Annotated in this window: 50 protein-coding genes (1 of these 50 running past the window's edge); 32 read left to right on the top strand and 18 right to left on the bottom strand. The window is 66.0% G+C overall.

Features of this window, described 5'->3' with window-relative positions; translation table 11 throughout:
* The 5 genes from VMJ11_RS08055 to VMJ11_RS08035 form a co-directional block, all read right to left on the bottom strand.
* A protein-coding gene (locus tag VMJ11_RS08055; RefSeq protein ID WP_325618702.1) for a hypothetical protein crosses the window boundary here: on the bottom strand, window positions 1-184 show its start. 224 nt of this gene lie to the left of the window's left edge; only the first 184 of its 408 coding nucleotides appear in the window; the start codon lies at window positions 182-184; its stop codon lies off the left edge, out of view.
* 244 nt (window positions 185-428) lie between these two features.
* A complete protein-coding gene (locus VMJ11_RS08050) occupies window positions 429-1,049 on the bottom strand; it encodes a 2-hydroxychromene-2-carboxylate isomerase (protein WP_325618700.1) in 621 nt (206 codons plus the stop codon).
* Between the two features lie 117 nt (window positions 1,050-1,166).
* Window positions 1,167-2,756: an efflux transporter outer membrane subunit gene (locus VMJ11_RS08045; RefSeq protein WP_325618698.1), complete on the bottom strand. Its 1,590-nt coding sequence runs from the start codon at window positions 2,754-2,756 to the stop codon at window positions 1,167-1,169.
* A complete protein-coding gene (locus tag VMJ11_RS08040; protein ID WP_325618696.1) occupies window positions 2,753-5,920 on the bottom strand; it encodes an efflux RND transporter permease subunit in 3,168 nt (1,055 codons plus the stop codon). The genes VMJ11_RS08045 and VMJ11_RS08040 overlap by 4 nt, the downstream gene beginning before the upstream one ends.
* On the bottom strand, window positions 5,917-7,080 hold the full coding sequence (locus VMJ11_RS08035) for an efflux RND transporter periplasmic adaptor subunit (protein ID WP_325618694.1): 1,164 nt from the start codon (window positions 7,078-7,080) through the stop codon (window positions 5,917-5,919). The genes VMJ11_RS08040 and VMJ11_RS08035 overlap by 4 nt, the downstream gene beginning before the upstream one ends.
* Before the next feature lie 254 nt (window positions 7,081-7,334).
* On the opposite strand from VMJ11_RS08035, the gene VMJ11_RS08030 reads away from it, so the two are divergent.
* The gene (locus VMJ11_RS08030; RefSeq protein ID WP_325618692.1) at window positions 7,335-7,952 is read left to right on the top strand and encodes a TetR/AcrR family transcriptional regulator; all 618 of its coding nucleotides are present in this window, start codon (window positions 7,335-7,337) and stop codon (window positions 7,950-7,952) included.
* A gap of 67 nt (window positions 7,953-8,019) precedes the next feature.
* Here the strand turns inward: VMJ11_RS08030 and VMJ11_RS08025 are convergent, their stop codons facing one another.
* The 6 genes from VMJ11_RS08025 to VMJ11_RS08000 all read right to left on the bottom strand — a co-directional run bounded on the left by VMJ11_RS08025 (window position 8,020) and on the right by VMJ11_RS08000 (window position 14,467).
* Window positions 8,020-8,250, bottom strand: a complete 231-nt coding sequence (locus VMJ11_RS08025) for a DUF2795 domain-containing protein (protein ID WP_325618690.1) — start codon at window positions 8,248-8,250, stop codon at window positions 8,020-8,022.
* A 199-nt stretch (window positions 8,251-8,449) separates the two neighbouring features.
* A complete protein-coding gene (locus VMJ11_RS08020) occupies window positions 8,450-8,725 on the bottom strand; it encodes a hypothetical protein (RefSeq protein WP_325618688.1) in 276 nt (91 codons plus the stop codon).
* Window positions 8,726-8,974: 249 nt separating this feature from the next.
* Complete coding sequence (locus tag VMJ11_RS08015; RefSeq protein WP_325618686.1) at window positions 8,975-10,324, bottom strand: C45 family peptidase; 1,350 nt, start codon at window positions 10,322-10,324, stop codon at window positions 8,975-8,977.
* Between the two features lie 188 nt (window positions 10,325-10,512).
* Window positions 10,513-12,258, bottom strand: coding sequence for a ClcB-like voltage-gated chloride channel protein (locus tag VMJ11_RS08010; RefSeq protein WP_325618684.1), 1,746 nt, complete (start codon window positions 12,256-12,258; stop codon window positions 10,513-10,515).
* 136 nt (window positions 12,259-12,394) lie between these two features.
* Window positions 12,395-13,129, bottom strand: coding sequence for a glutathione S-transferase (locus tag VMJ11_RS08005; RefSeq protein ID WP_325618682.1), 735 nt, complete (start codon window positions 13,127-13,129; stop codon window positions 12,395-12,397).
* Between the two features lie 258 nt (window positions 13,130-13,387).
* Entirely contained in the window at window positions 13,388-14,467 is a 1,080-nt protein-coding gene (locus VMJ11_RS08000; RefSeq protein WP_325618680.1) for a YeiH family protein, read from the bottom strand.
* Window positions 14,468-14,646: 179 nt separating this feature from the next.
* Between VMJ11_RS08000 and VMJ11_RS07995 the strand changes: the two genes are divergently transcribed.
* The 8 genes from VMJ11_RS07995 (at window position 14,647) to VMJ11_RS07960 (ending at window position 22,591) form a co-directional block, all read left to right on the top strand.
* Entirely contained in the window at window positions 14,647-15,570 is a 924-nt protein-coding gene (locus tag VMJ11_RS07995) for a LysR family transcriptional regulator (protein WP_325618678.1), read from the top strand.
* Between the two features lie 193 nt (window positions 15,571-15,763).
* The gene (locus tag VMJ11_RS07990) at window positions 15,764-16,552 is read left to right on the top strand and encodes a sugar phosphate isomerase/epimerase family protein (protein ID WP_325618676.1); all 789 of its coding nucleotides are present in this window, start codon (window positions 15,764-15,766) and stop codon (window positions 16,550-16,552) included.
* Window positions 16,553-16,656: 104 nt separating this feature from the next.
* Window positions 16,657-17,643 (top strand): sugar kinase, encoded by a 987-nt coding sequence (locus VMJ11_RS07985; protein ID WP_325618674.1) that lies wholly within the window; start codon window positions 16,657-16,659, stop codon window positions 17,641-17,643.
* 220 nt (window positions 17,644-17,863) lie between these two features.
* On the top strand, window positions 17,864-19,147 hold the full coding sequence (locus VMJ11_RS07980) for an MFS transporter (protein ID WP_325618672.1): 1,284 nt from the start codon (window positions 17,864-17,866) through the stop codon (window positions 19,145-19,147).
* A 21-nt stretch (window positions 19,148-19,168) separates the two neighbouring features.
* Window positions 19,169-20,134: a D-glycerate dehydrogenase gene (locus VMJ11_RS07975; protein ID WP_325618670.1), complete on the top strand. Its 966-nt coding sequence runs from the start codon at window positions 19,169-19,171 to the stop codon at window positions 20,132-20,134.
* Window positions 20,131-21,216 (top strand): substrate-binding domain-containing protein, encoded by a 1,086-nt coding sequence (locus tag VMJ11_RS07970; protein ID WP_325618668.1) that lies wholly within the window; start codon window positions 20,131-20,133, stop codon window positions 21,214-21,216. Before VMJ11_RS07975 ends, VMJ11_RS07970 begins: the two co-directional genes overlap by 4 nt.
* Before the next feature lie 166 nt (window positions 21,217-21,382).
* Window positions 21,383-22,192 (top strand): YhfC family intramembrane metalloprotease, encoded by an 810-nt coding sequence (locus tag VMJ11_RS07965; RefSeq protein ID WP_325618666.1) that lies wholly within the window; start codon window positions 21,383-21,385, stop codon window positions 22,190-22,192.
* Window positions 22,193-22,225: 33 nt separating this feature from the next.
* The gene (locus VMJ11_RS07960; RefSeq protein WP_325618664.1) at window positions 22,226-22,591 is read left to right on the top strand and encodes a DUF3022 domain-containing protein; all 366 of its coding nucleotides are present in this window, start codon (window positions 22,226-22,228) and stop codon (window positions 22,589-22,591) included.
* Window positions 22,592-22,669: 78 nt separating this feature from the next.
* Here the strand turns inward: VMJ11_RS07960 and VMJ11_RS07955 are convergent, their stop codons facing one another.
* A complete protein-coding gene (locus VMJ11_RS07955; RefSeq protein ID WP_325618661.1) occupies window positions 22,670-23,104 on the bottom strand; it encodes a PGDYG domain-containing protein in 435 nt (144 codons plus the stop codon).
* Between the two features lie 163 nt (window positions 23,105-23,267).
* Window positions 23,268-23,801, bottom strand: coding sequence for a Spy/CpxP family protein refolding chaperone (locus VMJ11_RS07950; RefSeq protein WP_325618659.1), 534 nt, complete (start codon window positions 23,799-23,801; stop codon window positions 23,268-23,270).
* Window positions 23,802-24,039: 238 nt separating this feature from the next.
* Here VMJ11_RS07950 and VMJ11_RS07945 point away from each other — a divergent pair, with 238 nt between their 5' ends.
* Both VMJ11_RS07945 and VMJ11_RS07940 read left to right on the top strand, forming a co-directional pair.
* Window positions 24,040-24,504: an Lrp/AsnC family transcriptional regulator gene (locus VMJ11_RS07945; RefSeq protein WP_325618657.1), complete on the top strand. Its 465-nt coding sequence runs from the start codon at window positions 24,040-24,042 to the stop codon at window positions 24,502-24,504.
* 185 nt (window positions 24,505-24,689) lie between these two features.
* Window positions 24,690-25,793, top strand: coding sequence for a saccharopine dehydrogenase family protein (locus tag VMJ11_RS07940; protein ID WP_325618655.1), 1,104 nt, complete (start codon window positions 24,690-24,692; stop codon window positions 25,791-25,793).
* A 4-nt stretch (window positions 25,794-25,797) separates the two neighbouring features.
* Here VMJ11_RS07940 and VMJ11_RS07935 read toward each other — a convergent pair whose 3' ends face one another.
* Both VMJ11_RS07935 and cydX read right to left on the bottom strand, forming a co-directional pair.
* On the bottom strand, window positions 25,798-26,391 hold the full coding sequence (locus tag VMJ11_RS07935) for an ATP-binding protein (protein WP_325618653.1): 594 nt from the start codon (window positions 26,389-26,391) through the stop codon (window positions 25,798-25,800).
* Complete coding sequence (cydX, locus tag VMJ11_RS34430; RefSeq protein WP_414694335.1) at window positions 26,388-26,567, bottom strand: cytochrome bd-I oxidase subunit CydX; 180 nt, start codon at window positions 26,565-26,567, stop codon at window positions 26,388-26,390. Before cydX ends, VMJ11_RS07935 begins: the two co-directional genes overlap by 4 nt.
* A 229-nt stretch (window positions 26,568-26,796) precedes the next feature.
* On the opposite strand from cydX, the gene VMJ11_RS07925 reads away from it, so the two are divergent.
* From VMJ11_RS07925 to VMJ11_RS07830, 20 genes are all read left to right on the top strand, one after another.
* Entirely contained in the window at window positions 26,797-27,225 is a 429-nt protein-coding gene (locus VMJ11_RS07925) for a hypothetical protein (protein WP_325618651.1), read from the top strand.
* Window positions 27,226-27,433: 208 nt separating this feature from the next.
* Entirely contained in the window at window positions 27,434-28,411 is a 978-nt protein-coding gene (gene corA, locus VMJ11_RS07920) for a magnesium/cobalt transporter CorA (RefSeq protein ID WP_325618648.1), read from the top strand.
* A 168-nt stretch (window positions 28,412-28,579) separates the two neighbouring features.
* Window positions 28,580-29,536: a sugar ABC transporter substrate-binding protein gene (locus tag VMJ11_RS07915; RefSeq protein WP_325618646.1), complete on the top strand. Its 957-nt coding sequence runs from the start codon at window positions 28,580-28,582 to the stop codon at window positions 29,534-29,536.
* Between the two features lie 310 nt (window positions 29,537-29,846).
* Window positions 29,847-31,592 (top strand): sugar ABC transporter ATP-binding protein, encoded by a 1,746-nt coding sequence (locus tag VMJ11_RS07910; protein ID WP_325618644.1) that lies wholly within the window; start codon window positions 29,847-29,849, stop codon window positions 31,590-31,592.
* Window positions 31,589-32,710 (top strand): ABC transporter permease, encoded by a 1,122-nt coding sequence (locus tag VMJ11_RS07905; protein WP_414694334.1) that lies wholly within the window; start codon window positions 31,589-31,591, stop codon window positions 32,708-32,710. The genes VMJ11_RS07910 and VMJ11_RS07905 overlap by 4 nt, the downstream gene beginning before the upstream one ends.
* A 140-nt stretch (window positions 32,711-32,850) precedes the next feature.
* Complete coding sequence (locus VMJ11_RS07900) at window positions 32,851-33,888, top strand: LacI family DNA-binding transcriptional regulator (protein WP_325618640.1); 1,038 nt, start codon at window positions 32,851-32,853, stop codon at window positions 33,886-33,888.
* A 35-nt stretch (window positions 33,889-33,923) separates the two neighbouring features.
* Entirely contained in the window at window positions 33,924-34,874 is a 951-nt protein-coding gene (gene rbsK / locus VMJ11_RS07895; protein ID WP_325618637.1) for a ribokinase, read from the top strand.
* A 193-nt stretch (window positions 34,875-35,067) separates the two neighbouring features.
* Window positions 35,068-36,825 carry a methyl-accepting chemotaxis protein gene (locus tag VMJ11_RS07890; RefSeq protein WP_325618635.1) on the top strand — a complete coding sequence of 586 codons (1,758 nt, stop codon included), beginning with the start codon at window positions 35,068-35,070 and terminating at the stop codon, window positions 36,823-36,825.
* A gap of 403 nt (window positions 36,826-37,228) precedes the next feature.
* Entirely contained in the window at window positions 37,229-37,990 is a 762-nt protein-coding gene (locus VMJ11_RS07885; RefSeq protein ID WP_325618632.1) for a hydratase, read from the top strand.
* A gap of 796 nt (window positions 37,991-38,786) precedes the next feature.
* A complete protein-coding gene (locus VMJ11_RS07880) occupies window positions 38,787-40,709 on the top strand; it encodes a PrkA family serine protein kinase (RefSeq protein WP_325618630.1) in 1,923 nt (640 codons plus the stop codon).
* A 184-nt stretch (window positions 40,710-40,893) separates the two neighbouring features.
* Window positions 40,894-42,162 carry a YeaH/YhbH family protein gene (locus tag VMJ11_RS07875; protein WP_325618628.1) on the top strand — a complete coding sequence of 423 codons (1,269 nt, stop codon included), beginning with the start codon at window positions 40,894-40,896 and terminating at the stop codon, window positions 42,160-42,162.
* On the top strand, window positions 42,159-43,883 hold the full coding sequence (locus tag VMJ11_RS07870; protein ID WP_325618626.1) for a SpoVR family protein: 1,725 nt from the start codon (window positions 42,159-42,161) through the stop codon (window positions 43,881-43,883). The genes VMJ11_RS07875 and VMJ11_RS07870 overlap by 4 nt, the downstream gene beginning before the upstream one ends.
* A 182-nt stretch (window positions 43,884-44,065) precedes the next feature.
* The gene (locus VMJ11_RS07865) at window positions 44,066-45,745 is read left to right on the top strand and encodes a SulP family inorganic anion transporter (protein ID WP_325618624.1); all 1,680 of its coding nucleotides are present in this window, start codon (window positions 44,066-44,068) and stop codon (window positions 45,743-45,745) included.
* A gap of 188 nt (window positions 45,746-45,933) precedes the next feature.
* Window positions 45,934-47,340 (top strand): GH1 family beta-glucosidase, encoded by a 1,407-nt coding sequence (locus VMJ11_RS07860; protein WP_325618622.1) that lies wholly within the window; start codon window positions 45,934-45,936, stop codon window positions 47,338-47,340.
* A 252-nt stretch (window positions 47,341-47,592) separates the two neighbouring features.
* Window positions 47,593-48,834 (top strand): ABC transporter substrate-binding protein, encoded by a 1,242-nt coding sequence (locus VMJ11_RS07855; protein ID WP_325618619.1) that lies wholly within the window; start codon window positions 47,593-47,595, stop codon window positions 48,832-48,834.
* 8 nt (window positions 48,835-48,842) lie between these two features.
* On the top strand, window positions 48,843-49,787 hold the full coding sequence (locus tag VMJ11_RS07850) for a sugar ABC transporter permease (RefSeq protein WP_325618617.1): 945 nt from the start codon (window positions 48,843-48,845) through the stop codon (window positions 49,785-49,787).
* Window positions 49,784-50,713, top strand: coding sequence for a carbohydrate ABC transporter permease (locus VMJ11_RS07845; RefSeq protein WP_325618615.1), 930 nt, complete (start codon window positions 49,784-49,786; stop codon window positions 50,711-50,713). Before VMJ11_RS07850 ends, VMJ11_RS07845 begins: the two co-directional genes overlap by 4 nt.
* Before the next feature lie 9 nt (window positions 50,714-50,722).
* Window positions 50,723-51,820 carry an ABC transporter ATP-binding protein gene (locus tag VMJ11_RS07840; protein WP_325618613.1) on the top strand — a complete coding sequence of 366 codons (1,098 nt, stop codon included), beginning with the start codon at window positions 50,723-50,725 and terminating at the stop codon, window positions 51,818-51,820.
* A 32-nt stretch (window positions 51,821-51,852) separates the two neighbouring features.
* Entirely contained in the window at window positions 51,853-52,860 is a 1,008-nt protein-coding gene (locus tag VMJ11_RS07835) for a substrate-binding domain-containing protein (protein WP_325618611.1), read from the top strand.
* 88 nt (window positions 52,861-52,948) lie between these two features.
* Window positions 52,949-53,719: an IclR family transcriptional regulator gene (locus tag VMJ11_RS07830; RefSeq protein WP_325618609.1), complete on the top strand. Its 771-nt coding sequence runs from the start codon at window positions 52,949-52,951 to the stop codon at window positions 53,717-53,719.
* A gap of 62 nt (window positions 53,720-53,781) precedes the next feature.
* Here VMJ11_RS07830 and VMJ11_RS07825 read toward each other — a convergent pair whose 3' ends face one another.
* Genes VMJ11_RS07825 through VMJ11_RS07815 form a run of 3 tightly spaced genes read right to left on the bottom strand, consistent with a single transcriptional unit; the run spans window position 53,782 to window position 57,293 of the window.
* On the bottom strand, window positions 53,782-54,627 hold the full coding sequence (locus tag VMJ11_RS07825) for a citryl-CoA lyase (RefSeq protein ID WP_325618608.1): 846 nt from the start codon (window positions 54,625-54,627) through the stop codon (window positions 53,782-53,784).
* Window positions 54,628-54,629: 2 nt separating this feature from the next.
* Window positions 54,630-55,829 (bottom strand): CoA transferase, encoded by a 1,200-nt coding sequence (locus VMJ11_RS07820; protein WP_325618706.1) that lies wholly within the window; start codon window positions 55,827-55,829, stop codon window positions 54,630-54,632.
* Between the two features lie 24 nt (window positions 55,830-55,853).
* Window positions 55,854-57,293: an MFS transporter gene (locus VMJ11_RS07815; RefSeq protein ID WP_325618606.1), complete on the bottom strand. Its 1,440-nt coding sequence runs from the start codon at window positions 57,291-57,293 to the stop codon at window positions 55,854-55,856.
* Window positions 57,294-57,443: 150 nt separating this feature from the next.
* Here VMJ11_RS07815 and VMJ11_RS07810 point away from each other — a divergent pair.
* On the top strand, window positions 57,444-57,671 hold a 228-nt coding region (locus VMJ11_RS07810; protein ID WP_325618604.1), incomplete at its 3' end, for a hypothetical protein.

Raw genomic sequence — 57,671 nt, 5'->3', positions numbered from 1 at the left:
CGCGCGTGATCCAGCTACCAAGCGCGCCGAACGGCACGGACACCGCAAAGTGCTCGAGCTTGTCGGTGCCTGTCCAACTGTCGTGCTCGAAGCGAAAGCCGCGGTATGAACCGTCGCAAGTCAGGTCGGCGTGGGCGGCGCCGCTTGCCATGATGAGCAGTGCGAGGCAAACGCCTTGTTTCACTTGATGCGCCATGGTCGTGATCCCCCAGATTGTCGTATGTCGCGCTTTTCGATGTCGCGGCTCAAGCCATCTGCGTGGCGTGACTTTCCCGCTGATACGGCCGCTCTTCGAATATAGGTAGGACTACGTATGAATTAGATGCGCGTAAAGTCAGAAAAGCCTGACCTACGCTGCAGTCTAGCAGCTCTGTCTTGAAAATAAGGGCCAGAAAATCCTGACAGAATAGGGGCGTGCGTGAAGGGCGCTATTCGTTGCGTTCGGCGCTGCGCACCGAACGTGCGGTATCGATCGCGTCTTCGAGTCTGTCGTTGCCCCAGAACATCTCCTCGCCGACGAAAAAGGTCGGCGCGCCGAAGATGCCCAGATCGCGAGCCGTCTGGGTTCGCTCGCGCAGGCGCAGCCGGTTCGCATCGCTGCCGGCTTCATCGATGATCCGCTGTGACTCAAGGCCCAGGGCCGTGAGCATGTGTGCGGCCGCTTCGGGCGAGTCGACCTCGCGATCGTCGCCGAAGTTGCGTTCCATCACCGCGCGGCACCAGGCGGGCAGCCAGGGCTCGTCGGCGGCGAGGACGGCTATGCGCGTCGGCAGCACGGCGCGGCGCGGAAAGTCGCTGGGTTGCTGCCACGGCAGCGCGTACTTGCGGCACAGGCGACGCATGTCCTGCCACACGTACGCGCCTTTTTCCTTCTGGACGACGAAAGGCGGCCCCTCCCAGCCGAGTGCGTCGAGAATGGGGCCGAGCAGGAAGGGCCGCCAGCGCACCGTTACGCCCGCATGTGCCGCGAGGGCTTCGATGCGCATCGCGCTCAGGTAGCTGTAGTTGCTGGAAAGATCGAACCAGAAGTCGAGCGAAGGCGGGGGCATGGTGGCGTCTCCGTGGCAATGTGCGCCGTCTCGCGCGGCGCGTTGCCGATCATGGTACCGCGCACCGCACGTGAGTATGCACGCCGCACCCGTGGTGGGTACGGGACGCCGCGAGCGCTATTTCCCCTGTTTTGCCTCGGCTTCCGATGCCGCGGCCGTTGTGCTCGTCTGGGCGGCGCGGTCGCTGCCGAGCGTTGACGGATCGGCCGGCGGGTTGCCCATCGACTGAAAGAGCGCAGCCGTATCGGAGAGCCGTGCGCCGCGATAGCGGATCTCATCGAGCCGCGCATTGCGCCACTGCTGCTCGCTCTGCCGCACGGCGTACCAGGGCACCGCGCCGAGCTTGTAGCGGGCGCTCGTGTCCTCGTACACGCCTTGGGCACTGCGCGCCGACGTGCCGGCCGCGTCGAGCGCCTGGGCGTCGTGATCGAGCGCGGCGAGGCGGTCGGCGACATCCTGGAACGCGGTGAGCACGGTTTGCCGATAGGTGTCGTTGGCCGCCTCGTACGATTGCAGCGCCGCGCGCCGTTGTGCGACGAGCGCGCCGCCGTGGAAGATCGGCTGCGTGAGCGAAGCGCCGATCGCCCAGATCGCGCCCGCGCCCGAGGTCACGACCGGCCAGCTGAATCCGGCCTGGCCGAGCGCCGCCGAAAGCGTGATGCTTGGGTACATTTGCGCGGTCGCGGCGCCGACCTCGGCGGCGGCGGCCTTGAGCGCGGCTTCGGCTGCTTCGATGTCGGGCCGGGTTCTAAGGAGTTCTGAAGGCACCACCACGGGCACCTGCGCAGGCAGGTTCAGGCTCGCGAGATCGAGATCGGGGGGCGCCTGGTCCGGCGTGCGGCCGAGCAGCACGGCGAGCGCGTGGCGCATCGCGATCCATTGCTGGCGCAATACCGGCAGATTCGCCGCGATCGAGGCCGCGCTCTGCTGCGCGTTGAGCAGATCGGTGCGCGAGGCGGAGCCGAGCGCGTAGCGCTTGTGCACGTCGTCGGTCTGGGCGTTCGCGAGCGCGATCAGTTGCTCCGTCGTCTCGATCTGCGCGTGCAGCGTCGCCACACCCAGCGCGCTCGCCACGATGTTCGCCGCGAGCGCGCGGCGTGCGGCCTCGAGCTGGAATGCCTGCACGTTCACGCGTGAGGCGAGCGCCGCGTTGTTCAGCCGCGTCGCGCCGAACACGTCGAAGGTATAGCGCACGTCGATGAGGCCCGCGAAGATCGCGTATTGCAACTGGTCGATGCCGAACTGCGGGATGGCCGGCGCCTGCTGGCGTTGCGCAATGCCGATCGCATCCACGGTCGGCAGCAGCGAACTGCCGATCTGGCCGCGCAATTGCTCGCGTGCGGCCTGCAGGCTGTGATCGGCGGCGGCGAGATTCGGGCTGTTGGCGAGACCTTCGCTCACGAGCGCATCGAGCGCCTCGGAGCCATAGAGCGTCCACCATTGCGGCACGGGCTGCGCGCCGGTGACGAACTGCTGCGCGACACCCTGGGCGGCGACCGTCTGCGCGGGCTGCGCTTCGGCGCCGTAGTGCTCCGGCTGGGGCATGGCGGGCGGCTCGCCCGTCGGGCCCATGGCGCAACCGGCGAGCGCCAGCGCCGCGCATGCCGCCAGCGTGCCGAGCGTCTTCGGAGAGCGTGCTGAGTTTGATGCACAGGCGCGCGCCGCCTTGTGCGCGCCGCGCCCTGAATTCCACACGGAAGTCTTCATGATGCCTGCTCCGGCGCCTGGCCGGTCTCGTCGGTCTCGCTGCTGCGCACGCGGAACGCGGCGGCGTAGGCCGCGGGCAGGAAGAACAGCGTGAGCACGGTCGCAATCGTAATGCCGCCCATCAGCGCGGTCGCCATGGGTCCGAAGAAGTTCGAGCGCAGCAGCGGGATGAGCGCGAGCACCGCCGCCGCCGCGGTCAGCATGATCGGCCGGAAACGGCGCACCGTTGCGCCCACTACGGCGTCGAAGCGCTTGTGCCCGGCGCGGATATCCGTCTCGATCTGGTCCACCAGAATCACCGAGTTGCGCATGATGATGCCGAACATCGCGATCACGCCGAGCATGGCCACGAAGCCGAACGGCTGTCGGAAAACGAGCAGGGCGATCACCACGCCGATCAGTCCGAGAGGCGCGGTCAGCACGACCATCATCACGCGCGCGAGACTTTGCAACTGAATCATGAGCAGCATGAGGACGGCGACGGCGAGAACCGGCAATTGCGCGTAGATGGACGCCTCGCCCTTTGCGCTTTCTTCGACGGAGCCGCCCACTTCGATGCGATAGCCGGGCGGCAGCGAACGCTCCAGCGAATCCAGCTTGCTTTCGAGCGTACGCGTGACATCGATGCCTTGCGCCCCCGCGCGCACGTCCGACTGCACGGTGATGGTCGGCTGACGGTCGCGCGACCAGATCACGCCGTACTCCAGATCGTTGGCGAGATGGCCGAGCGCGCCGAGCGGCACGGGGCCGTTGGGCGTGGGCATCGCCAGCGTGAGCAGGCGGGAGGGGTCGGCGCGCTCGGCGGCGGGCGCACGCAGATCGACGCTGATGAGCTTGTCGCGCTCGCGAAACTGGGTGACGGTGTAGCCCGAATGGGTCATCTGCAGGAAATTGGCGACGTCCTGCGACGAAACGTTGAGCGCCCGCGCTTTCTGCTGGTCGATCTCGAAATGCAGCGAGCGCTCGGCAGGCTCGTCCCAGTCGAAGTGGACGTTGTCGGTGCGAGGGTCGGCGCGCAGCGTCGCCACCACCTTGCCGGCGATTTCGCGCACGGTCGAGATATCGTCGCCGCTCACGCGGAACTGCACCGGATAGCCGACCGGTGGCCCGTTCTCGAGCCGCGAGAGGCGCGTGCGGATTGCCGGGAAGTCGTCGCGCAGCATCGGCTCGAGCCAGCTCGCGAGCTTCTCGCGGTCCTCGACAGACTTCGCCGTGATCACGAACTGCGCGAAATTGGGCTGCTGCAACTGCTGGTCGAGGGGCAGGTAGAAGCGTGGGGCGCCCGTGCCCACGAAATCGATGAAATGGTCGATCTCGGGGCGACCCTTGAGCGCCGCTTCGAGGCGCTTCGTTTCGCGCAGCGTCGCGTCGAACGCGGCGCCTTCGGGCAGGCGCACGTCAACGAGCAGCTCGGGCCGGTCGGAACTCGGGAAGAATTGTTGCGGCACGAGCGTGAAGCCGGCGAGCGCGGCCACGAAGAGGGCGATGGTCAGCGCGAGCACGACGAGATGGCGTTCGATGCACCAGCCGATCCAGCCGCGCAAGCGCCGGTAGAAACGTGTGTCGTAGATCTCGTGCACGGGACCTTCGCCGTGCGCGGCGCTTTGTGGAGCATTGGGGGCGGCCTTGCGCTCCGGCAGCAACCGGTACCCGAGCAGAGGGATCAGCACCACGGCCGCGAACCACGAGGCGATCAGCGCGATGGCGGACACCTGGAAGATCGAGCGCGTGTACTCGCCGGTGCTCGAGCGCGCGAGCACGATGGGCAGAAAACCCGAGACGGTGACGAGCGTGCCGGTGAGCATCGGGAACGCGGTGCTGGTATAGGCGAACGCGGCGGCGCGCGTGCGGCTCCATCCCTGCGCGAGCTTCACGGCCATCATCTCGACGGAAATGATGGCGTCGTCCACGAGCAGGCCTAGCGCGAGCACGAGCGTGCCGAGCGACACCTTGTGCAGGCCGATGTCGAACAGGTACATGGCGAGCGAGGTGACCGCGAGCACGACCGGAATCGAGATCACGACGACCATGCCGGTGCGCACGCCAAGCGAGACGAGGCTCACGAACAGCACGATGCCCACGGCTTCAGCCACGGCTTCGACGAAGTCGTCCACCGAGCGCGAGACCGCGTGGGGCATGCTCGACACCTCGACGAGCTTCAGTCCCGCGGGAAGTTGCGCGCGCAACTGATCGAGGCGCGCATCGAGTGCCTTGCCGAGGCGGATCACGTCGCCGCCCGGCTGCATCGTGAGTCCGATGCCGAGCACTGCCTGATTCTGGAAGCGCATCTGCGTGACGGGCGGTTCATCGTAGCCGCGCCGGATCGTGGCGATGTCGCCGAGGCGAAACGTGCGCCCGTTCACGCGAATCAGCGTGTTCGCGATCGCGTCGAGGTTATCGTACTGGCCGCTCGGGCGCACGAACAGACGGTCGTCGGCGGTCGTGAGCGTGCCTGAGGGCGAGACGCTGTTCTGCGCGCCGATCACCTGGCCCAACTGCGTGGGCGAGATGCCAAGGCGCGTGAGTTGCGTATTCGGAATCTCGATGAAGATGCGCTGCTGCGGATCGCCGAAATAGTCGACCTTGTCGACATCGGGCACGCGCAGTAGCTGCTGGCGCAATGTGTCCGCGTAGTCGTGCAGTTGCGCGGGCGAAAAGCCGTCGCCTTCGAGCGCGTAGATGTTCGTGTAGACGTCGCCGAACTCGTCGTTGAAGAACGGCCCCTGCACGCCCGGGGGCAGCGTCGCCGCGATGTCGCCCACCTTCTTGCGCACCTGGTACCAGGTCTCGCGCACCTCGCTCACCGGCGCGGAGTCCTTCATCGTGAAGAAGATGAGCGACTCGCCGGGCCGCGAATAGCTGCGCAGGAAGTCGATGTAGGGCGTTTCCTGGAGCTTGCGGCCGATGCGGGTCGTCACCTGGTCTTCGACCTGGCGTGCGGTGGCGCCAGGCCAGAAGGTCTGGATCACCATCACCCGGAACGTGAAGGGTGGATCCTCCGATTGTGCGAGGCGCGTATAGGCGAGTGCGCCGAAGATCGTGGCGAGCGCAACGATGAAGGTGACGAGCCCCTGGTGCCTGAGTGCCCACGCCGAAAGATTGAAGCGTCCCTCTTCCAGGGCATCGTGATCGGAGCCTCGATCCGGGCCTGCGGGGCCGCTCATGACGCGAAGTCCTCGGGATGCAGCGGCGCGACCGGGCGCACCTGCTCGCCGGCATGGACCGTGTGGACGCCCTGGAGCACGATGCGCTCGCCGTCCTGCAGACCGCCTGCCACGGTGATGGTGCGCGCGTCGTAGCGCGTGACGCTCACGCGCCGCAATTGCAGCACGTTGTCGGGCGCGCGCACGACCCAGAGCGCGGGCGCCGCGCCGTCGTGGAAGAGGGCGGTGGCCGGCACGGTGAAGGCGGGCGCCGCGTTTACTTCGTGTGGCGCCGCAAACGTCACGTTTGCGGTCATGCCCAGACGCAGATCGGCGTCCGGATGTTCGAGCGTGAGCCTCACGCGCCACGTGCGGCTTTGCGGATCGGCCGCCGCTGCGAGCTCGCGCAGGCGCGCCGCGTAACGCCGGCCGGGCAGCGCGCCGAGCGTGACCTGTGCGGCGTCGCCGGTGTGCAGGGCGGCCATGGCGCGCTCGGGCAGATCGCTGACCACGTCGACGTCGCCGGTCCACGCGAGCTGGTAGACGGCCTGGCCGGCCTGCACGTTCTGGCCGGTGTCGGCGTTTTCGGCGGTGATGACGCCGGCATGGTCAGCGACGAGCTGTGTGTAGCGCAACTGGTTTTTCGCCAGCGCGAGCTGCTGCTGCGCCTGGTCGCGCTGGGCCGCCGCCGAGGCATAGGCATCCTGGGTCTGTTCGAGCTGCGCGCGGGCGATGAGATTGGCCGCCGACTGGGCGGTGTCGCGCTCGAGTTGCTGCCTCGCGAACACGAGGCGGTGCTGCGCGGCGTCGAATTGGGCCTGCGCGCTTGCCGCGTTCTTCTCGTAATCGGCCGGATCGAGCTGTGCGAGCGTCTGGCCGGGCTTCACGTCGTCACCGAGGCGCACGGTGCGCTCGATGATCTTGCCGTTCACGCGAAATGAAAGCGGCGTCGTATAGCGCGCGTCGACTTCGCCGGGGTAGGTCGCGGGCACGCTGCCGCCGTCGGGATGCACGATCATCGAGACGACCGGGCGCGGCTCGCTCGGAGCTTCCTTTTGCTTGCCGCACGCGGCAAGCGTCACGGCGCCAAGCACGAGAAGGAACCGCGCGCCGCGCCGCCACGCCGCATGCCCTGGCGCGCAGACCGGCACGCCGTTAAACACATCTGAACCACCGCGCATCCTGCTCGATGCGCCACGACCGCAACGATTCACTTGGACCTCGATACGCCTTGCGCGCACACAGACCGCAAAACCGCCAGACCAGTTGCGCTGCCGTTGACCCGGGGGCGCGGCGCTGCCCACGCACGCACCCCGGATTTGAGATGATGTCCCGGATTCTAATACAACCTTGTATTTGAATGTCGAGTTGAATCCGAGGAATGTTTCAGTGCTAGACTCCCGCCAATCCACGAGACATCACGACGCCCCACGCCATGAAACGCATCCGACTCACCCGCGAACAAAGCCGCGACCAGACGCGCGAGCGCCTGCTCGATGCCGCGCAGGCCATGTTCATGAAAAAAGGGTTCGTTGGGGCGAGCGTCGAGGATATCGCGCTCGCGGCGGGGTATACGCGCGGGGCGTTTTATTCGAATTTTTCTGGCAAGTCGGAGTTGTTCGTCGAGTTGCTGCGGCGTGACCACGAGGCTATGCAGGCAGACCTGCGCGCGATCTTCGATGCCGAGGCCACGCGCGAACAGATGGAGGCGCGCGTGCTCGCCTACTACAGCCGCCTGCCGCAGGACAACAAGGCATTTCTGCTGTGGGTGGAGGCGAAGCTGCTGGCCGCGCGCGACGCGCGCTTTCGCGTGCGCTTCAACGCGTTCATGAAGGAAAAGCGTGAACGCCTTGCCGCGTACATCGAGGAATTCTCGGCGCGCGTGGGCACGCCGATGCCGGCCGATCCGGAGTTGCTGGTGATCGGGCTGCTGGGGCTGTGCGACGGGGTGCAATTTCTCGCCACGGCCGACCCGCAGCATGTGACGCCGCCTGTCGTCGAAGCCGTGCTGGCGAGCTTTTTCGCGCGAGTCGTGTTCGGCCGCGACGCCTGAGTTCCGAGTGTGGGCACGCCTCGCCGCTGCTCGATCGTGATCCGAACTCGCGACTTGAACGCGCGGCCTAAGCGCCGAGGCCAGGGCTGTAATTGCTGCCGATCAGCCGCGTGACGGATGCAACGTCCTGGTAGTCCTGCTCCGGCATGCCGTCGAGGATCGCGAGCACCTCGTTGCTCGCGCCGGCAGTGCGCGCGGCGTCTACGAGTTCGTCCTTGTTGGCAGGCCAGCGCACGTCGCGTAGCACGTCGGTGAATTGCAGGTCGATCGGTTCGTCGGGAATGCGGGAGGCTGGCATGCGTGGCGTCCTTTGCGAGGCGGCCCGGATTGGCGGTCCGCGTCGGCGTCTCGTTCGTGGTTGGCGGCGCGCAGCTAGCAGCGCGCCGTTAGCGTCGCGGTGAAAGCATACACAATCCGCCTCGCGCGCCGCCGCCGCGTGCGCACGTCTCATGTCCCGTTCCCACGCCGCTTGTTTGCCACGTAGCTAGCGCTTCGCCTCAAGTCTGGAGATGCAGGTCCGGGCTCAGCGTCTTGTCGAGGCGATGCGACTTGGGCAGCGAGAGAAATTCCCAATGCTGGGGACCGTCGTTGGTGGTCACGGGCACATCGGGGGCAGGAGGCGCCACGGGGGCGTCGTCGGCGCGGGACTGACCGGTCTGGAACGGGAGTTGTGCGCTGGCCCGATAGACCGGCGCTTCCTGCGCGGTGCGTACCGGAGCGGCAAAGCAAGAGGCCGACAACAGCACGGTGGTCATCAGTGTCGAGGTTTTCATCGCTCGACCTCCTTTCTCATGCGGCCCGCAGGTCGCAGCAAGCGCCGTACCGCGTCCGCCAGCCATGGCGGCGGCGCAGGCAGCCGCGCCGGCCGGGGCGGCCCGGCGCGCCGCCACACCGGGCGCAACGAGAGCCGCCCTGAAGGCCACTCTCGCGCGAGGCGTGTACGGATGTTCCATCATGGCAGCAAATGCGCCAGTGCGCCTCGAACGCACGTGCTTTTTGGGTAAAAAAGGCGGCCCGCGCGCCTAGAGCGGCGACTGGCGCAGCGCCTCGAAGCGCGTCCACGGCCACGAGGGGCGGTCGCGCATATAGCCGTTGAGCCAGTTCCACTGCGGATGACGCTGCATGAACGCCTGGGCGTCGAACGGGCGGCCGCACGGATGACCCCAGCGCGCCCAGAACGCCAGATCGCGCGCCATTTCGCTGTCGACCACCTTGCCGTCGTTCGCGCCCCATGGGTTGAACGGCCCGTGATCGGCGCCGCCGAAGCGCGCGTCGTCGAGTTCGAGGTGACCGCAGATCGTGCGCGAGCACGGGTTGTCGCTGCGCTCGAGGTACACGTCGTGGTGGTCCGCGATCATGGTCTTGGCGAGTTCGGCGTCGATTGCGCCGTGGTGCTCCTGCGCGAGCTGCATGAAACGCAGGCGACGCGAGCCGTTGCGGCGCACGTCGGTGTAATCGTCGGCCTCGCCGGCGCATTCCTGGTTGCGGATCTTCAGATCCGTGGCCGCGTTGAAGCCGCTATAGAAGCCGTCTTTCGTGCTCTCGAAACCCGCGTGCTGCAAACCGAGCTCGTAGCGCGCGATCTCACCCGTTTTCGTGTCGCCGAGCAGCCAGCTGTTCACGTAGCCGGCGTTGTTGGCCTGCGCGAACATCTCGCACCATTCGGCAATGCTCGACGCATACTGCGTCGCGCGCCGCGAGCGAAAGAACTCGGGCGCGCCGCTCTCGCGGTAGCCGACGAAGTTCGAGATGGTCGTCTCGGTCACCATGAGGCCCGCGCCGTTGATCCAGAAGTCGGTGAGACTCGAGATGCAGCCGGGCAGGCCCTGCATCAGGATGCGATGCCCCGAGTCGGGCACGATGTCGAAGACGATATTGAACGCGTCGCCGGCCGCGTAGCGATCCCACGAATTGTGCGCCATGACAATGCGGCCGTCGCGCGTTGCGTTTCCCGTGGCGATGAACGCGCTGCAATGGTGGCCGCGCCGCCCGCGCCACGGGCGCACCGCCGGTTGAGCCTGCTGCGCGGCCGCATGGACCGGCCACCAGCTCTGCAGCAGGTCCATGTACCCGTTCCAGGCGAGCACTTCGGCGAACTTGAGGCGGGCGCCGTCGGCGATGCCCTGGATTTCGTCGGCGTATTCGGTGTTCAGGCGCGGCGCGAACAGGGCGATCGCGGCGTTGATGAACGTGTCGAAGTCCTCGCCGGTGTCCCATTTCGCGAGGTAGCGCGCGGTGCGGATCGCGTTGCGTATCTCGCCGGCGAGCAGTTTGCCGTGCTGCTCGCCCCGGTCGTAGGGCTCGCCCTGCAAGTGCACGAATATCCAGCCCGCATGGTCGCGGCGCACGGCATCGAGAGAGGGTTCGCTCATCTTCGCTCCGATCATCCCCGCATCGATTCTGGCTTCTTCGTGTGCGCTCGTCCGTGCGCAGGCCCACGGCGCGAGCCGCGAAGCTCGTCTCTTCGAATTCTAGAAAATCCGCCGCGCTTTGCCACGCGTGCCGCGCGCTTCGCGCAACGCTGAGCGGGCCGGTCGCATTGATCAGCCCGTTGATCCGCCTATCGATCGGCGTTCATGCGCTGATAGGCGTCGAGCAGCGACGTCTTGTACACCACGCCCGCGAGCGTCGGCTCCCGCGTGCTTTCGACCACGGGCAGGCGCTCGCCCTGGAATGACATGAAGTGCTGCAGGCCGACACCGAGCGGCATGTCGGGCGTGAGCACGTCGAACGTCGGCTTCAGGTAGTCGCAAGCATGCTTGTTCGAGGTGTCGCGCTTTTGCAGCAGGTCCGAGGTGATGTCGGCCAGCGCAACCGCGCCGAGAAAGCGCCCCGTCTCGTCGGTCACGTAGAGATACTTCACCGGGTATTCGAGGAACACGCGCGTCATGTCCTGCACCGTGGCGTCGGCGCGCACGACCGTCTCGGCGGGGCGGATCAGCTCGCGCATCTGCGTCATGCGCAGGCGCAGGCGCTCGGCTTCCTCGCGGTTGCGATGGAGCGTGATTTCGTACATCGACGCCTTGCCGATCGCGCGCGCGACGAAATACGCGACCACGCACGAAAGCATGAGCGGCAGCACCACCTGGTAGCTCAGCGTCATTTCGAAGATCATCAAGATCGCCATGAGCGGCGCTTGCGTCGCGCCCGCGAGAAACGCGCCCATGCCCACCATCGCATAGGCGTATGGCTCGGAAGTGCCGTGCGGCCAGAGCGCGTGCATGCCGTGGCCGAACAGGCAGCCGATCACGGCGCCCATGAAGAGCGTCGGCGTGAATACGCCGCCCACCGCGCCGGAGCCGACCGTCGCGGCGGTGGCGATGAGCTTGAAGACGAGCACGGTCGCAAGCGCGCTCCAGGTCCACGGCGAATGCAGGATGGAGTTCACGACGCTATAGCCGTTGCCCCAGACCTCGGGCGTCCAGACGGAAAGCACGCCGACCACGAGACCGCCGAGCGCGAGCTTCACGGGCAGCGGGGCCTTGAGGCGGCCGAAGCTCGCCTTCGCGGTGTCCATCATCACGAGGAACTGCGGCGCGAGCGCGCCGCACAGCAGGCCGAGCGCCACGAACAGCAGCACCTCGACGCCCGTCACTGGCGGAAACACCGGCATTTCATACGGCGGCTTGTAGCCCGCGAACTCGCGCATCGTGATGTTGGCGACCACGGAGGCGACGACGATCGGCCCGAAGCTTTCCATGACGATCGAGCCGAGCACGATCTCGGTCACGAAGAAGGCGCCGGCGATGGGCGCGTTGTAGGCCGAGGTGATACCGGCCGCCGCGCCGCATGCTACGAGCAGGCGCAGGCGCGAGGGATCGAAGTGGACCCAGCGGCCGATCAGCGAGGCGGCGAGCGCGGCGAGCTGCACCATCGGACCTTCGCGGCCGATCGAGCCGCCGCTCGCGATCGTGAAGAGCGAAGAAAGGCTGCGCCAGATGCTTTTGCCGACCGGCATGACGCCGTCGCCGATCGCCACGGCTTCGATGTAGTCGGTGTGCATCGCTTTGTTGCCGTTGCCGGGCGTCTTGCGCCGCGCGATCAGCAGCAGGCACCCGGCGACGAAGCCGCCCGCCGTGGGTAGCCAGATGCGCGTTTGCCAGGGCAGGTGTCGCGCCATCTCGACGAGGCTGCCGTCGCTGCCCGTGAAGAGCTTCTGCAGATGCGCGATGCCCTCGCGGAAGATCACGGTCGAGAACGCGCCGGCCACGCCGACGATGACCGACCAGATCAGCATGGTGTGGGCGTCGGACAGGCGAAAGAAGTCGCGAGCGCGGGTGCGTAGTTTCAGCAGGAATGACAGCACGGCGGGCGGGTCGGATGAGAGGTGAAAGAAAGCCGCGCGGGCGCGGGGCCGGAAACGAAGCCAATGCGCCGCGGCCATTGCGCCGTGCGTGCGCAGTCAGCGGTCGCTGCGGACAGCCACAATGGCGCACGCGCATTCAGCGCACGGCGCGGTCGAGTTCGGGGTAGTGCCGGAAGATGCCGGTCTCGTTGAACGGCAGCCGCCGTTCCGAGGCGAGATAAGCGGCGATGTTCGGGCGCTTCGCCACGGCGTCGTGCAGCGCGACGACATGCGGATAGTGATCCGCGAAATGTTTCGTGGCTTTCGGAAACGCGTAGCGCAGCCCCTCGACGATCTGAAACATCGACAGATCGACGTAGGTGAGCGCGTTGCCCACCATGTGGCGCGGGCCGTGGGGATTCTGCGCGAGCACACGTTCGAAGTAGCGCAGGAACTTCGGGATGCGATGCGCGATGAAGTCCGTCGCGCGTGCCTTCGCCTCGGCCTTCTGGTCTTCGTAGTAGAGGTCGCTCGCAATCGGGTGATGCGTGTCGTGCACTTCGGTCACGAGGTCCGCGATCGTGAGTTGCAGGCCATTCGCCACGAAGCGCAGGCTCTCGTCGCGCGGCACGAGATTCAGCTTCGGGCCGAGGTAGAGAAGAATGTTGGCCGTCTGCGGGATGATGAGCTCGCCATCCCTCAGAAAGGGCGGCGCATACGGCGGATATGGGCCGTCGCTCTCCAGCTCGCGCATCATCGCGCCGATCCCGAGACCGTCTTTCTTCTCGCCGCGCGCCACGTCCACGTAGGGCGCCTGGGCTTCCTCCAGCGCAAGCCGCACGAATTCGCCCCGGCCCTGCAAGCCGTCCCAGTAGTAGAGCTCGTATGCCATCGGTCGTCCCCTTGCGTCGATCGCCGTGCTCGTCACGGCTGGCGCACCCGCTGCCCACGAGGCGGGCAGCAGCGGACAGTATCGCTCGCAACGGTTGCGCCGGGTTGGCGCATGTGCGAGGTTCGTGGGGTGGCGCCGAGCGAGCGCGCGCAAAAACGCAAAAAGCCCCGCGTGTTGCGGGGCAAGTGGCCGGCAGCGCCGGCGCACCTGGGTTCGGGCGGGATGGCGTGCGGTTTGGCGCGGCCCGTCGACGGATCCTCATCCGAACAGGCGCTCCACGCCCCAGGTGATGGCGAGACCGCCGCCGACCAGCCAGACATAGATGATGAACCCTGCGGTCAGCGCTCGCGGGCCGGCCTGGCGGATCTGCGAGACGCGCGTCTCGATGCCGAGCGCCGTCATCGCCATGGTCAGCGCGAACGTGTCGAGCGTGTTGACCGCATGGGTGGCCGCTTCGGGCAGCACGTGGAGCGAATTCACGATCACGAGCGCGAGGAAGCCGAGCGCGAACCAGGGCACCGCGAGCTTGCGTGCGCCACCGTGTGCAGCGTTACCGGCGTGGCCTGCAGGCGCCGCACCGCGCGCCGCACGGTTGAGCCACACGCCGAGCACGAGCAGCACGGGCACGAGCAGCATCACACGCGTCATCTTGACGATCGTGGCGATATGGGTGGCTTCGGGGCTTACGTTGCTCGCCGCGCCGACGACCTGGGCGACTTCGTGAATTGTGCCGCCGAAAAAGAGCCCCGCGCCGAGCGTATCGAGATGCAGCCAGCCCGCGCGATAGAGCACCGGGTAGAGGAACATCGAGAGCGTGCCGAACAGCACGACGCTGCCGACGGCCATGGCGCTCTTGTGCGGCTTCGATTGCAGCGTGGACTCGAATGCGAGCACGGCCGCCGCGCCGCAGATCGCGCTGCCTGCCGCCGTGAGGATGGCGGTATCGCGATCGAGTTTCAGGAGCTTCATGCCGACCCAGGTGCCGATGACGAGCGTGCTCACGACGATCACGACTGATTCGACGAGCCCCGGCACGCCGACCTGGGCGATTTCCTGCAGGCTCACGCGCAGCCCGAAGAACGCCACGGCGATGCGCAACAGCTTGCGCGCGGAGAAGTTGATGCCGGCGGCCCAGCTCTCGGGCATGCCGTCACGCAGCGCATTGCCGTAGATCGCGCCCGCGACGATGCCGACGATCAGCGGGCTCATGCCGAGCCCGGCGATGGCGGGCAGCGACGCGATGCTGGTGACGGCGGCCGCGAAGAGCGCGACGAACAGCACGCCGTTGAGCTGGCCGCGTGTGGATGGCAGCGAGTGCGCCAGAGTGGGTGAAGACATTTCGGCCTCTTTGTCGAACTGGGTGCGAACGGACACTGGACGAACCCCTCGATAAAGGGGTAGCGGATCGGGTAACGAACAGGGTCGCGATCGAATGGCCTAATCCTAATTTAGATATATCGATATGAAAAATCGTGATTTGTGAAGTAATATATAGGAAATCACGATGATTGAGAGTCATGACCCCGGAACAGCTGATAACCTTCGCCGCAGTCGCCGAGCATCTCAATATCAGTCGGGCGGCACTGGCACTGCATCTGTCGCAACCGGCCGTCTCGGGTCAGTTGCGGCTGTTGCAGGAGGAGGTCGGCGAAGCGCTCTACCAGCGCGACGGCCGCGGCGTGCGCCTCACGCCCACGGGCGAGCAGCTCGCGGGCTATGCGGTGCGACTGCGCGATACCTGGCGCGACGCGCTCGCCTGTCGCGACGCGCTGCGCGGCCTCGAGCGCGGCACGCTGCGCATCGGCGCGACCACGACGCCCGCCAGTTACCGGCTGCCGTATCTCGTGGCGCAATTCCATGCGGGCTATCCGCACGTGAAGCTCGAAACGTCGAGCGGGAATACGTCCGATGTCGTCGGCATGCTCGGGGCGGTGGATATCGCACTGATCGAAGGGCCGGTGGGCGAGCAGTTGCCGCCGGACACAGCGGTGCATCCGTGGCACGAGGACGAAATCGTCGCCATCGTGCCGCGCGGGCACGCGCTGACGCAGGCGTTGCCAGCGGCGCCCGGGGAGGGCGGCGAAGCGATGCCGTCCATCGCGCTGGAGGCGCTGGCTGAGTGGCCACTGGTCTTGCGCGAGGACGGTTCAGGGGTGCGCCAGGTCGTCGAGCGCGCGTTCGCGCGCGCGGGCGTGCCGATGCGCGTGGCGCTGGAGATCGCGGGCGTGGAGGGCGTGAAGGAGGCCGTGCGGGCGGGCATGGGCATCGGCTTCGTTTCTGCCATGTCGATGCGCCACGAGAATGGCGCCTTGCGCCAGATCCGCCTCGGCCCGGAGCCGCTCGCACGGCGCTTCTCGATTCTCGTGCCGCATGCGGGCGCGGCTTCGCGCGTCGCGCAGCGCTTTCTGGAGTTGTGCCTCGCGGACGCTCCCGGAACCTGATGGAACCGGACCTAGGGCATACCAGAATGGCGTGGTGCGCCGCGAGCGCGCACTATCCGCCTTAATCATCCGGCGCACAAGGCGCCTTTTTTCGGGCTGGGCTTGGAACCGGTTCCAAGAAGGGCGGATCGAAGCAGGTTTCAGGTGGCGCAACGCGCGTCGTCAGGCGCCGGCAGGCAACAGGAACAAGGCAATGGCGGAAATAGCGATCGTGGCGAGCGCGTTCGGCGCGCAGGCAATCTGGCGCGACGGGCACGCGGCGTGGAGCGCGTCGGCGCGGCGCGCGGGCGCCCAGGCATTCGAGGTGCGGCGCGAGCTGATGCACGACGCCGACGCGCAGCCCGATGCGCTGCGCGCGCTCGGTGCCGTGCTGGCTCGCGAAGGTCTGTGGCCCGTGTGGTCGACGCCCGACGCGCTCTACGGCGAAGACGGCGCGCTCGACGAGCCGGCGCTGCGGGCTGCGGTCGAGGCAGGCCAGGCGCTCGGCGCGCGCTTCGTCAAGCTCCAACTCGGCGGTTTCTCCGGCGACGCCTGGGCGGCGCGCCTCGCCGACCTGCTCGGGCAACTCGGCGTGCGCACCGGGGAAGCGGGCGGTGGCCTGCGCGTCGTCGTCGAAAACGGCCAGCTCGAGCAGGGCGGCAAGCTGGCCCAGTTCGTCGGCCTCTTCAACGCACTGCGCGATGCCGGCGTGCCGGATGCGATCGGGATGGCGTTCGACATCGGCAACTGGCAATGGCCGGGCGAGCCGCCGCTGCTCGCGGCTGCCACGCTCGCGCCGCATGTCGAGTACATCCACTGCAAGGCCGTGGTGGGCGAGGGCGCGCGCCGCTTCGCCGCCGCGCCCGGCGATGACGACACCCTGTGCCGGGCCGCGCTTGCGCTGCTGCCGACGAACGTGCCGCGCGGCATCGAGTTTCCGTTCGATCCGGCTCGCGTTGCCGGCGACGCCGCGCATTACGTCAAGTGGCTTGCCGCCGCCTGACGCGAATCATCGGCGGCATATCGACTTTGGCCCATCGACTTTGGCCCATCAACATCAGCGAGCGGACTTCGCCCCAGGCTACTCATACGATCAGGAACCCTCTCATGACCGACACACTCGATGTCCTCACTTACGGCGAAGCGATGGCGATGTTCGTCGCGACCGAGCCGGGACCGCTAGCCCAGGTGGGGCACTTCACGAAGCGCGCGGCGGGCGCTGAGCTTAATGTCGCGACCGGCCTCGCGCGCCTCGGCTTCAAGGTGGGCTGGGTGAGCCGCGTGGGCGCGGATTCGTTTGGCCAGTTCGTGCGCGACGTGCTCGCGCACGAAGGCATCGACTCTCGTTGCGTGAGCACCGATTCGCGCTATGCGACCGGCTTTCAGCTCAAGTCGAAGAACGACGACGGCAGCGATCCGGCCGTCGAATATTTCCGCCGCGGCTCGGCGGCGAGCCAGCTCTCGACCTACGACTATGAGGCGGACTACGTGCTCGGCGCGCGCCATCTGCACCTGAGCGGCGTCGCGCCTGCGATCTCGTCATCCTCACGCGAGCTCGCGTTCAAGCTCGCGCGCGAGATGCGCACCGCGGGCCGCACGATCTCGTTCGATCCGAATCTGCGTCCGACGCTCTGGGGCTCCGAAGCCGAGATGGTCGCCACGCTCAACGAACTCGCGAGCTTCGCCGACTGGGTGCTGCCCGGCGTGAGCGAAGGCCGCGTGCTGACCGGCTCGGACGATCCTGAAGCGATTGCGCGCTTTTACCTCTCGCGCGGCGCGCGCGGCGTGATCGTCAAGCTTGGCGCCGAGGGTGCGTACTATGCGAGCGCCGACGGCGAGCGCGGCCGCGTCGCGGCACAGCGCGTGGAGCGTGTCGTCGATACCGTGGGCGCCGGCGACGGCTTCGCCGTGGGTGTGGTGAGCGCGTTGCTCGAAGGCCGCGCGCTGCCCGCTGCGGTCGAGCGCGGCAATCGCATCGGCGCGCTGGCCGTGCAGGTGATCGGCGATTCGGAAGGCTTGCCGACGCGCGCGCAACTCGATGCGCTCGAAGGCACGCAAACGCAGGCGGGCGCTGCGACCGCGGCGGCTCTATAGCGGAACACGCGGCGCAATGCTGTAGCGAATTGGCGAGCGGCGCGCCGGATTATCAGGCTCTGCACGGGACCGAAGTAAGCGCCAAAGCGCTATTTCTGGTCGACAGCTTTGCATGGGACCAGAGTAAGCGCTTTGCATGGGCCCTGAGTAAGTGCTAAAGCACTAACTCAGGGCGACAGCTAAAGCGCTAACGCTGGTCGACAGGAGACAGGAGACAAAGATGACCTCAACCTCGCTCGCACCGCGCCGCTGGTGGGCAATCATGCCGATCGTGTTCATCACGTACAGCCTTGCCTATCTCGACCGCGCCAACTACGGCTTCGCTTCGGCGGCCGGCATCAATCGCGATCTCGGCATCAGCTCCGGGCTCTCGTCGCTGATCGGCGCGCTGTTCTTCCTCGGCTACTTCTTCTTCCAGTTGCCGGGCGCCATGTACGCCGAACGCCGCAGCGTACGCAAGCTCGTGTTCGTGAGCCTCGTGCTCTGGGGCGGCTGCGCCGCGCTCACCGGCGTCGTGACGAACATTGCGTCGCTCATGGCGATCCGCTTCGTGCTGGGCGTGGTGGAGGCGGCCGTCATGCCGGCCATGCTCATCTTCATCAGCAACTGGTTCACCAAGAGCGAGCGCTCGCGCGCCAACACCTTCCTGATCCTCGGCAATCCGGTGACGGTGCTCTGGATGTCGGTGGTCTCGGGCTATCTCGTGCATGCATTCGGGTGGCGCCACATGTTCATCGCCGAAGGCGCGCCGGCCATCGTGTGGGCCGTGTGCTGGTGGTTCCTCGTGCGCGACAAGCCCGCACAGGTCACCTGGCTCTCCGACGAAGAAAAGCGCGCACTCGACGCCGCCATGCGCGCCGAACAGGCCGCCATCAAGCCGGTGCGCAACTACGCCGAAGCGTTCCGTACGCCCGCCGTGATGCTGCTCTCGGCGCAGTACTTCTGCTGGAGCATCGGCGTGTACGGCTTCGTGCTGTGGCTGCCCTCGATCGTGAAGAACGGTTCGGCGCTCGGTATGGTGGAGACGGGCTGGCTTTCCGCGCTGCCGTATCTCGCGGCGACCATCACGATGCTCGTCGCCTCCTGGGCCTCCGACAAGCTCGACAATCGCCGCGCCTTCGTATGGCCGTTCCTGCTGGTCGGCGCGCTCGCGTTCGCGGCTTCGTACGCGCTCGGCTCGACGCACTTCTGGATCTCCTACGCGCTGCTCGTCGTGGCGGGCGCGGCGATGTACGCGCCGTACGGTCCGTTCTTCGCGATCGTGCCCGAGCTGCTGCCGAAGAACGTGGCAGGCGGCGCGATGGCGCTCATCAACAGCATGGGTGCGCTCGGCTCGTTCGTCGGCTCCTATGTCGTCGGCTACCTGAATGGCGCAACGGGCTCGCCTGCGGCATCCTATGCGTTCATGAGCGCGGCGCTGGTGGTCTCGGTGGGTCTCACGCTCGCCGTGAAGCCGCAGCGCGATACCGCGCAAGGCTACGCTTCGCCGGTTCACGGCAAATAACGCACCTCGAACAGCACACCTATGAAGCTCAAAATTGTTGCCTACAAAGCCTTGCCCGCCGATGTCGCCGACTCGCTGCGCGAGCATGCCGAAGTCGTTTTCGTCGATGCGGACGAGCCCGGCGCACTCGCCGCCGCGCTCAAGGACGCCGACGGCGCGATCGGCGCGAGCGTGAAGATCACGCCGGCGATGCTGGAAGGCTCGCGCGTGAAGGCGCTCTCGACGATCTCGGTGGGCTATGACCAGTTCGACGTGCCCGATCTGACGAAGCGCGGCATCGTGCTTGCGCACACGCCCGACGTGCTGACCGAATCGACAGCCGACACGGTGTTTGCGCTCATTCTTTCTAGCGCGCGCCGCGTGGTCGAGCTTGCCGACTGGGTCAAGGCGGGCCAGTGGAAGGCCAGCATCGGACCCGCGCAGTTCGGCGTGGACGTGCAGGGCAAGACGCTCGGCATCGTGGGGCTCGGGCGCATCGGCGGCGCGGTCGCGCGGCGCGCTGCGCTCGGCTTCAACATGAAGGTGCTCTACACGAACCGCAGCGCCAACGCCACGGCCGAGCGCGACTACGGCGCGCGCCGCGTCGAACTCGACGAGCTGCTGGCGAGTTCCGACTTCGTGTGCCTGCAGGTGCCGCTCACCGACGCCACGCGCCACATGATCGGCGCGGAGCAGCTGAAGAAGATGAAGAAGAGCGCGATTCTCATCAACGCCTCGCGCGGCGCGACCGTCGACGAGCAAGCGCTGATCGCGGCGCTCGAAGCCGGCACGATCCACGGCGCGGGCCTCGACGTGTTCGAGCGCGAGCCGGTCGATCCCGCATCGCCGCTCTTGCGCATGCCGAACGTGGTGGCGCTGCCGCACATCGGCTCGGCCACCCACGAGACGCGCCACGCGATGGCGCGTTGCGCGGCGGAGAATCTCCTCGCCGCGCTCGCGGGCACGCTCGACGTGAATATCGTCAACCGCGAGGTGCCAGGGCGATGAGTACGGACCCGGGCAGCACGGATGGTGCTGCGAAGGGCGCGGGCGCACCGGCTGCGCCGCCGCGCCGCGCGACGATCAGCGACGTGGCGAGCGAGGCTGGCACCGGCAAGACGAGCATTTCGCGCTATCTGAACGGCGAGCTCGGCGCGCTGTCGCCTGATCTGCGCGCGCGTATCGAGGCCGCGATCGAGCGGCTCGACTACCGCCCCAACCAGATGGCGCGCGGGCTCAAGCGCGGGCGCAACCGCCTGCTCGGACTGCTGCTCGCCGACCTCGCCAATCCCTATTCGGTGGAAATACTGCAGGGCGTGGAGGCTGCGTGCCATGCGCTCGGCTACATGCCGCTCATCTGCCATGCGGCGAATGAAGTCGACATGGAGCGCCGCTATCTGCAATTGCTCACGACCTATCGCGTGGAAGGCGTGATCGTCAACGCGCTCGGTGTGCGCGAATCGATGCTCAAGCCCGTGGGCAGCGGCGGCATTCCGGCCGTGCTGATCGACCGCACCGTCGACGGCCTCGAAGCCGATGTCGTCGGCCTCGACAATGCGGCGGCCGTGCGCCTCGGCACGGAGCACCTGGTGGCGCGCCGCTACGACGACATCGTGTTCGTCGTGCAGCCGTTCGAGCACGTGAGCTCGCGGCGCGAGCGGGAAGCCGCATTTCGTGCTTCGATGCAGGCCACGAAGGGGGCGGCGCGCGGCACGACGCACGTGCTCGATCTCCACGACGATGCGGCGTGTCAAAAGGCGCTTGGTGCGCTCGACGCGCACCTCGCCGATGCCGCCGCACGCGGCGCTCGCTGCGCGCTCTTTGCGGCGAACGCACCTGTGGCGCTGCGCCTCGCGCTCCATCTGAAGGCGGCGCTCGGCGCGCAGTGGCAGCAGCGCGTGGCGTTGATCGCCATCGACGATCCGGAGTGGGCGGAGTTGGCTGGCATCACCACGATTCGGCAGCCCACGCGCGCAATCGGCTATCGCGCCGTGGAGTTTCTGCACGAGCGCATCGAAGGCGCAGCGCCCGCCGCTCGCGCGGCGGCGTTCGAAGGCGAGCTGGTGGTGAGGGCTTCGACGCTCGGGTGACGACGGCGGCATCGTCGGCGCTCGTTGCGGGCCGGTTGCATGATTGGCACGATCGGCACGATTGGCGTGCGTGCGCGCGCGGGTGGGGCTGCGCGCCGGGCCTGATATCTGCGATCATTCGGGCTGCGGCGCGCGTCCACGCGTGCCGAATGTCATAAGGAAGCCCATGTCCGTAGCCCCGATCACGCTCGTCTGCCTCTCGCTCGCCACGCTGTTCGTCGCCGTCTTGCCGGTGTCGCTCTATCGCCGGTTGCGCGTGGCGTACGCGCTCGACTGGCGCGATACGATCTCGGGCATTGCCGTCTTCGCACTCTTCGCGACCGTGATCGAGCGCTCGCTCAATGACTATGTGCTGCACGGGAACGCCGTTTTTGCGCAGGTGCTGTCGCATCCGGCCGCGTTCGTGCTGTACGGGGCGCTGGCCGCGGGCGTGTGCGAGGAGGTCGGGCGCTACATTGCGATGCGGCTCATCGAGCGCCGTGGCGTGCGCCAGCCCAACGCTCCCGTGGATGGCACGGCGCTTGGCTACGGCATCGGGCACGCGGGTGCGGAGGCGTGGTTCGTCGGCGTACTGGTGCAACTGCAATGGATCGTGTTCGCGGTGCTCGCGAATCGCGGCAATCTCGACGAGCATCTCGCCAATCTCACGCTCGACTCAGTGCTGCGCGTCCACCTGATTCTCGCGAGCCTCTCGCCGCTCTTCGCTGGCGTGTTTGCGCTCGAGCGCACGGCGGCGTTCGTCTTCCAGATCGGCCTGTCCGTGCTGATGTGGCGCGGCGTGCGCGCGGGGCGCAAGAGCATCCTGCCGCTCGCGATCGCGGTGCACGCGCTCATCGACGTACCCGCCGCGATGTACCAGGCGCGCCTCGTGCCGCTGATCGCGGTGGACGGGTTTTATGCCGTGGCGGCCGCTGTGGTCGCCGTCGTGCTTTTCAGGACGTGCCGCCTCGAGCGGCGTGTCGCGCGCGCGGCGTAAGCCCGCGTGTCTCATCACTCTTTTCTGGCGTCAATGGAAGCCTATCTCTTTGAATGCGCGAGCCCCGATTTCGACGAGCTCGCCCGTGTGATCGCCGACATCTTTCCCGAGCAAACGCGCTTTGCCGAGGAACGTGACGAAAACGGCGTGCCGCAGCTGGTCGTGCACTGGGTTGCGATGCGCTTTGGCTCGAAGGCGCGCCGCATGGCGCTGACGATCGCGCTCGCGCCCGCGGCGCTCGCGCGCTATCGCGCGTTGCCGGCAAGGCTGCGCGGCCGCAGCTTCGCCGTATTGCGAGCCTATGTGGAAACAACGATCGAATCGCTGGAGGAGCAGCACGCGAAAGGCGAAGACGTGCCGCACGAAGTGACGATCGCGCTCGACGAGGAGTTTGCTTGATGTGAGCCGGGCAGGGAGGGCACGGGCGCATTGCGCCCGGATTGCGCCCGGCTCGCGGAGTCTGCCTGGATCGGGCGCTCAGTTGGCTGGACGATAAACCTTGGCGAAACGCGCGGCCTGCACGACACCGTAGTCGCCGGGCGCGTATTGCATGACCCAGTCGCCGGCCACACCGCTCAGGCGGTCACCGCCTGCCGAGCGCACGATCGTGAACGGTTCGTCCATGCGCTTCGCGAGCACCACGACCTGGCGGTTGCGATACGCGCCTGCCTCGCCGTGGACGAGAGCGGGGCTGGCCGGCAGGTACTTCGCGTCGAAGCGTTCGCGCGAGACGACCCAGCGTTCGCCGGTCGAGCCGGTGATGATCGCGTCGCCTGCGGCATAGCGGTTCGGGCCTTCGAGGCTCAACAGCTCGCCCGCTTGCGCCGCGAACTCGACGCTCACGGTTTCGTCCTTGACGACGGGCTGGGCGGCGGGGTCGCCGCGCAGGTCGAGTTGGGTCAGTTCAATCATGATTGCGGCAGCGGACCTGCCTCGAAAAAGTCGGAATTCCAATGGCGCGACGGCCGGGCGCCGATATACCCGGTAAGCCCGGCCCTCGCGCGGTCCGCAAGATTACCCTGAATCGGGCCGCCGCGCACGCCTGAACCGATGCGGGCGGCGGCGCATCAGGGCCTTACTGCGCAGCCGAAGCGGCGTCGCTCGCCGCGGCAGCCGCGGACGGCTTCGTACGGCTCTTGTGCTTCGGGTGCGCCGGCTTGCCCGCCTGGCCGTGCTCGTGGTCGCGGCGGAAGGTTTGATCGGCGAGCGTCTTTTGCTCGGGCGAGAGGCTGTTGTAGAGCGGTTCGAAAGCCGTGACGAGCTTCTGCATGTCATCGGCATGTGCCTGCGTGATCTGCGCGTACTGCTTCATGTCGTCGAGCGCATTACGCGTGTTCTCGGTTTCCATGCGCTGCTTGTAGAGCGCGGCCATCGTTTGGCCGTTGGTGCGCATGACGTCGGCGAAAGCCTTCCACTGCGGCTCCTGCTCGGGCGTGATCTTGAGCTGCGAATGCAGCCACGTGATGCGTTCCTCGACACGTTGCTGATGCTGCGCGGCGCGCACGTCGGCACTCGAAGCGGCCGTTGCCGTGGCGGACGACGCGGCGCTTTGAGCGAACGCGCCGCTCATCGAGAGCGTCGCGGCAAGGATGACGAAAGCTTTCTTCATTGTGAGTCCTCGAATCGTTTTGTAGCGGGTAGCACGGCCGAAACCGCTGCAGCCGTTATTAGTACCACGTTCCGTATCGGGTACACCCTGACTGCGACACTTGCTTACAAACGAAACGCAAGGAAACGCGCTGAAATTCGAACGGTGCATGGCTCGCGCACGTTGCTCCCACGCTCCCCGGCGCATCGGCTCGCGCGATAATGACGCCGATCCCAACTCCCGCACTGACCTTTGCCCGATGAGACCACCGCGCCTCGATCAACTCGATGAACTCGACCGCAGCCTCGTCGCGCTGCTGCAGGAAAACGCGCGCGAAAGTGTGGCGAATCTCGCCCGGCGCCTGGGCGTCGCGCGCACCACGGTGCTTGCGCGCATCGAGCGGCTCGAGCGCACGCAGGTGATCGCGGGCTACGGTGTGCGGCTCGGCCAGGACGTGCTCGATGCGAGCCTGCAGGCCTGGGTCGGGCTCATCATCGCGCCGCGTCACGGGCCCGACGTGCAAAAGCGCCTCGGCAAGATGCCCGAAGTGCAGTTGCTGTGCGCGGTGAGCGGCGAATACGACTACGTCGCGTGGCTGCGCGCCGATTCGCCCGATCGCCTGAACGACCTGCTCGACCAGATCGGCGGCATGCCGGGCGTGGAGCGCACGACCACGTCGATCGTGCTCGCGCGCAAGGTTGATCGCGGCACGGTGACGGGCTGAATAGCGGTCCCGGCGCGAGCCGTTTTTACACTTTTCGTCATTTCGACGAAAAGTGTCGTCGAAATGACGAAAGCCGCGGTCGAAGCGCATCGTTTTGTGTCTATGATCCGATTTTGCCTCTCCCTAGACTGTGGCTGAACGGGCGCTGCCCATCCCCAAGCACAGAAAACCAAAGGAGATGACAAATGAAAGTCGCAATTGCAGGCGCCGGTTTGATCGGCCACACCATCGCCCACATGCTGCGCGAAACCGGGGACTACGAAGTGGCGGCCTTCGACCGCGATGCAAAGGCGCTCGAACCGCTCGCGGCGCAGGGTATCCCCACAGCGCGAGTCGATTCCGGCGATGCCGCCGCGCTGCGCGGCGCGCTCGAAGGCTATGACGTGCTCGTCAACGCGCTGCCGTATTACCTCGCGGTGAACGTCGCCTCGGCGGCGAAGGGCGCGGGCGTTCACTACTTCGACCTGACCGAGGACGTGCGCGCAACGCATGCGATCCGCGCGCTCGCCGAAGGCGCCGACCATGTTTTCATGCCGCAGTGTGGCCTCGCGCCCGGTTTCATCGGCATTGCCGCGCACGCGCTCGCGAGCCGCTTCACCGAGATCCGCGAGGTCAAGATGCGCGTGGGCGCGCTGCCGCAGTTCCCGACCAATGCGCTCAAATACAACCTCACCTGGAGCGTCGACGGCCTCATCAACGAGTATTGCCAGCCGTGCGAGGCGATCCGCGATAGCCGCACGCAGTGGGTGCAGCCGCTCGAAGGGCTCGAGCATTTCTCGCTCGACGGCGTGGAATACGAGGCCTTCAATACGTCGGGCGGCCTCGGCACGCTTTGCGAGACGCTCTCGGGACGCGTGGAGTCGCTCGACTACAAGTCGGTGCGTTACCCGGGGCACCGCGAACTGATGCGGTTCCTGCTCGAGGACCTGCGCCTCGCGAGCGACCGCGACACGCTCAAGTCCATCATGCGCCGCTCAGTGCCCGCCACGGAGCAGGACGTCGTGCTCATCTTCATGACGGTTACGGGGATGCGTAACGGCCAGCTCGTACAGGAAGTGTTCACACGCAAGATCTTCGCGAAGACCGTGTGCGGCGTGCCCATGAGCGCGATCCAGATCACCACGGCCGGCGCGATGTGCGCAGTGCTCGACCTGTTCCGCGAAAAGCACCTGCCGCAAGCCGGGTTCGTGCGCCAGGAGCAGGTGTCGCTGCACCAGTTCCTCGCGAACCGGTTCGGTCAGGTGTACGAAGGTGCGACGCTCGACAGCCGCGCGAAGGTGCCGGCCTGACGGCTCACGCCGGCGCGCCCGCGAGGACCAGGCGCTGCAGCAAGGCGTCGTAGTCGGCCTCGGTGGGCGTGGTGTTGTCGAACAGGAGGAGGCCGTCGAGCTGCTCGCCCGACGGCATGAAGCGCCGCTGCCGGTATTCGTCCCAGTGGGCGAGCTTGTAGGCGTCGATAGGATGGCTGCGCGCGACGATGCGCGCGCGCGCCGTTTCCTCGCTCGTGTGGACCCAGAGCACCGTGAGCGCGACCTGCGGCCCGACACCGAGCCAGCCGCGGTCGAACAGCTTGCGCTCGCGTACCTCGCGTGAAAGCGGACCCACCACGAGCACGCTCACGCCAAGCTCGAGATTTTCGCGGGCGGTGTCGATGAGCCCCCGGTACTCGGGGTCGCGCAGGTGTTGCAGGAAGAGCGGGCTGTCGCGGTCGTTCGGGTCCTGTGTTAGCGCGCCCATCGCGGCGGCGCTATAGCCGCCGTAGAGCGTGTCCTTGTCGAGCAGGCAGAACGGCTCGCCGGTCGCGCGTACGAGCGGGGCGAACAACCGCTTGGCGAGCGAAGTCTTGCCGGTTCCGGCGTGACCGCAGAAGAACACCAGCCGCGTCACGGGCGGTGTGCCTCGCCGGGCTGAGCGCCAGGATAGCCCGGGCGGCCTTCTTCAGGCCCGTGCTGGCCCGGCCCGTGGCCGTTCAGGAACTTGCCGTTGATGTCGAGCCACATCACGTTGATGATGCCAAAGCCAAGCGCCACGCCGATGCCGAGGATCCACGAGAAGTACCACATCGCCTTTGCCCCCTCTCCGTGCGGGTTGCGCGTGCTGCCGCGCATTGTTCGAAGCATATAACATCGATGATGGGTATGGCGCCAGCGCGTCGGTCACAGGCGCAAACGAGAGATTCGCGACGACGCCCGCAGGCCTGGGGCCTAAGCCCAATACCACCGGCAACCATCCAGGAGAGGACCGGAAGAGGCACCCAGGTGCCGGCTCCGCTCGATAAAGGGGAAAGCGCCCATGCCATCGCGCGTGTTGACTGCGAGCATCGCCGCCATTGCAACGGCGCTCGCCCTGGCCGGCTGCGCCGAGGAGCCGGCGCCGCCGGTCCCGTTCAAGGCCGTGCCGGCCGAGCGCATTCTGAAGCCGGGCTATACGGAGCCGGGCGAGGGCCTCGTCGCCGTGGACGTGCGCCGCGAGCGCAGCCGCAATGTCATCGTGAAGTTCCGCGATGCGCCGGTCTATATCGACGGCGAACCCGTCACCGACCTCATGAACGGCGAGCACGTCACGTTCTACCTGAAGCCGGGCGTGCACCGCATCGGCGTGACGACGCAGTTCGATCCCGTGGTGGAGCTGCGCTTCCTCGTGGATCCGCGCTATACGAACCGCGCGAGCGTCACCTTCGACAAGGACGATCGCATCGGTATCCGGCGCGTCGCGCAATAGGCCGCAGGCCGTGCGCGGCCGGCACGACGGCCTCGACGGTTGCCCGGATGCGCCGGTGTGGCACGTGCGCGGTGAACGGCGCGGGCGAAGCACGCATGTGCGGTACGGGAACCCACCGTGCCGTCGCCGGTCAACGGAACACCTTACACTTGGCAACCGGTTCAACCCGAAACAGGGCAGCCGGTGCTCGCCCCGCGAAGAAAACGACATGCTGATCAACTGCGCCGCGTATCAAGGCGGCAAGAAACTGGCCGAAGTCCCCGTCGAGGCCATCAGCGACTATCTGGCGAAGCCGGAATGCTTCGTATGGGTGGCGCTCAAGGATCCCGACGCCGGCGAGATGGCCGCGATGAAGGAAGAGTTCGGCCTGCATGCGCTCGCAATCGAAGACGTGATGAACGGCAACCAGCGGCCGAAGATCGAGGAATACGGCGACACGCTATTTTGCGTGCTCCACACGCTCGAGCTCGACGACGACGGCGAAGTCATCACGGGGCAGGTGAACGTGTTCGCCGGCCCCAATTTCGTGCTCTCGGTGCGCCACCGCGCGCAACAGGGCTTCACCGACGTGCGTGCGCGCTGCGAGCGTGAACCCGAGCTGCTGCGCGAAGGCTCCGGCTTCGTGCTCTACGCGCTGATGGACAGCGTGGTCGACCGCTACGCGCCGGTGCTCGAGACGCTCTCGGCCGAGGTCGAGGAACTGGAAGACCGCATCTTCGAGAAGCACAATCTCGCGGGTTCGCGCGCAATCATCGAGGATCTCTATTCCCTCAAGCGCCGCCTCGTGATCCTCGCGCACCACGTCACGCCGCTGCTCGACGCCGTCGGCAAGCTGGTGGGCGGGCGCATCCCGCAGATCTGCGTGGGTATGCAAGCCTATTTCCGCGACGTCTACGACCACCTCGTGCGCGTGTCCAACTCCATCGACGCGCGGCGCGAGATGATCGTGACGGCCATTCAGGTGAACCTCGGCATGATCTCGCTCGCGGAGAACGAAGTGACCAAGCGGCTCGGCGCATTCGCCGCGCTCTTCGCCGTGCCGACGATGATTGCGGGTATCTACGGAATGAACTTCGAGCACATTCCGGAGCTACATTTCAGGTTCGGCTACCAGATCTGCCTCGCGGCCATGGTGCTGATCGACGTTTTCCTGTTTTTCCTGTTTCGACGCATCAACTGGCTCTGAGGTGGCGCCGGCGTCGTTCGCGTTTGCCGAAGGAAGGGATTGCTGCGTTGCCGCAGCGCCGGCATTGACACCGCGAAGCGCCGGCGCCGAGAATGGGCCGCCAGCAAACGTTTGCGCGCAACCAGAAAGCAGGGCCCGTCCGGGCCCGACAAACCGGAGACACCGAAGATGAACTCCCGCATTCGCCGCCGCATCCTCCTCGCCACCACCGTGCTCGCCGCGACCTGCGCGCTGCCGCTTGCCGCCCACGCCCAGGCCGCCGGCAAGAAGCCGAAAGTCGCGCTCGTCATGAAGTCGCTCGCCAATGAGTTCTTCCTCACCATGGAGACCGGCGCGAAGGACTATCAGAAGCACAACGCCTCCGAGTTCGATCTCATCACCAACGGCATCAAGAACGAGACCGACACCGCCGCGCAGATCCAGATCGTCGAGCAGATGATCGTCTCCAAGGTCGATGCCATCGTGCTCGCGCCGGCCGACTCGAAGGCGCTCGTGCCCGTCGTCAAGAAGGCGGTGGACGCGGGCATCATCGTCGTGAACATCGACAACCGGCTCGATCCCGACGTGCTCAAGTCCAAGGACCTGAACGTGCCGTTCGTTGGCCCCGACAACCGCAAGGGCGCGCGTCTCGTGGGCGACTACCTCGCCAAGCGGCTCAAGTCGGGCGACCAGGTGGGCATCGTCGAGGGCGTCTCCACCACGACCAACGCGCAGCAGCGCACGGCGGGCTTCAAGGACGCGATGCAGGCCGTGGGCGCGAAGATCGTCTCGGTGCAGTCGGGCGAATGGGAGATCGACAAGGGCAACGCCGTCGCTTCCGCGATGCTCAACGAGTACCCCGACCTCAAGGCGCTCCTGTGCGGCAACGACAACATGGCGATCGGCGCCGTGTCGGCGGTGCGCGCGGCGGGCAAGCAGGGCAAGGTGTACGTGGTCGGCTACGACAACATCGACGCCATCAAGCCGATGCTCAAGGACGGCCGCGTGCTCGCCACCGCCGACCAGTTCGCGGCGAAGCAGGCGGTGTTCGGCATCGATACGGCGCTCAAGGCGCTCAAGGAGCACAAGAAGCAGTCCGAGCTTTCGGGCATCGTCGAAACGCCCGTGGTGCTCGTCACGAAGTAAGCGCGGCGCGCCGCTTCTCGTGGCGCTCGCCGTGGGTTGGCCCTGCGCTGCCGCGGCAGCCGCAGCGGCGTGCCGTGTGGGTATTTGTGCGCGCAACTCAATAAATGCTCAAGAATTGCGCTGCGCAGCCGTTATGTGTACCGGGATGGCCGCATGGGCGGCCGTCCTTCGCTGGGCGGCAAAATGCTGCGCAGCGCGCCGTTCGATACCGCTCTACCGGGGCGTGTGGCGGCGGCGCGGACCCGCAGCATCCGGGCGGCGTGTGCGCCGGTTTATCTCCGGCGGCGCGGCTCGCGACTACAGGATCGTGATGGATGCAATTGCCCCCGACGTAGCGTCACCTGCGCCTGCCGTGCTTGTGGTCACGGGCGTGGGCAAGACCTACGAGCAGCCGGTGCTCGCCGACGTCAGCCTCGCGCTGCACGCGGGCGAGGTGCTTGCGCTCACGGGAGAAAACGGCGCGGGCAAGAGCACACTCTCGAAGATCGTGGGCGGCCTTACGGCGCCGAGCGCGGGCAGCATGGCGCTGATGGGCCGGCCCTACGCACCGGCGAGCCGCCGCGAAGCCGAGGCGCTCGGCGTGCGCATGGTCATGCAGGAGCTGAACCTGCTGCCCACGCTCACGGTTGCCGAGAATCTTTTTCTGGACCGCCTGCCGCAGTCGGGGCCGCTGCGGTTCGGCTGGATCGACCGCAAGCGGCTGCGTGCGAACGCGCACGCGGCGATGGCGCAGGTCGGGCTCGAGGCGATCGACCCCGATACGCCCGTGGGCGAACTCGGCATCGGGCATCAGCAGCTCGTGGAGATCGCGCGCAACCTGATCGGCAATGGCGGGGATGCCGGCAGTTCGGGCAGCCCGGGCGGTTCCGGCAGTTCAGGCGATATGCGCGTGCTCGTCCTCGACGAGCCCACGGCCATGCTCACGGGCCGCGAAGTCGAACTGCTGTTCGAGCAGATCGCGCGGCTCAAGGCGCGCGGCGTGGCGCTCGTGTACATCTCGCACCGGCTCGAGGAGCTCGAGCGCATTGCGCAGCGCGTCGCGGTGCTGCGCGACGGCCGGCTCGTGCGCGTGGACGCCATGGCCAATCTCACGCCCGAGCGCATCGTCGCGCTGATGGTGGGGCGTGAGCTTGGCGAGCGCATCGATCTCGGACAGCGGCGCATCGGCGCGCCGCTGCTGAAGGTGGAAGGACTCACGCGCGCGAAGGCCGTGCGCGACGTGTCGTTCGAAGTGCGCGCGGGCGAGATCTTTGGCGTTTCGGGGCTGATCGGCGCGGGTAGAACGGAGTTGATGCGGCTCATCTACGGCGCCGACCGCATGGAGCGCGGCACCGTGGCGCTCGCGCCCACGCCGGGCGCCGCGCCCGAGCCGGTGCAGATCGGCTCGCCCGCCGACGCGGTGCGCCTCGGCATTGCGCTCATCACCGAAGACCGCAAGGGCGAGGGGCTCCTGCTGCCGCAGCCGCTCGCCGCGAACGTGACGCTCGGCAACCTGGGCGCGGTGTCGCGCTACGGCGTGGTGGACGCGGCCCGCGAGAACACGCTGGCGCGCACGCAGATCGACGCGCTGCGCATCCGCACGGCCGGCCCCGCGCAGCCGGTGGGCGAGCTCTCGGGCGGCAACCAGCAAAAGGTCGTGATCGGCCGCTGGCTCGCGCGCGACATCACGCATGCGATGCGCGTGGTGCTGTTCGACGAGCCGACGCGCGGCATCGACGTCGGCGCGAAGTTCGACATCTACGCGCTGATGGGGGCGCTTGCGCGCGAGGGCCGCGCGCTCGTGGTGGTGTCGAGCGACCTGCGCGAGCTGATGCTGATCTGCGACCGCATCGGCGTGATGTCGGCGGGGAAGATGACGGCCGTCTACGCGCGCGACGAATGGAGCCAGGACTTGCTGCTCGCCGCCGCGTTCGCGGGCCTGCGCGCCGAGGATGCGCTCGTTGCCGACGCGGCCGATCTGCCGGATTCGGCCGGCGTGCCGGACAGCGCGGCACAAGGCGCGACGGCGCACGACGCGCACCGAGGAAACGACGACCCACGAGGGAGCGCGTCATGACGAACGACCCGTTGCACAGGCAACCATCGCCCCCCGGTGACGAAGGCAGTGGACGAACCAGTTCGACCAAAAGTGCGTCCACTGCCGGCGGCACGCCCGCGGCTTCGGCGCCACAGACGGTGTCAAAGACGGCGCCACATACTGCGCCCGCGAGCGGCAAGCCGGCGGGCACGCGCTTTGGTTTTTCGAACTACCTCGGCCTCGCGCTCGCGCTCGTCGCGATGATCGTGCTGTTCTCGCTGCTCAGTTCGCACTTTCTCACGTACGATACCTTCAGTACGATTGCAAACCAGATTCCCGATCTCGTGGTGATGGCCGTGGGCATGACTTTCGTGCTGATCATCGCGGGCATCGATCTGTCGGTGGGTTCCGTGCTCGCGCTCGGCGCTTCGGTGGTGAGCGTGGCGTCGCTGAAGTGGGGCTGGGGCGCGCTGCCGGCGGCGCTGATCGGACTCGTGGCCGCGGCGGCAACGGGCACGCTCACGGGCGCGGTCACGGTGGGCTGGCGCATTCCGTCGTTCATCGTCTCGCTCGGCGTACTCGAAGCGGCGCGAGGGCTTGCGTACCAGATGACGAACTCGCGCACTGCGTATATCGGCGATGCGTTCGATTTCCTCTCGAACCCGATCGCGTTCGGCATCTCGCCGGCGTTCCTGATCGCGGTGGCGGTGATGGTGATTGCGCAGCTCACGCTCACGCGCACGGTGTTCGGCCGCTACCTGATTGGTATCGGCACCAACGAGGAAGCGGTGCGGCTCGCGGGCGTCGATCCGCGGCCGTACAAGGTGATCGTGTTTGCGCTGATGGGCGCGCTTTCGGGGCTCGCGGCGCTGTTCCAGATTTCGCGCCTCGAAGCCGCCGATCCGAATGCGGGAGTGGGGCTCGAGCTGCAGGTGATCGCGGCCGTAGTGATCGGCGGCACGAGCCTGATGGGCGGCAGAGGGTCGGTGATCAGCACGTTCTTCGGTGTCTTGATCATCTCGGTGCTGGCTGCGGGGCTCGCGCAGATCGGCGCGAACGAGCCCACCAAGCGCATCATCACCGGCGCGGTGATCGTCGTGGCGGTCGTGCTCGACACGTACCGCAGCAGGCGAGGCAAGAGAGGTAGCAGGGCATAACAAACTTGACGAGGGCGCGGCCCGCAACCCAACGCGGGCCGGCGGATATGACCGGGGATGCTGCGCGTGATTATTCCAACAACGGGTGCGCGGCGAGCCGGCAGCAACAGGGCAGCAAAAAAAGCAGGAGCAACATAAATATGGCGACGATCAAGGATGTGGCCGCCGTGGCGGGGGTATCTTTCACGACGGTGTCGCATGTGGTGAACAACTCGCGTCCGGTATCGGCGGACGTGCGGGCCAAGGTCGAGCTCGCGATCCGCGAGCTGAACTACGTGCCTTCGGCGGTGGCGCGCTCGCTCAAGGCGCGCTCGACGGCGACCGTGGGGCTGCTCGTGCCGAACGGCACCAACCCGTACTTCGCCGAGCTCGCGCGCGGCGTCGAGGACGGCTGCGCGCGCAAGGGCTACTGTGTGTTCTTCTGCAACTCTGACGACGACCCGGTCAAGCAGCGCAACTACCTGCGCGTGCTGCAGGAAAAGCGCATTGATGGCTTGATCGTCGCTTCGGCCGGCGACGACGCGACGCTCGCCGCGACGCTCGCCGGCACCCGCGAGCCGATCGTCGTCATCGACCGGAACATCGAGGGGCTCGACGCCGATCTCGTGCAGATCGATCACGAACGCGGCGCCTGGCTCGCCACGCGGCACCTGCTGGAGCTGGGGCACTCGCGCATTGGCTGCATCATCGGGGCGGTGACGTCGGCGGTGAGCGCGATGCGCATGCATGGCTTTTTGCGCGCCATGTCCGAGCGCGGCGTGGAAATTCCGGAGGGCGCGATCGTCGAAAGCGACTTTTCCGGTGCGGGCGGCTACCGCGCGGCGGCGCAACTGCTCGATACCGTGCGGCCGACCGCGATCTTCGCCGGCAACGACATGATGGGCATCGGTGCTCTGCGCGCGGCCGCCGAGCGCGGGTTGCGCGTGCCGACCGACTGCTCGATCATCGGCTTCGACGACATCGAGCTCGGCAATTTCACCTGGCCCGCGCTCTCCACAGTCGGCCAGCCGGCGCGCGCGCTCGGCGAAATGGCAGCGCTCACGCTGATCGAGCGCATCGCGGGCGAGCGTGGGGAGGGCGTGAAGGTGCGCCGCCGCGTGATGCCGCCCACGCTCTTCGCCCGCGAATCGACAGGGCCGTGGATCGGGGCGGAGCATGTCGCGCCGCTCGCGGCCTGAACCGGGGGCGGCCACACCCAACCGAAGGAGGCATCGTGGCGATTGACGAATCAAGGGCATCAAGGCCAGCCGTCGCGCGCGGGCGCGTCGCCGTGGTCGGCAGCCTGAACATGGATCTCGTCGTGCGGGCGCCGCGTCTGCCGAACCCCGGCGAGACGCTCGCGGGCAGCGCGTTCGCGCAGGTGCCGGGCGGCAAGGGCGGCAACCAGGCCGTGGCGGCGGCGCGACTGGGCGCGCAGGTGGCGATGGTCGGCCGCGTGGGCGCCGACAGCAACGGCGAGGTGTTGCGCGCGGGGCTCGTGGCCGAAGGCATCGACTGCGGCGCACTCGAAACCTCGTCGAGCGCGCCGACCGGCGTGGCGCTGATCGTGGTCGACGACGCGAGCCAGAACGCGATCGTCATCGTTGCGGGCAGCAACGGCGAGGTCACGCCCGAGACGCTTGTGCGCCACGGGGCCGTGCTCGGCGAGGCCGATGTCGTGGTTTGCCAGCTCGAAACGCCCACCGACACCGTGGCGGCCGCGCTTGCCGCCGCGCGCCGGCTCGGCAAGATCACCGTCCTCAATCCGGCGCCCGCCACCGGGCCGCTGCCGGCACACTGGCTGCCACTCGTCGACTACCTCGTGCCGAACGAACACGAGGCTGCGGCGCTGACCGGCCTCGCGGCAAGCACGCCCGAAGACGCGGCGCGCGCCGCGCTTGCGCTGCGCGAAGCGGGCGCGCGCAACGTGCTGGTGACGCTCGGCGCGCAGGGCGTGTGCGCACTGCTGGACGGCGCCGCACCCACGCATCTGGGCGCGCCGCGCGTGAGCGCCGTGGACACCACGGCCGCCGGCGACACCTTCATCGGCGCATTCGCGGCACGCCTCGCCGCCGGGGAGAGCGCGCCGGACGCGATCGCTTTTGCGCTGCGCGCGGCCTCGATTTCCGTCACCCGTTCGGGCGCTCAACCATCGATTCCAAGGCTTGCCGAGCTTCAGGGCTGAGCCGCCCCGTGCCCTTGCCGCGATGACCGGTCGTGCTGTGGGCTCAATGCAGGAACAACTGCGCGTAAATCCCTAATACTTCATACCATATACACATTTCAAGACCGCGAAAGCCCTTGCCGTTAACTCCACTTAGAGTGGCAGCGCAAAATCGGGCGCGAGCGCCCGACCAGAAGACAAACATGGGGGAGTCATGGGCAAGGGCATCAGCATCAAGGCGCGCATCGGCATCACAATGGGCTTTCTCGCCGCGTTGATCGTCGTCATCAGCGGATTGGGCCTGCTCGGTCTCACGCGCTCGAATGACGCGTACCGGGAGACATTCACCGATCAGATGCCGAGTTCGCACGCGGTCAATCTGGCGGAGATCTACGCCGCGCGCGAGCGTCTCGCGCTCGACCGGGCGGCATTCGAGCTCGGCACGCCGGACGCCGCCGCGACGTTCGAGCGCGCGCGCATGCTGCGCGGCGTTTCCGACGACTTCTGGAAAAAGTACATGAGCTTGCCGCACAGCCCCGAGGAGGACCGCCTCGCGCAGGAGGTCGTGGCGCGCCGCGATGCGCTGCACCAGGCCGCGGACAGGTTCGTCACGTTCGCCCAGTCGGGCGAGCAGGCCAAGGTGGTGGAAGGCGCGAAGGCGCTCAAGGACGCCTACGACGGGCTCTCGAAGGCCGACGCCGCACTCGACAAACTGCAGGTGACCCAGGCGCAGCAGGGTTTCGACGACGCTCAGGCCGCATTCTCCGAATTGCGCATAGCGTGCCTCGTGGCGCTGTTGGTCGGCGTCGGCGCGGCGATCTACTCCTTCCTCTCGCTGCGCCGCGCCATTGCCGAGCCGCTTGGCGAGGCGCTCGGCGCCTTCCAGGCCATCGCCGCTGGCGACCTGCGCCGCCCGGTCGTCGTGCGCCGCAACGACGAGATGGGTGAACTGCTGGGCGGCGTCGCGCAAATGCAGCGCAGCCTCACCGACACGGTGCGCTCGGTGCGCTCGGGCACGGAGTCGATTGCCACGGCCACGCGCGAAATCGCAGCGGGCAACATCGATCTTTCGTCGCGCACCGAAGAGCAGGCCACGGCGCTCCAGCAGACCGCCTCGAGCATGGAGCAGCTCACGGGCACCGTGAAGCAGAACGCCGACAACGCCCGCCAGGCCAGCGCGCTCGCTGCCAATGCCTCCGAAATCGCCAACAAGGGCAATGCGGTCGTCAATCAGGTGGTCGGCACGATGGGCGACATCAACGAGAGCTCAGCGAAGATCGCCGAGATCATTACGATCATCGAGGGCATCGCGTTCCAGACCAACATCCTCGCGCTCAATGCGGCCGTCGAAGCGGCGCGCGCGGGCGAGGAGGGCCGCGGCTTCGCCGTGGTGGCGGGTGAGGTGCGCAGCCTCGCGCAGCGCTCGTCGGCGGCGGCCAAGGAGATCAAGGGGCTCATCGACAGCTCGGTCGAGCGCGTGCAGGCCGGCTCGGCACTCGTCGACGAGGCGGGCCGCACGATGAGCGAGATCATTGGCGCGGTGCAGCGCGTGACCGACATCATGGGCGAGATCGCGGCGGCCTCGCAGGAGCAGTCGGGCGGTATCGAGCAGGTTGCGCGCGCGGTCACGCAGATGGACGAGGTGACTCAGCAGAACGCGGCGCTCGTCGAAGAGGCGGCGGCTGCCGCGCAGTCGCTCGAGGACCAGGCGGGCCGGTTGCGCGAGGCGATCGCGGTGTTCAGTCTGGACGACGGGGCGGCCGCTGCCCCGCCGAAACTCCCCGCTCGGGTCACGACAAAGCCGGCTTCGCGCCCGACTTCGCACCCGACTCCCGCCCCCGCGGCGTCGGCAAGGCGCACTCCGCGCACCGCGCCCTCTGCGGCCCAGCCGGTTGCCCGACCGATCGCCGCGGCCACGGTGAGCACCGCACAGGCCGGCGCCGGTTCGAGCGGCGACTGGGAAACTTTCTGATCTGAAGTAACGGGCGCTGACCCCCAGCCCCTCTACACGCGCAGAGCGCCGCCGCGCGCACCTGCCAGCCGCTGCGACGCAGCGGCTTCTTTTTTTGAGACTTTGACCCCGCCAAGTGGCCCCGTCATGCGCCATGGGCGCGCGGTTACGGTACATTGTCAGCCGTGTCATCTGCGTGGCCGCGTGGAAGCGCTACACTGCGGCCCCTGCGCTCGCCAGCGTGGCATAAGGCGGCATGGGACGGTTCGGCCTCCGCGCATGAGTGGGGGCCGTAGGGGGTAACGCCGGGCGGATGCGTCAGACCTGCGCCTGAGGGCGAGGGAGGGCGCTCGGCGCCATCAAGGACGAATTGCACCGGCTTCGAGCGCCGACGCTGCAAGACAGCACAAATAAGGAACCAGACATGACGCATGACGATCTCGCGCAACGGCTCGTGAATGCGCGCCGCCATCATCATCTGATCGAAACGCTGGAGCCCGAGCGCGTGCCGCCGGATGCGGCCACCGCGTACGCGATCCAGCAGGCAGTGATCGCCGGGCTCGAGACGACCACCGGCGGGTGGAAGATCGGCGCTCGCGCGCCGGGCGGCCCGGCCTCGGGTGCGCCGATCCCGGCGCCGGTCGTGCACGCCTCGCCGGCGCGTCTCGAGCGCCGTTCGTTCTTTCGCGTGCTCGTGGAACTGGAGGTCGCTTTCCGCTTTTCGGAGCCGATTGCGCCGCGCGCCGAGGCTTACGTGCGCGACGAGGTGCTCGCGCGCGTTGGTCAGATCCTGCCGGCCATCGAGATCGTCGACAGCCGGTTCGCGCAGTGGCCCAATGTCGCGCCGCTGGCCCAGCTCGCCGATGCGCAGAACAATGGCGCGCTCGTGACGGGTCATGCGCTGCCGTACCCCGCGCTCGCGCGCGTGCTCGATTTCGTTGCGCCGGAGCTCGAACTGACGTTCGACGGCGTCTCGCTCGTGCCCGAGGCGCCCGGCAACCCTGCCGGCGATCCGCGCGAGCTGCTCGTCTGGTTCGTCAATCACTGTGCTGCGATGGGCATCACGATCGAGCCCGAGTGGACCATCACGACCGGCACCTATGTCGGCGCGCACCGCATCGATACACCCGGCCTCCTGCATGGCCATATCGACGGATTGGGGGAAGTCGAAGTCGAGTTCGTTTAGGTGCGCGATCCGGCGCGCAAGTTGTAACAGCGGCACGCGTCACTGCGCTGTCACACCTGTCCCCGGATCCGTCGCTCCTGACACATTTGCTGCAACGAACGGCCGCCAGCGCATTGCATGGCGGCTTTATTTTTTGTGTGCGCCGCGCGGCTCACGGGTGCACACTTGCGCAACCTGTCACGCGCGTCATCTTCGCAGCGCATACGTGTGTCGATTCACTGCAACGGGAAAACCACTACTACCAGCAGGGATGGTTCGCGCGTGCGGGAACGCATCGAGGAATGCGCGGCAGGTCACCGACCGTGGCGAAATCGACGCGTAAAACGGGAAAAAACGCGCTGACGCGTGCTCGCAACAGTCCTCGCTACCGTGCGCTATGCGAGGTCGCGAACAAATCGTCACGATAGGCTGCGCACCGGTTGTGCACCTATAGCGGGCTCATGCGTTTGATGAAGAAGCGCTATGTACACCGTAGCGCCGAAATGGTCTGCGTAACAAGACCAGATGAAGAAGGCCAAACGGTTTGTCGCGGTGAGTGCAGCGGCCAACGAGTTGGGTCGCGGTGAGTGCGAGGGAGTGAGAACCCGGTCTGAAATTTGCACCAGTGGGGGAGATCATTGTAAGTCGTAGTCAGGTGGCCTCCAAGCGCTCAAAATTGCTAAGCTTTGGACGGAACATCAGGCGCGATTTAACGGTGCGAAAAAATTCAAAAGGGTTTAGGATGAATTCGAGCGATGTCGTTTCCGAATAGCGCGCCGCGCACGACATCGGTCGCAGAACTCGGCGAGGAGGTAGCATGGATATCTACAGCAGCTTCGCGACCCGCTTCGAAAAAACGCGAGAGGAAGAACTCTCGCTTGAGGAGTATCTCGCGCTCTGCAAGGAAGATCCCAATGCGTACGCCACGGCTGGCGAACGCATGCTGACGGCAATCGGCGAACCCGAACAGATCGACACCCGCAACGATCCGCGCCTGTCGCGCATCTTTGCGAACAAGGTCATCAAGGTTTATCCAGCATTCCGCGAGTTCTATGGCATGGAAGACGTGATCGAGCAGGTCGTCGCGTACTTCCGCCATGCGGCGCAAGGACTCGAAGAGAAGAAGCAGATTCTCTACCTGCTCGGACCGGTGGGAGGCGGCAAGTCCTCCATTGCCGAGCGGCTCAAGCAGCTCATGGAGCGCGTGCCGTTCTACGCGATCAAGGGCTCGCCCGTGAACGAGTCGCCTCTCGGTCTCTTCGACTACGACGAAGACGGTCCCATACTCGAAGAGCAGTACGGCATTCCGCGCCGCTACCTGAAGAGCATCCTGAGCCCGTGGGCGGTGAAGCGCCTGCACGAGTACAACGGCGACATCCGCAAGTTCCGCGTGGTGCGCCGCTATCCGTCCATCCTGCGCCAGATCGGGATCGCGAAGACCGAACCTGGCGACGAGAACAATCAGGACATCTCGTCACTTGTTGGCAAGGTGGACATCCGCAAGCTCGAGCAATATGCGCAAGACGACGCCGATGCGTACAGCTATTCCGGTGGCCTGTGCCTCGCGAACCAGGGCCTGCTCGAATTCGTGGAAATGTTCAAGGCGCCGATCAAGGTGCTGCACCCTCTGCTCACGGCCACCCAGGAAGGTAATTTCAAGGGGACCGAAGGATTCGGCGCAATCCCGTTCAACGGCATCATCCTCGCGCATTCGAACGAGTCGGAGTGGAAGGCGTTCCGCAACAATCGCAACAACGAGGCACTGCTCGACCGTATCTTCGTGGTGAAGGTGCCGTACTGCCTGCGCTACTCGGAAGAGATGAAGATCTACGAGAAGCTGCTGCGCAATTCGTCGCTTGCCGAGTCGGTGTGCGCGCCGGGCACGCTGAAGATGATGTCGCAGTTCTCGGTGCTCACGCGTCTCGCGGAGCCGGAGAACTCCAGCCTCTTCTCGAAGATGCAGGTGTACGACGGCGAGAATCTCAAGGACACCGATCCGAAGGCCAAGTCGTATCAGGAGTACCGCGATTTCGCGGGCGTCGACGAGGGCATGGCCGGGGTCTCAACGCGTTTCGCGTTCAAGATCCTCTCGCGCGTGTTCAACTTCGACTCGACGGAAGTGGCCGCGAATCCGGTGCACCTCATGTACGTGCTCGAACAGCAGATCGAGCGCGAGCAGTTCCCGCCGGAAACCGAGCAGAAGTATCTATCGTTCGTGAAGGACGTGTTGGCCTCGCGTTACGCAGAATTCATCGGCAAGGAGATCCAGACCGCTTACCTCGAATCGTATTCCGAATACGGGCAGAATATCTTCGACCGCTATGTCACGTATGCCGACTTCTGGATTCAGGACCAGGAGTTCCGCGACCACGACACCGGCGAGAGCTTCGATCGCGCGGCGCTCAATGCCGAGCTTGAGAAGATCGAGAAACCGGCGGGCATCAGCAATCCGAAGGATTTCCGCAACGAGATCGTGAATTTCGTGCTGCGCGCGCGTGCGGCCAATGCCGGCAAGAACCCGGCATGGATCAGCTACGAGAAGCTGCGCGTGGTCATCGAAAAGAAAATGTTCTCGAACACGGAAGAACTTTTGCCGGTCATCTCGTTCAATGCGAAAGGGTCGGCCGAAGAGCAGCGCAAGCATGAGGACTTCGTTAACCGCATGGTGGCGAAGGGCTACACGCCGAAGCAGGTCCGGTTGCTCTGCGACTGGTATCTGCGCGTGCGCAAGTCGTCATGAACGAAGGGGCTTTACCATCCAGGCGCACCGCCGCTGCACATGCACAAATGCGGCGGTGCGCCAGGACCTCCGGCGAGGCGCAGTCCGCGTGGCCATGAGCAGGTGAACGCGGCACGCACGATGGCAGACGCGGCAATGAACACTGCGTACCTCGCCCATTCGAAACTGGAGCGGGAGACTGAATGTGCTTCATCAAATCATCGACCGCAGGCTGGCCGGCAAGAACAAGAGCATTGCTAACCGCGAGCGCTTCCTGCGCCGCGTGAAGAACTATATTCGTCACGCCGTCTCGGAAGCGGTGCGTGACCGTAGCATCAAGGACATACAGAGCAACCAGAGCATCACCATCCCACGCAAGGACATTGCCGAGCCCTCGTTCCGGCATGGCCCCGGCGGCCGGCGCGAAATGGTCCATCCCGGCAACGAGGACTACATACGCGGCGACCGCATTCCGCGGCCGCAGGGCGGCTCGGGCGGCGGTGGCAGCCAGGCGAGCAATGAGGGCGAAGGTCAGGACGACTTCGTATTCGAACTCTCGCGCGAAGAATTCATGCAGTACTTCTTCGACGACCTCGAACTGCCGCGCCTCGTCAAAACCCATCTGATGGCCGTGCCCACGTGGAAGAGCATCCGCGCGGGCTGGGCCGCCGAGGGTACGCCGAACAACATCGACGTGGTGCGCTCCCTGCGCAGCGCGCTAGGCCGACGCATCGCGCTCGGTGCGCCGCTCGTCAACGAGCTGCGCGAGCTCGAAGAGCAGCTCGAAGTGATCAAGGCCGACACGGCCGACCGGCGCGAAGAGATCGCGTTGCTCGAAGAGCAGATTCACCACTTGCGCGGGCGCATCTGGCGCATTCCGTTCATCGACCCGTTCGATCTACGCTACATCAACCGCGTGAAGCAGCCGCAGCCATCGAGCCAGGCCGTGATGTTCTGTCTGATGGATGTGTCGGGCTCGATGGACGAGCAGCGCAAGGACCTCTCCAAACGCTTCTTCATCCTGCTGTACCTGTTCCTCAAGCGCAATTACGAAAAAATCGAGGTGGTCTTCATTCGCCACCACACGCGTGCCGAGGAGGTGGACGAGGACACGTTCTTCCATTCCACGGAAAGCGGCGGCACGGTCGTTTCGAGCGCGCTGGAGCTGATGAAAAAAGTGATCGAGGACCGTTATTCGCCGAGCGACTGGAACATCTATGGCGCCCAGGCTTCGGACGGCGACAACTGGACAGACGATTCGCCGAAATGCCGGAAGATCCTCGCGGATGACATCCTGCCTCAGGTGCGCTATTTTGCGTATATTCAAGTGACGCCGGAGGAGCAGAACCTCTGGCTCGAATATGCGCAGCTCGCGCTCACCCAACCGCATCTGGCGATGAAAAAGGTCGACACTGCGGCGGACATCTATCCGGTGTTCCGCGAGCTTTTCGAAAAACAGGTGGAACATTCATGACGACACGCCACCTGCACAATGAAGCGCGCGGCTACCAGCCGGAGCGCCGGAAGACGAGCGGCCACGAAAAAGGGCATCATGGCGAACGCGACGGTGAGCGCAAGCACAACCATCGCGAAGACGCCGCAGCGCCCGGACATGCCGCGGGGGCTGCTCGCCACAACGAGCATGGGCTCGCCCAGCAAAGGGAAGTGCAAATGAACGTAGCCGACAAACGGCCGTTGCCGTGCCCATCCGACTGGACCTTCGAACTCATCGAAGAGTACGACACTCACATCTCGCATGTTGCAGAGCAATATGAGCTGGACGTGTATCCGATCCAGCTCGAGCTGATCAGCGCCGAGCAGATGATGGATGCCTATGCGTCCGTCGGCATGCCGGTCAACTATCGCCACTGGTCGTTCGGCAAGCATTTCCTCTCCACCGAAAAGAGCTACCGCCGCGGCCAGATGGGGCTCGCGTACGAGATCGTCATCAATTCGAATCCCTGCATCGCGTACCTCATGGAAGAGAACACCATGACGATGCAGGCGCTCGTGATCGCGCACGCGGCATATGGACACAACTCGTTCTTCAAGGGCAACTACCTGTTCCGTCTGTGGACGGATGCCCACGCCATCATCGATTACCTCGTCTACGCGAAGAACTACATCGCCGAATGCGAGGAGCGTTTTGGCATGGACCGTGTGGAGGAACTGCTCGACTCGTGCCACGCGCTCATGAACTACGGCGTGGACCGCTACAAGCGGCCACAAAAGCTCTCGCTGGAACGCGAGGCCGCGCTGCGCCGCGAACGCGAGGCTTATCTGCAGTCCCAGGTAAACGAGCTGTGGCGCACGCTGCCCAAGCAGCAGGCGCCGGTCTTCGAGGAAATCGACGAGCGCTTTCCGCCCGAGCCGCAGGAGAACCTGCTGTACTTCGCCGAAAAGAACGCGCCGCTGCTCGAACCGTGGGAGCGCGAGGTGATCCGCATCGTGCGCAAGATTGGTCAGTACTTCTATCCGCAGCGGCAAACCCAGGTCATGAACGAAGGCTGGGCCACATTCTGGCATTACACGTTGCTCAACACGCTCTACACGCAGGGCAAGCTCGAAGACGGCTTCATGATGGAGTTCCTGCATTCACACAGCAACGTGATCTATCAGCCGCCGGTAACCAAGCCGTATTACAGCGGCATCAATCCGTACGCGCTCGGATTTTCGATGATGAGCGACATTCGCCGCATCTGCGAAAACCCCACGGAGGAGGATCGCAAGTGGTTCCCCGATCTGGCCGGCAGCCCGTGGCTCAAGGCGCTGCACTATGCAATGCGTAACTTCAAGGACGAGAGCTTTATCGCGCAATATTTGTCGCCGCATCTGATCCGCGAAATGCGGCTCTTCTCGGTGCTCGACGACGATATGCGCGACGCGCTCGAAGTCTCGGCCATTCACGACGAAAGCGGCTACCAGTACGTGCGCCAGGCGCTCTCGCGTCAGTACGACATGCATCACCGCGAGCCGAACATCCAGGTGTGGTCGGTGAACACGCGTGGCGACCGCAGCCTCACGCTGCGCCATTTCATGAGCGACAACCGCCACCTCTCGGGCGATACCGACGAAGTGCTGCGTCACATGGCGCGCCTGTGGCAGTTCGACGTGTTCCTCGAAAGCGTGGATGAGAATGGCACGGTCAGAAAGCGTTACGACTGCCGTTATATGCCGCCGCCAGTGCGCGTATAACCACATCTCGTCGCTTCGCCCAAGTCAGAGGCCAGCCCATGGGCTGGCCTCTTTCATTCATGCACATGCATCGACGTTGCCATTGAATATGTGCCGCTACGCTCACGCGCGCTAACATACTGCGCCTGTGAACCGGCAGCAAAGGACCGCCCGCAGAGGCGGTTTTCGAAAAGGATGGCGTAATGGCATTTCAACTATTTCGCGGCGCGCGGCCGCTTTCGCGCAGCTCGGCTCTACGTGATGCTTTGGCCGGCGTGCAGCTCGCCTTCATGAACGTGCCGCAACTGCTCGGCTATGCCCGCATCGCAGGCATGCCCGCCGTAACCGGCCTCTACACGGGCTTCCTGCCGCTCGTTGCATTCGCACTCTTCGGCGCATCGCGTCATCTCGTGGTCGCCGCCGATTCCGCCACGGCCACGATCTTCGCGAGCCGCCTCACGAACATGGCGACGCCGTCGAGCGCCGAGTATGTCGCACTCGCGGGCATGACCGCGTTGCTGACCGCAATCATGCTCCTGATCGCACGTGTGTTCCGCCTCGGCTTTCTCGCCGACTTTCTCTCGCGCACCGTGCTCGCGGGCTTTCTCGTCGGCGTGGGTGTGCAGGTGGGCGTGGCGATGCTGGGGGACATGCTCGGCATTACCGTCAATTCGCGCCGCACGGTGCTGCAGCTCAAAGAGATCGTCACGCAATTGCCCGCCATCCATTGGCCCACATTCGCCATCGCAGTGGCTGTCGTCGTCGCCATTTTGATCTTCAAGCACATTCGGCCGCGCTGGCCGGCGGCGCTCGTTGCGGTGGTGGGTAGCATCGCAGCAAGCGCCGCGTTGAACTTCGCGGGCCATGGGATTTCGGTGATCGGCCCGGTGCAAGGCGGCCTGCCTCGACTGAGCTTTCCTGCCGTGGGGTGGTTCCAGATGATCGACCTGCTGCAGGTGGCGGCGTCGTGCTTCGTCATCATCGTCGCGCAGAGTGCCGCAACGAGCCGCGCGTTCGCCGAGCGTTACGGCGAGCGCCCCGACGATGACGCCAATCTCCTCGGCCTCGCTGCGGCCAACGCGGCCGCCTCGATGAGTGGCGCCTTCGTCGTGAACGGCAGCCTCACGCAGACCGCCATGGCCGATCAGGCCGGCGCGCGCAGCCAGTTCGCGCAGCTCGTGTTCGCGGGCGTGGTGCTGGTCGTGCTGTTGTTCTTCAGCCGCCTGCTGCAATACCTGCCGCACTGCGTGCTGGCCGCGATCGTCTTCACGATCGCCGTGGGGCTCGTGAACATTCGCCAGTTGTTCATGATCCGCCGCGAGAGTCCCGGTGAATTCAGACTTGCCGTGACGACGGCGCTAGCGGTCGTCGTGGTCGGCGTGGAAAACGGCATCCTGATCGCGATCGGCCTCTCGCTTCTGCGCCATGTGCGCCACAGCTACCGGCCGCACACCATGGTGCTGGTGCCCAACGAGGAGGGGCACTGGCTGCCCGAGCCCGCGCTCCCAGGCCAGATCACGGCGCCTGGGCTCATCGTCTATCGCTTCGGCGCGGACTTGTTTTATGCGAACGATCATCTTTTCGCCGACGAACTGAGGGCGCTCGTCGAGGGCGCGCCGACGCCCGTGAGTTGCATCGTCGTGGACGCGGCGGCGATCACCGACCTCGACTATTCCGCGGGACGCGCCGTGATCGACCTCTGCTCAGCGCTCGCCGAACGCGGCGTGAAGGTCATTTTCGGTCGCGTGAACCCGTTTCTGCGTGCGGACATGAACCGGCACGGCATCACGGCAGTGGTCGGCACAGCGAACATCTATCCGACCTTGCATGAGGCGCTCGCGGCTGTGCGGCCCGATCTTGGAGAGCAGTCGCGCAACTGGTGAGCACATCGGCGAAAGGATGCCCTCGCTTTCCGAACAGGCACGCGGACCGCGCGGTCCAGACAAACCCTGATTGCCCGCTTGAATTCGCGACTGCTATCGTGCGCCTGAGCGCTGTGGAAGCGCTTCCACTCCACTCAGAACCGGCAGCGCGTGACGCGTATGCCGGTGATTCTCGCGCAGGAGGTTTCGTGACCCAGGACACAGCCGCTTTGCCGTCTTCCTCCGCCGCAGTTACCGACGATCCGTTTACGCCGCCCGCCAGTTCGGCGTTGTGGCGAAGAGATTTCCTGCTCGGCGCGGCCACGGCCGCCTATCAAATCGAAGGGGCGGCCAGCGAAGACGGGCGGTTGCCGTCGATCTGGGACACTTTTAGCGCGACGCCGGGCAAGGTGCTCGCGGGCGACACGGGCGCCGTGGCGTGCGATCACTATCACCGCTGGGAAGCCGATCTCGACCTGCTCACGCGCCTGAACTTCGAGGCGTACCGCTTTTCGATTGCGTGGCCGCGCGTGATGGACGAGGCGGGGCGCCCCAACGCCCGGGGCATTGCGTTCTACAAGCGCCTGCTGGAGCGTCTGAAGGAGAAGGGCATTCGCACGTTCGCGACGCTCTATCACTGGGACCTGCCTCAGTATATTGAGGATCGCGGGGGCTGGTTGAACCGCGAGACGGCGTGGCGCTTCGCAGACTATGCGGACCTCATGAGCCGCGAACTGTCCGGTCTCGTCGATGCGTGGATGACGCTCAACGAGCCGTGGTGCTCGGCGTACCTCGGCTACGGCAACGGCCACCACGCGCCGGGCCTGGCCAATGGCCGCTACGCCACGCAGGCCATGCATCATCTGTTGCTCGGGCACGGCCTTGCGATTCCGGTTCTGCGCGCGAACGATCCGGCTTCGGCCAAGGGCATCGTGGCGAACGTGGGGCGCGGTACGCCCGATTCGTCGTCCGAAGCCGATGTGCGCGCCGCGCGCCGTTTCGAGGTGCAGCACAACGCGTGGATTCTCGATCCGCTGCTCAAGGGTGAGTACCCCGAAGCGTTGTTCGAGCTGTGGCCGGGCACCGAACCGCTCGTGCTCGAAGGCGACCTGAAGACGATCGCCGCGCCGCTCGATTTCATCGGCATCAACTACTATTTCCGCACCAACGTGAAGAGCGACGGCGCGCACGGGTTCATCGAGGTGCCGCTCGAAGGCGTCGAGCGCACGCAGATGGGGTGGGAGGTCCACCCCGACGGCCTGCGCGATCTGCTGACCGGCTTCGCGCGCACGTACGACAACCTGCCGCCCATCTACATCACGGAGAACGGCATGGCCTCGGACGACCGCGTGAGCGATGGCCGTGTGGACGACACGCAGCGCATCGCCTTCCTCAAGCGCCATCTCGCCGCGGTGGACGCGGCGATGGCAGCGGGCGTGGACGTGCGAGGCTACTTCGTGTGGTCGCTGCTCGACAACTTCGAGTGGGCCTTTGGCTACGAGCGGCGCTTTGGCGTCGTGCACGTCGACTACGACACGCAGGTTCGCACGCCCAAGCGCAGCGCGGAACTCATTGCACACTTCATCGCGCAACGGCGAGCGCTCGGCGCCGGCTGACGCGCCTGCAGCAACGAAGCTAGCCGTAGCGCCATGGCGATACGGCCGCAGGGCACGCGCAATACGTTTTAGTTTGCAAGACGAGGCAAATCTGAAGCGCCCAATCGCGCTTTACCCCAATCCAGAGCTTTTGCAGACCAACCCGGAGCAACCGGGCTCGGAGTAAGCGCCCTGCATGGGCCCGGAGTCAGTGCCAAAGCACTCACTGCGGCCGACCGCTCACGCGCCGACTCTGATCGACAAGGAGACGCAATGAAGCACAACGCACCCGTTCTGCGCACAATCGTGGCCGCCCTGGCGCTGGCCGGCACGCTCGCCGCCCACGCCGCCGAACCGCTCAAGGCCAACGTGATTCACTGGTGGACCTCGGGCGGCGAGTCGGCCGCGATCAAGCAGTTCGCGCTCGCCTACGATCAGGCGGGCGGGCAGTGGGTCGACAACGCGATTGCCGGTGCGGACCAGGCGCGTGCGACCGCGATCAACCGCATCGTGGGCGGCGATCCGCCCACGGCCGCGCAATTCAATACGTCCAAGCAGTTTCACGACCTCATCGACCAGGGACTCCTGAATAACGTCGATACGGTCGCGACGAAGGAGAACTGGAGCGCCATCTTCCCCGAGTCGATTCTCACCGCGATCAAGGTCAACGGACACTACTACGCGGCGCCCGTGAACATCCACATGCAGGACTGGTTCTTCTATTCGAAGCCCGCGTTCGTGAAGGCGGGCATCAAGGGCGAGCCGCAGAATTTCGACGACCTCTTCGGCGATCTCGACAAGCTCAAGGCCGCGGGCCTGATTCCGCTCGCACTGGGCGGCCAGGCGTGGCAGGAAAAGATCACCTTCGACGCCATCTTCGCCGACATGGACCGCGATCTGTACATGAAGGTCTATCGCGACCGCGACGCGAACGCGGTGAATTCGCCGGCGTTCCGCAACGTGCTCGCGACCTTCAAGCGCTTGCACAATTACGTGGATCCGGGTTCGCCGGGCCGCAACTGGAACGACGCCACGGCGCTCGTCATTTCCGGCAAGGCGGGCATGCAGATCATGGGCGACTGGGCCAAGGGCGAGTTCTCGGCCGCGAACCAGGTGGCCGGCAAGGACTTCGGGTGCTTCCCCGGTTTCGGGCCTAAGTCGCCCTACATGGTGGCCGGCGACGTGTTCGTGTTCCCGAAGACCGACAATAGCGAGCAAGTGAAGGCACAGCAACTGCTCGCCACGGTCATGACGTCGCCCGCCGCGCAGGCCTCGTTCAACCAGCGCAAGGGCTCGATTCCTATCCGCCCGGACGTCGATACCTCGGGCTTCGACATTTGTGCGAAGGAGGGCATGGCGATCATGAAGGATAAATCGCGGCAACTGCCGAATCCGGAAATGCTGATTCCGCCTGACGTGCAGGGGGCGCTCCAGGACGTCATCACGAACTTCTGGAACAAGAACCAGTCGGTCGATGACGCGCAGAAGGCCTTCGCCACGGCGCTCAAGAGCTAAGGCGCGCCATGTACGCCGTCAAGCTGCATCCAGCCAAACGCCACGCGGGCCGCGCGCGCACCGCGCGTCCCGCGCGCCGGCGGCTCTCGCTCGCCGCGTGGATCGCGCTCGCACCCATGGCGGCGACGGTCGTGTTCGCGTATCTGGGCACGATGCTGTGGACGGCGCGCGTCTCGCTCAGCTACTCGCGCTCGCTGCCCACGAACACGTTCGCGGGCGCGACGCAGTACGTGCGGCTCTTCCAGAACGACCGCTGGATCCTGTCGCTGCAGAATCTCGTGATCTACGGGGCGTGTTTCATCGCTGCGTGCCTCGTGATCGGCCTGTTGCTCGCGATCTTCATCGACCAGCGCGTAGCGGCCGAAGGCGCGCTGCGCACGGTGTTTCTCTATCCCTATGCGATGTCGTTCGTCGCGACCGGGCTCGTTTGGCAGTGGATCCTCAATCCCGAGCTCGGCGTGCAGGCCGTGTTGCAGCAGATGGGATTCACGCATGCGCGTTTCGACTGGATCGTCTCGCAGCGCTTCGCAATCTATACGCTCGTGATCGCGACGGTGTGGCAGGCCTCGGGCCTCGTGATGGCGCTGATGCTCGCGGGCCTGCGCGGCATCGACGATGAGATATGGAAGGCGGCGCGCCTGGACGGCATTCCGCGCTGGCGTGTGTACGCGAGCATCGTCGTGCCGATGCTCAAGACCTCGCTCTCCACCGCATTCGTTCTGCTTTTCGTGATGGTCGTGAAGCTCTACGACGCCGTAGTCGCGATGACCCAGGGCGGCCCCGGCACCGCAAGCGAGGTGCCGGCGAAATTCATCATGGACTATCTGTTCAATCGCGCGAACATCGGGCTCGCCTCGGCGGCCTCCATCGTGCTGCTCGGCACCGTGCTCGCGATCCTCGCGCCATTCTTCTACGCACGCAGCCGTGCGGCGTTCAAAGGGGAACGGGCATGAGCACGCCACAGGGTCATTCGCTGCGTCGCGAAAGCGCTCCCGCGCAACGTGGCGCGCGACGCCCCGGGCGCCACCGCCACTTTACGCCCGCGCGACTCGGCGTCTATGCGTTCCTCTTCACGGCGGCGCTGTTCTTCCTGCTGCCGCTCTACGTCATGCTCGTGACCTCGGTTAAGCCGATGGACGAGATCCGTCTTGGCCATCTGCTCGCGCTGCCGGTGCATTTCACGCTTGCGCCATGGCGCGACGCGTGGGCATCCGCCTGCACGGGCCTCGACTGCGACGGCATTCGTGTGGGCTTCTGGAATTCGGTGCGCATCGTGGTGCCGAGCACGGTCTTCTCGATCGCGGTGGGCGCCGTGAACGGCTACGCGCTTTCGTTATGGCGCCCGCGCGGCGCGGGCGTGCTGTTCGGCATCCTGCTCGCAGGCGCTTTCATTCCCGTGCAGGTGATGGTCTATCCGCTCGTGCGCGTGCTGGCCTTCGTGCATCTTTTCAGTTCGTTGGCCGGCATCGTCGTGATTCATACGATCTTCGGCATGCCGGTCATGACGCTGCTGTTTCGAAACTACTATGCGTCGTTGCCGCAGGAGCTGTTCAAGGCGGCGCGCATCGACGGCGGCGGATTCTGGCGCATCTTCGCGCAGCTCATGCTGCCCATGTCGGTGCCGATCATCGTCGTGGCGGTCATCATGCAGGTCACGGGCATCTGGAACGACTACATTCTCGGCCTCGTGTTCGCGGGGACGAAAAACCTGCCGATGACAGTGCAACTCAACAACATCATCAACACGACGACGGGCGAGCGGCTCTACAACGTCAACATGGCCGCGACGATCCTCACGTCGCTCGTGCCGCTCGCGATCTATTTCGTCTCGGGGCGGTGGTTCGTGCGCGGCATCGCGTCGGGTGCGGTAAAAGGCTAGGAGCAGGGCATGGGTAATCTCACGAACGTTTCCGTACGCAACCTGCGCATCGAACTCGGTGCGAATACCGTGATCGACGATCTCGACCTCGACGTGCGCGCCGGCGAATTCGTGGTGCTGCTCGGTCCTTCGGGTTGCGGCAAGTCCACCTTGCTGCACAGTATCGCAGGCCTCGTCGATGTGACCGACGGCAGCATCGAGATAGGCGGCGAGGACATGACGTGGGCCGACCCGAAGGATCGCGGCGTGGCGCTCGTGTTCCAGTCGTACGCGCTCTATCCGACCATGAATGTCGAGCGTAATCTCTCGTTCGCACTGCGTATCAATGGCACGCCGAAGGCGGAGATCGAGCGGCGCGTGAAGCGCGCCGCCGACATGCTGCAACTCGGAGCGCTGCTCTCGCGCAAGCCGGCGCAGCTCTCCGGCGGCCAGCGTCAACGCGTGGCGATCGGGCGCGCGCTCGTGCGCGAAGCGGATGTGTTCCTCTTCGACGAACCGCTCTCCAACCTCGACGCCAAGCTGCGCACCGAACTGCGCCGCGAGCTCAAGCAACTGCATCAGCGGCTCGGCGCGACGATGATCTACGTGACCCACGATCAGGTCGAGGCGATGACGCTCGCCACGCGCATGGCGGTGATGAAGGGCGGGGCGATCCAGCAGTTCGGCACGCCGGCCGAGGTGTACGCGCGGCCGGAGAACCTGTTTGTCGCGACGTTCCTCGGTGCGCCGCCCATGAACCTGCTGCGCGGCCGGCTCGAAGCCGACGAGGGCAGGCTGCGTTTTCGCGGGCCGGGCCTCGACGTGGATGTCTCGCACTACGCATTCAAGGACACTCCGGACCCAACGCGCACCTGCATACTCGGCGTGCGTCCGGAGGACGTGCACGCGGGGATCGCGGCGAGCGCGCATGAAGCGGCCTGGGAGGGGCGCTTGACGCTCATGGAGCCGATGGGCAACCATCGTGTACTGTGGATGGAGCATGAGGGCGTGCAGATCGCGTCGATCGATCAGGACAAGACGCCGCTTGCGCCCGGCGCGACGGTGCCGTTCTCGATAGACGGCGCACATGTCTCGCTATTCGACGAAACGACAGGGGCACGGCTTTGACGGCACCACCCAGCGACAAGAGAGAACGCATCGTGGCAACCCTGAAAGACGTGGCGGCGCTCGCCGGCGTGGGCCTCTCGACGGCTTCGCGTGCAATATCGGGCAACGGTCCGGTGTCGGCGGAGGCGGCCGCGCGCGTGCAGGCCGCCATCGAGCAACTCAATTTCCGACCTTCGTCGATCGGACGGGCGATGGCCACGAAGTCGCTCGGCATCATCGGGATTTTTGTGCCGACGTTCTTCGGCTCGTACTACGGCACCATCCTCAAGGAAACCGATACGCAACTGCGCGCCGTTCGCCGTCACGTGGTGGTGGCGACCGGTTGTGGCGAGGCTTCGCCACGCGAGCAGGCGATGGAGGCAGTGCGCTTCCTGATTGGGCGCGACTGCGACGGCGTGGTGGTCATCAGCCACGACCTCTACGACGACGACCTGCAGATGCTGCATGCCATGCACCCGCGCATGGCCTTCCTGAATCGCGCATTCGATCAGTTGCCCGAAGCATCGTTCTGCGCCGATCACTTTCATGGCGGCGAGCTGGCCGCACGCACGCTCATCGAGCACGGCCATCGCGAGCTTGCGGTGATTGGTGGCCCTTCCACTTCGTCGGACAATGCGGCGCGCCTGCACGGCTTTTTCGCGGAGCTGGAGCGTCACGGCATCGAGCGCAAGTCGGTGCCTCATATTGTCTCGGACTTCTCGCCGGAAGGCGGCTATGCGGCGGCCGAGACGCTCATCGAGCAGAAGCGCCGCTTCACCGGCCTCTTTTGTGCGAACGACACGATGGCCATGAGTGCGCTCGCGCGGCTTCAGGAAGCTGGCTTGCGGGTGCCAGACGACGTCTCGGTGATCGGCTATGACGACGACTATTCGGCGGCGTACATGGCGCCCGCGCTGACCTCGGTGCACATTCCGACCGCCGAACTCACGCGCAACGCGGTGCGCTGGCTCATCAACCAGTGCTACGGCACGCAGTGGCCGATCGAGCGCACCTTCCCGGTGAGCGTCACGATGCGCGCATCGGTAACGCGGGCGAAATGAAGCGCTGAGCGGGCGGGGGATGGATGCGCGGAAGGCGCGCGAGATCGCGTAAAATCGGACGCATTCCCAATCTCCGCCTGTCACACCCATGCCCGCGCAAGATCCGGCTGCTACGGTCAAGAAAGAAGAAGGCGTCGCCGTCATCGACCGCGCGTGTGCGATCCTGTTCGCGTTTCGTCCCGGCGACAGCGCGCTCACGCTCGCCGAGCTCGCGGCGCGCACCGGCCTCTACAAGAGCACGCTGCTGCGGCTGGCCGGCTCGCTGATCCAGCATCGCCTGCTGCTGCGCCTCGACGATGGGCGCTACCAGCTCGGCCCCGCCACGTTCGCGTTGGGCGCGCTCTATCAGCGCAGCCTGAATCTGGGTGACATCCTGTTGCCGCTCATGCGCGAGCTGGCAGCGGCGAGCGGGGAGAGCGTGTCTTTCTACGTGCGCGACAACGCCGTGCGCGTGTGTCTGCATCGCGTCGATTCGCAGCATGTGGTACGTCACCACGTGCGCGAGGGCGACGTGCTGCCGCTCGAGAGCGGTTCGGGCGGACGCGCGCTGCTGGCGTTCGGTGGCGCACCCGGCGAGCCGTTCGAGGATATCCGGCGCAACTTCTACTGCATATCGATTGGCGAGCGCGAGCGCGAGACAGCGGGTGTCTCGATGCCCGTCTTCGGCGTGCACGATGCGCTGCGCGGCGTGCTGACGCTCGCGGGGCCCAGTTCGCGCATCGACGGCGCGTTTGTCGAACGCCATCTCGATGCGCTCTTCGATTGCGCGGTGCGCGCTACCGACGCGCTCGGCGGCGACTCGCGCGCGTTACGCGCCGCTCAACGCGCTCACGCTGCGCGCGCTCGCGAGGACGCCTGAGCCCACGCGCGGCAAACAACGCAAGGCGCCGTTTGCACGCGCGGTCCTTCACGCCCGCGCGCTCAAGACTCGCTAAGATGGCGCTCCGGCGCGCCGGTATAGGCGTATGGAATCTGCCGCGGCATTGGCCCCTTGTTGCGCTCGCCGCGCCCGCGCTGCTCCCATGCATGCGCGAGGATCCCGACCGCGCGCGAGAGGCAAAACACGCCGCGCGCGAGTTCAGGCGCGAAACCCAGTTCCGCATAGATGACGGCCGTCACGCCGTCGATGTTCATCGGCACGGGCCGGTCCTTGCGCTTTTTCAACAACGCTTCGATGCCGCGCGCGATCGCGGCATAGCGGCCCTTGATCGTGCCGGACGCCACGCGTGCGTCGACGAGCGCAAGCAACCGACCAGCGCGCGGATCGACGGGATGAAAGCGATGGCCGAAGCCGGGCAGATACTTGCCATGAACGGCGATGAATTCGTCCACGCCCGCTTCCACGGCCGCTTCGAGCGTGCTGCCCGCCACGACGCGCGCGGCGATGTCGGCGTAGAGCTCGACTGCCTGCTGGCCTGCGCCGCCATGCACGTCGTCGAGTGCATTGAGCGCCGAGGCCATCGCGCCGTTGATCGGCAGGCCACAGCTCGTTGCCATGCGCGAGATCGCAATCGACGGCGCGTGTGGCCCGTGATCGACCGAGGCCACGAGCGCCGCCTCGAGCAGCGTTGCTTCTTCGTCGCTGGGGAGTTCGCCGCGCAGCATCAGCCAGATCATCTGCGGGAAGCTCACATTGCCGATCAGTTCCTGGATTGGGTAGCCGCGCACCTTGATCGAACCCGGATGGATATCAGTGATCGAGGTGCTCCAGTAGTCCGCGCACAGCGCGGCAAGATCGGGAGCGGCGGCGGGGTTCGTCGTCGGCATGGTCAGATTACTCCGTCGTGATGCAGCGTTTCGATTTGAGCGGCGTCGTAGCCGAGTTGCGCGAGCGTCTCGCGCGTGTGCGCGCCGAGCGTCGGAGCAGCGGTGGCGGGCGCGGCGTCGGCATCGGAGAGGCGCAGGCCCGCGCGCGTCACACGTTGTGCCGCAACGCCCCCGGTCGCCTCGAATTCGCGCACGAAACGGCGCTCGGCGACATGCGGATGCGCGAGGATCTCCGGCACCGAAAGCACGCGGCCCACCGGCACGCCTCGCTCGAGCAGGCGGGCCTCCCAGTTTGCCGCGCTGTCGGCGGCGAGTGCGGCCTCGATCTCGGCCTTGAGTTCGGCGCGATACTGCTTGCGCATATGGCGCGCGGCAAAGCGTTCGTCGTGCGGCAGATCCGGGCGGCCGATCACATCGCACAGGCTTTCGAACTGGCGTGTCTCGTTCGCGGCGATATTGAGCAGGCCTGCGCCGGTGCGGAACGTGCCCGAGGGCGCCGCCGTGAAATTCTCGTTGCCCATCGGTGCGGGTTCGACGCCTGCGTTCAGGTAGTTCGACACGACCCAACCCATCGTCGCGAGCGTGGCTTCGAGCATTGAAACATCGAGCCGGCGGCCACGGCCACGCGCCCGCGCGTCGACGAGCGCCGCGCAGATGCCGAACGCAGCCGTGAGTCCGCCGACCGTGTCGGAGACGGGATAGCCCACGCGCAACGGCGCGCTGTGCGCATCGCCCGTTACGCTCATCACGCCCGACATGCCCTGGATGATCTGATCGTAGGCGGGGCGGTGCGAGAGCTCACCTTCGTCGCCGAAGCCGGAGATGGCGCAGTAGACAAGCGCTGGATTCACTTCGGATAGCTGATCGTACCCGAGGCCGAGCCGGTCCATCACGCCGGGCCGGAAGTTCTCGACGAGTACATCGGCGTCGCGCACCAGATCGCGCAAGATGGCCTTGCCGCGCGGGTCTTTCAAATTCAGCGTGATCGAGCGCTTGCCCGCGTTCACGGCCACGAACGAGGCGCCCATGTTGCGTGCGGCGGCGTCCTTGTCGGCGCCGAGGCGCCGGGCGAGGTCGCCACCTTCAGGGTGCTCGACCTTGGTGACTTCGGCGCCGAAGAGGGCGAGTTGATAGGCGCAGAACGGACCCGCGAGCACATTCGAGAGGTCCAGGACGCGCACCCCAGCTAACGGGAGCATGATGATTCGAGCCTTGCAGGAAAGGGGTTAGCGGGAGATGTCGTCGAGCGCGCGATTTTTCGTGCGCGGCCCGAAGAGACCGATGGCTACCATCACCACGATCATCGCGCCGGTAATGAGTGTGAAGACACCTGGCACGCCGAAATGGCGCAGTGCGAACGCGATCATGAAACCCGAGAACATTGCGGAGAGGCGCGACATCGAATAGACGAAGCCGACGGCCGTGGCGCGCATGCGCGTGGGGAACAGCTCGACCTGATATGCGTGATAGCCGACCGACAGCAGTGTGCCGCCGAGCGTGATGAGCACGCCGAGCAACATGAGCATGGCGGCCGCCGTTTGCATCGCGAATAGCGTGCCGCACACGGCGATGGCGAGTGCGGAGAGCACGATGAGCGTCTTGCGTTCGATGCGATCTGCGATCGCCATGCCGAGCAGCGGTCCGAACGGATTCGATGCAGCGATCACGAACGAGTAGAGGAGGCTATGCGTGACCGTGACGCCCTTCGAGACGAGCAGCGTGGGCACCCATGAGGCGAAGCCGTAGAAGCCGATCGCCTGAAACAGGTTGAATACGAGCAGCGTGATGGTGCGGCGGCGATAAGGCGGTTGCCAGATTTCGGCAAAGCGCGCCTTGGTCGCGGCTTGCGGGCCGGTGGATTCCACGGCGGGCGCGGGCAGCAGGCGGCCGTATTGCGCCTCGATCCTGGCTTCGAGCTTCGCTAGCACGCGTGCGGCTTCCTCAGTGCGTCCGCGCTGGGCGAGCCAACGTGCGCTTTCGGGCACGCGGCGGCGGATGGCCCAGGCAATCAGCGCGCCGAACGCGCCGAACATCACGACCCAGCGCCAGCCATCGAAGCCGAGTGGCGCACGCGGCACGAACCACCAGGCGAGCAATGCGACCGCGGGCACAGCCGTGTATTGCACGAGATGCACGAACGCGAACGCGCGGCCGCGCATGTGCCTCGGCACGATCTCGCTCACGTAGGTGTCGATGGTGACGAGCTCGATACCCACGCCAATGCCGGCGATGAGACGCCACAGGTTGATGGCGGGCGCGCTCGTCTGCAACGCCATGATGCAGGTCGCTACCGAGTACCAGAGCAGCGAAGCCGTGAACATCGTGCGGCGGCCGTAGCGGTCGGCGAGGCCGGTCAGGCAAAAAGTGCCGATGAAAAGTCCTGCGAACGACGCCGCCACGAACGCGCCGAGCCCGGAGAAACCGAAGAACGAAGCCGTGGTCGTTGAATAAAGGCCGCTTTTCACAAGACCCGGCCCGACGTAGGCCGTGAAGAACAGATCGTAGAACTCGAACCAGCCGCCCACCGAGAGCAAGAGCACGAGCGTCCAGATGGCGCGAGTGGCCGGCAGGCGGTCGATGCGCGCGTTGATCTCGGCCGCACTGGGGGCGCCGGCGGCGTAATGTCGAGGCGACTCACGGGTCGTTTCGACTGAGAGACTGGACATCGGGCTCTCCTCAAGTCTCGGGTTGGGGTTAGTTCGTTCTATTAGATAGAACGCCGTTCTATAAATATGGCTCGATGATACTGTGACGCCGCGCGCCAACCGACCAGGGGTTTTACTGAGTGGCCGGTGAAATGAGTTCGAGGAGGTGCAATGACTTGGAAATACAGCTGGGAAGTAACTCAAGCAGGTTTCTTTTTGATTTTACATAAGATAAATTATCGAAGTTTTTGCTGTAGCGGCAATATGAGAATGTCGTGTTTCAGCAAGATACAGATGTCGTGTTTTGCAGCTGATGCCATGCTCGGCGTTTCCGGTCTGATTGCGGGAGCCCGCCATGCGCGCAGCCGAACTGGTGACACTGAACATGCGCGAACTCGA

The sequence above is a fragment of the Paraburkholderia sp. genome (genome assembly GCF_035501035.1).
Taxonomy (GTDB): domain Bacteria; phylum Pseudomonadota; class Gammaproteobacteria; order Burkholderiales; family Burkholderiaceae; genus Paraburkholderia.
The sequence above is the reverse complement of the archived record's forward strand: the minus strand, read 5'-3'. Positions and strand labels throughout refer to the sequence as shown.

Excerpts from the sequence above, each read along its gene's own strand:
- VMJ11_RS08050 (WP_325618700.1), bottom strand. The coding sequence starts at position 1,049 with ATGCCCCCGCCTTCGCTCGACTTCTGGTTCGATCTTTCCAGCAACTAC.
- VMJ11_RS08045 (WP_325618698.1), bottom strand. The coding sequence starts at position 2,756 with ATGAAGACTTCCGTGTGGAATTCAGGGCGCGGCGCGCACAAGGCGGCG.
- VMJ11_RS08040 (WP_325618696.1), bottom strand. The coding sequence starts at position 5,920 with ATGAGCGGCCCCGCAGGCCCGGATCGAGGCTCCGATCACGATGCCCTG.
- VMJ11_RS08035 (WP_325618694.1), bottom strand. The coding sequence starts at position 7,080 with ATGCGCGGTGGTTCAGATGTGTTTAACGGCGTGCCGGTCTGCGCGCCA.
- VMJ11_RS08030 (WP_325618692.1), top strand. The coding sequence starts at position 7,335 with ATGAAACGCATCCGACTCACCCGCGAACAAAGCCGCGACCAGACGCGC.
- VMJ11_RS08025 (WP_325618690.1), bottom strand. The coding sequence starts at position 8,250 with ATGCCAGCCTCCCGCATTCCCGACGAACCGATCGACCTGCAATTCACC.
- VMJ11_RS08020 (WP_325618688.1), bottom strand. The coding sequence starts at position 8,725 with ATGAAAACCTCGACACTGATGACCACCGTGCTGTTGTCGGCCTCTTGC.
- VMJ11_RS08015 (WP_325618686.1), bottom strand. The coding sequence starts at position 10,324 with ATGAGCGAACCCTCTCTCGATGCCGTGCGCCGCGACCATGCGGGCTGG.
- VMJ11_RS08005 (WP_325618682.1), bottom strand. The coding sequence starts at position 13,129 with ATGGCATACGAGCTCTACTACTGGGACGGCTTGCAGGGCCGGGGCGAA.
- VMJ11_RS08000 (WP_325618680.1), bottom strand. The coding sequence starts at position 14,467 with ATGTCTTCACCCACTCTGGCGCACTCGCTGCCATCCACACGCGGCCAG.
- VMJ11_RS07995 (WP_325618678.1), top strand. The coding sequence starts at position 14,647 with ATGACCCCGGAACAGCTGATAACCTTCGCCGCAGTCGCCGAGCATCTC.
- VMJ11_RS07990 (WP_325618676.1), top strand. The coding sequence starts at position 15,764 with ATGGCGGAAATAGCGATCGTGGCGAGCGCGTTCGGCGCGCAGGCAATC.
- VMJ11_RS07985 (WP_325618674.1), top strand. The coding sequence starts at position 16,657 with ATGACCGACACACTCGATGTCCTCACTTACGGCGAAGCGATGGCGATG.
- VMJ11_RS07980 (WP_325618672.1), top strand. The coding sequence starts at position 17,864 with ATGACCTCAACCTCGCTCGCACCGCGCCGCTGGTGGGCAATCATGCCG.
- VMJ11_RS07975 (WP_325618670.1), top strand. The coding sequence starts at position 19,169 with ATGAAGCTCAAAATTGTTGCCTACAAAGCCTTGCCCGCCGATGTCGCC.
- VMJ11_RS07970 (WP_325618668.1), top strand. The coding sequence starts at position 20,131 with ATGAGTACGGACCCGGGCAGCACGGATGGTGCTGCGAAGGGCGCGGGC.
- VMJ11_RS07965 (WP_325618666.1), top strand. The coding sequence starts at position 21,383 with ATGTCCGTAGCCCCGATCACGCTCGTCTGCCTCTCGCTCGCCACGCTG.
- VMJ11_RS07960 (WP_325618664.1), top strand. The coding sequence starts at position 22,226 with ATGGAAGCCTATCTCTTTGAATGCGCGAGCCCCGATTTCGACGAGCTC.
- VMJ11_RS07955 (WP_325618661.1), bottom strand. The coding sequence starts at position 23,104 with ATGATTGAACTGACCCAACTCGACCTGCGCGGCGACCCCGCCGCCCAG.
- VMJ11_RS07950 (WP_325618659.1), bottom strand. The coding sequence starts at position 23,801 with ATGAAGAAAGCTTTCGTCATCCTTGCCGCGACGCTCTCGATGAGCGGC.
- VMJ11_RS07945 (WP_325618657.1), top strand. The coding sequence starts at position 24,040 with ATGAGACCACCGCGCCTCGATCAACTCGATGAACTCGACCGCAGCCTC.
- VMJ11_RS07940 (WP_325618655.1), top strand. The coding sequence starts at position 24,690 with ATGAAAGTCGCAATTGCAGGCGCCGGTTTGATCGGCCACACCATCGCC.
- cydX (WP_414694335.1), bottom strand. The coding sequence starts at position 26,567 with ATGTGGTACTTCTCGTGGATCCTCGGCATCGGCGTGGCGCTTGGCTTT.
- VMJ11_RS07925 (WP_325618651.1), top strand. The coding sequence starts at position 26,797 with ATGCCATCGCGCGTGTTGACTGCGAGCATCGCCGCCATTGCAACGGCG.
- corA (WP_325618648.1), top strand. The coding sequence starts at position 27,434 with ATGCTGATCAACTGCGCCGCGTATCAAGGCGGCAAGAAACTGGCCGAA.
- VMJ11_RS07915 (WP_325618646.1), top strand. The coding sequence starts at position 28,580 with ATGAACTCCCGCATTCGCCGCCGCATCCTCCTCGCCACCACCGTGCTC.
- VMJ11_RS07910 (WP_325618644.1), top strand. The coding sequence starts at position 29,847 with ATGGATGCAATTGCCCCCGACGTAGCGTCACCTGCGCCTGCCGTGCTT.
- VMJ11_RS07905 (WP_414694334.1), top strand. The coding sequence starts at position 31,589 with ATGACGAACGACCCGTTGCACAGGCAACCATCGCCCCCCGGTGACGAA.
- VMJ11_RS07900 (WP_325618640.1), top strand. The coding sequence starts at position 32,851 with ATGGCGACGATCAAGGATGTGGCCGCCGTGGCGGGGGTATCTTTCACG.
- VMJ11_RS07890 (WP_325618635.1), top strand. The coding sequence starts at position 35,068 with ATGGGCAAGGGCATCAGCATCAAGGCGCGCATCGGCATCACAATGGGC.
- VMJ11_RS07885 (WP_325618632.1), top strand. The coding sequence starts at position 37,229 with ATGACGCATGACGATCTCGCGCAACGGCTCGTGAATGCGCGCCGCCAT.
- VMJ11_RS07880 (WP_325618630.1), top strand. The coding sequence starts at position 38,787 with ATGGATATCTACAGCAGCTTCGCGACCCGCTTCGAAAAAACGCGAGAG.
- VMJ11_RS07870 (WP_325618626.1), top strand. The coding sequence starts at position 42,159 with ATGACGACACGCCACCTGCACAATGAAGCGCGCGGCTACCAGCCGGAG.
- VMJ11_RS07865 (WP_325618624.1), top strand. The coding sequence starts at position 44,066 with ATGGCATTTCAACTATTTCGCGGCGCGCGGCCGCTTTCGCGCAGCTCG.
- VMJ11_RS07855 (WP_325618619.1), top strand. The coding sequence starts at position 47,593 with ATGAAGCACAACGCACCCGTTCTGCGCACAATCGTGGCCGCCCTGGCG.
- VMJ11_RS07850 (WP_325618617.1), top strand. The coding sequence starts at position 48,843 with ATGTACGCCGTCAAGCTGCATCCAGCCAAACGCCACGCGGGCCGCGCG.
- VMJ11_RS07845 (WP_325618615.1), top strand. The coding sequence starts at position 49,784 with ATGAGCACGCCACAGGGTCATTCGCTGCGTCGCGAAAGCGCTCCCGCG.
- VMJ11_RS07840 (WP_325618613.1), top strand. The coding sequence starts at position 50,723 with ATGGGTAATCTCACGAACGTTTCCGTACGCAACCTGCGCATCGAACTC.
- VMJ11_RS07830 (WP_325618609.1), top strand. The coding sequence starts at position 52,949 with ATGCCCGCGCAAGATCCGGCTGCTACGGTCAAGAAAGAAGAAGGCGTC.
- VMJ11_RS07825 (WP_325618608.1), bottom strand. The coding sequence starts at position 54,627 with ATGCCGACGACGAACCCCGCCGCCGCTCCCGATCTTGCCGCGCTGTGC.
- VMJ11_RS07815 (WP_325618606.1), bottom strand. The coding sequence starts at position 57,293 with ATGTCCAGTCTCTCAGTCGAAACGACCCGTGAGTCGCCTCGACATTAC.